At 41.7% G+C, this 57671-nt stretch carries 40 protein-coding genes (2 of these 40 running past the window's edge); 28 read left to right on the top strand and 12 right to left on the bottom strand.

The window, feature by feature from the left end; all coding sequences use genetic code 11:
- The 4 genes from IGI72_RS17655 to gor all read left to right on the top strand — a co-directional run.
- Window positions 1–1569, top strand: the 3' portion of a protein-coding gene (locus IGI72_RS17655) for an ATP-dependent Clp protease ATP-binding subunit (RefSeq protein ID WP_010748867.1). 912 nt of this gene lie to the left of the window's left edge; 1569 of the gene's 2481 nt are visible here — the last part of the coding sequence; the start codon falls outside the window, past its left edge; it ends in the stop codon at window positions 1567–1569.
- Window positions 1570–1838: 269 nt separating this feature from the next.
- Window positions 1839–2759, top strand: coding sequence for a peptidase U32 family protein (locus IGI72_RS17650; protein ID WP_074934236.1), 921 nt, complete (start codon window positions 1839–1841; stop codon window positions 2757–2759).
- A gap of 13 nt (window positions 2760–2772) precedes the next feature.
- Entirely contained in the window at window positions 2773–4014 is a 1242-nt protein-coding gene (locus IGI72_RS17645) for a peptidase U32 family protein (RefSeq protein ID WP_438755020.1), read from the top strand.
- Window positions 4015–4107: 93 nt separating this feature from the next.
- Window positions 4108–5454: a glutathione-disulfide reductase gene (gene gor / locus IGI72_RS17640; RefSeq protein ID WP_086338830.1), complete on the top strand. Its 1347-nt coding sequence runs from the start codon at window positions 4108–4110 to the stop codon at window positions 5452–5454.
- A gap of 117 nt (window positions 5455–5571) precedes the next feature.
- Here the strand turns inward: gor and IGI72_RS17635 are convergent, their stop codons facing one another.
- Entirely contained in the window at window positions 5572–6927 is a 1356-nt protein-coding gene (locus tag IGI72_RS17635; RefSeq protein WP_284591778.1) for an aldehyde dehydrogenase family protein, read from the bottom strand.
- 211 nt (window positions 6928–7138) lie between these two features.
- On the opposite strand from IGI72_RS17635, the gene IGI72_RS17630 reads away from it, so the two are divergent.
- Complete coding sequence (locus tag IGI72_RS17630; RefSeq protein WP_438755018.1) at window positions 7139–7927, top strand: helix-turn-helix domain-containing protein; 789 nt, start codon at window positions 7139–7141, stop codon at window positions 7925–7927.
- A 75-nt stretch (window positions 7928–8002) separates the two neighbouring features.
- Here the strand turns inward: IGI72_RS17630 and IGI72_RS17625 are convergent, their stop codons facing one another.
- From IGI72_RS17625 to IGI72_RS17610, 4 genes are all read right to left on the bottom strand, one after another.
- Window positions 8003–8989, bottom strand: a complete 987-nt coding sequence (locus tag IGI72_RS17625; protein WP_438755016.1) for a polyprenyl synthetase family protein — start codon at window positions 8987–8989, stop codon at window positions 8003–8005.
- Window positions 8990–9000: 11 nt separating this feature from the next.
- Window positions 9001–9561, bottom strand: coding sequence for a Gx transporter family protein (locus tag IGI72_RS17620; RefSeq protein ID WP_005232987.1), 561 nt, complete (start codon window positions 9559–9561; stop codon window positions 9001–9003).
- 10 nt (window positions 9562–9571) lie between these two features.
- Window positions 9572–9979 (bottom strand): NusG domain II-containing protein, encoded by a 408-nt coding sequence (locus IGI72_RS17615; RefSeq protein WP_010748871.1) that lies wholly within the window; start codon window positions 9977–9979, stop codon window positions 9572–9574.
- 206 nt (window positions 9980–10185) lie between these two features.
- On the bottom strand, window positions 10186–12126 hold the full coding sequence (locus IGI72_RS17610) for an NAD(P)/FAD-dependent oxidoreductase (protein WP_005230327.1): 1941 nt from the start codon (window positions 12124–12126) through the stop codon (window positions 10186–10188).
- A 270-nt stretch (window positions 12127–12396) separates the two neighbouring features.
- Between IGI72_RS17610 and pplA the strand changes: the two genes are divergently transcribed.
- The 3 genes from pplA to menA all read left to right on the top strand — a co-directional run bounded on the left by pplA (window position 12397) and on the right by menA (window position 15641).
- On the top strand, window positions 12397–13335 hold the full coding sequence (gene pplA, locus IGI72_RS17605) for an extracellular electron transfer flavoprotein PplA (RefSeq protein WP_016608361.1): 939 nt from the start codon (window positions 12397–12399) through the stop codon (window positions 13333–13335).
- A gap of 263 nt (window positions 13336–13598) precedes the next feature.
- Window positions 13599–14675 (top strand): FAD:protein FMN transferase, encoded by a 1077-nt coding sequence (locus IGI72_RS17600; RefSeq protein ID WP_438755013.1) that lies wholly within the window; start codon window positions 13599–13601, stop codon window positions 14673–14675.
- A 12-nt stretch (window positions 14676–14687) separates the two neighbouring features.
- Entirely contained in the window at window positions 14688–15641 is a 954-nt protein-coding gene (gene menA / locus IGI72_RS17595; protein ID WP_438755011.1) for a 1,4-dihydroxy-2-naphthoate polyprenyltransferase, read from the top strand.
- A 336-nt stretch (window positions 15642–15977) separates the two neighbouring features.
- Here menA and IGI72_RS17590 read toward each other — a convergent pair whose 3' ends face one another.
- A complete protein-coding gene (locus IGI72_RS17590) occupies window positions 15978–16940 on the bottom strand; it encodes a biotin--[acetyl-CoA-carboxylase] ligase (protein WP_438755009.1) in 963 nt (320 codons plus the stop codon).
- A 433-nt stretch (window positions 16941–17373) separates the two neighbouring features.
- On the opposite strand from IGI72_RS17590, the gene rpoB reads away from it, so the two are divergent.
- Together rpoB and rpoC are read left to right on the top strand one after the other, a co-directional pair.
- On the top strand, window positions 17374–20991 hold the full coding sequence (rpoB, locus tag IGI72_RS17585; RefSeq protein ID WP_008381746.1) for a DNA-directed RNA polymerase subunit beta: 3618 nt from the start codon (window positions 17374–17376) through the stop codon (window positions 20989–20991).
- 87 nt (window positions 20992–21078) lie between these two features.
- Window positions 21079–24729, top strand: a complete 3651-nt coding sequence (gene rpoC / locus IGI72_RS17580; RefSeq protein WP_438755007.1) for a DNA-directed RNA polymerase subunit beta' — start codon at window positions 21079–21081, stop codon at window positions 24727–24729.
- A 218-nt stretch (window positions 24730–24947) separates the two neighbouring features.
- Here the strand turns inward: rpoC and IGI72_RS17575 are convergent, their stop codons facing one another.
- Window positions 24948–26366, bottom strand: a complete 1419-nt coding sequence (locus IGI72_RS17575) for a helix-turn-helix domain-containing protein (RefSeq protein WP_438755005.1) — start codon at window positions 26364–26366, stop codon at window positions 24948–24950.
- Between the two features lie 298 nt (window positions 26367–26664).
- On the opposite strand from IGI72_RS17575, the gene IGI72_RS17570 reads away from it, so the two are divergent.
- Window positions 26665–32859 carry a Spy0128 family protein gene (locus tag IGI72_RS17570; RefSeq protein WP_438755003.1) on the top strand — a complete coding sequence of 2065 codons (6195 nt, stop codon included), beginning with the start codon at window positions 26665–26667 and terminating at the stop codon, window positions 32857–32859.
- An 81-nt stretch (window positions 32860–32940) separates the two neighbouring features.
- Here IGI72_RS17570 and IGI72_RS17565 read toward each other — a convergent pair whose 3' ends face one another.
- Entirely contained in the window at window positions 32941–33612 is a 672-nt protein-coding gene (locus IGI72_RS17565; protein WP_438755001.1) for a prepilin peptidase, read from the bottom strand.
- Window positions 33613–33737: 125 nt separating this feature from the next.
- On the opposite strand from IGI72_RS17565, the gene IGI72_RS17560 reads away from it, so the two are divergent.
- Window positions 33738–34226, top strand: coding sequence for a Dps family protein (locus IGI72_RS17560; RefSeq protein WP_005230382.1), 489 nt, complete (start codon window positions 33738–33740; stop codon window positions 34224–34226).
- A 41-nt stretch (window positions 34227–34267) separates the two neighbouring features.
- On the opposite strand, the gene argH is transcribed toward IGI72_RS17560, so the two are convergent.
- On the bottom strand, window positions 34268–35647 hold the full coding sequence (argH, locus tag IGI72_RS17555) for an argininosuccinate lyase (RefSeq protein WP_438754999.1): 1380 nt from the start codon (window positions 35645–35647) through the stop codon (window positions 34268–34270).
- A 54-nt stretch (window positions 35648–35701) separates the two neighbouring features.
- Window positions 35702–36916 (bottom strand): argininosuccinate synthase, encoded by a 1215-nt coding sequence (locus IGI72_RS17550; RefSeq protein WP_005233014.1) that lies wholly within the window; start codon window positions 36914–36916, stop codon window positions 35702–35704.
- 406 nt (window positions 36917–37322) lie between these two features.
- On the opposite strand from IGI72_RS17550, the gene rplM reads away from it, so the two are divergent.
- From rplM to IGI72_RS17525, 5 genes are all read left to right on the top strand, one after another.
- Complete coding sequence (gene rplM, locus IGI72_RS17545; protein WP_301280258.1) at window positions 37323–37769, top strand: 50S ribosomal protein L13; 447 nt, start codon at window positions 37323–37325, stop codon at window positions 37767–37769.
- Window positions 37770–37784: 15 nt separating this feature from the next.
- Window positions 37785–38177 (top strand): 30S ribosomal protein S9, encoded by a 393-nt coding sequence (rpsI, locus tag IGI72_RS17540; protein WP_003128901.1) that lies wholly within the window; start codon window positions 37785–37787, stop codon window positions 38175–38177.
- 192 nt (window positions 38178–38369) lie between these two features.
- On the top strand, window positions 38370–38927 hold the full coding sequence (locus IGI72_RS17535; protein WP_438754997.1) for an ATP-binding protein: 558 nt from the start codon (window positions 38370–38372) through the stop codon (window positions 38925–38927).
- A gap of 251 nt (window positions 38928–39178) precedes the next feature.
- Entirely contained in the window at window positions 39179–39835 is a 657-nt protein-coding gene (locus IGI72_RS17530; protein WP_438754995.1) for a hypothetical protein, read from the top strand.
- A 2-nt stretch (window positions 39836–39837) separates the two neighbouring features.
- On the top strand, window positions 39838–40836 hold the full coding sequence (locus tag IGI72_RS17525; protein WP_438754993.1) for an O-methyltransferase: 999 nt from the start codon (window positions 39838–39840) through the stop codon (window positions 40834–40836).
- Here the strand turns inward: IGI72_RS17525 and IGI72_RS17520 are convergent.
- On the bottom strand, window positions 40812–41936 hold the full coding sequence (locus IGI72_RS17520) for a DNA cytosine methyltransferase (RefSeq protein ID WP_438754991.1): 1125 nt from the start codon (window positions 41934–41936) through the stop codon (window positions 40812–40814). The two genes, IGI72_RS17525 and IGI72_RS17520, sit on opposite strands and share 25 nt — an antisense overlap.
- A 974-nt stretch (window positions 41937–42910) precedes the next feature.
- Here IGI72_RS17520 and IGI72_RS17515 point away from each other — a divergent pair.
- The 5 genes from IGI72_RS17515 to IGI72_RS17495 all read left to right on the top strand — a co-directional run bounded on the left by IGI72_RS17515 (window position 42911) and on the right by IGI72_RS17495 (window position 48847).
- On the top strand, window positions 42911–44839 hold the full coding sequence (locus IGI72_RS17515) for an alpha-glucuronidase (protein ID WP_438754989.1): 1929 nt from the start codon (window positions 42911–42913) through the stop codon (window positions 44837–44839).
- Between the two features lie 140 nt (window positions 44840–44979).
- On the top strand, window positions 44980–46305 hold the full coding sequence (locus tag IGI72_RS17510) for an ABC transporter substrate-binding protein (RefSeq protein ID WP_438754987.1): 1326 nt from the start codon (window positions 44980–44982) through the stop codon (window positions 46303–46305).
- Between the two features lie 91 nt (window positions 46306–46396).
- Window positions 46397–47281 (top strand): carbohydrate ABC transporter permease, encoded by an 885-nt coding sequence (locus IGI72_RS17505; protein WP_016621141.1) that lies wholly within the window; start codon window positions 46397–46399, stop codon window positions 47279–47281.
- Window positions 47282–48157 carry a carbohydrate ABC transporter permease gene (locus IGI72_RS17500; protein ID WP_128433068.1) on the top strand — a complete coding sequence of 292 codons (876 nt, stop codon included), beginning with the start codon at window positions 47282–47284 and terminating at the stop codon, window positions 48155–48157.
- 9 nt (window positions 48158–48166) lie between these two features.
- Window positions 48167–48847 (top strand): hypothetical protein, encoded by a 681-nt coding sequence (locus IGI72_RS17495; protein WP_223597793.1) that lies wholly within the window; start codon window positions 48167–48169, stop codon window positions 48845–48847.
- A gap of 376 nt (window positions 48848–49223) precedes the next feature.
- Here the strand turns inward: IGI72_RS17495 and IGI72_RS17490 are convergent, their stop codons facing one another.
- Window positions 49224–50069 carry a helix-turn-helix domain-containing protein gene (locus tag IGI72_RS17490; protein ID WP_074934213.1) on the bottom strand — a complete coding sequence of 282 codons (846 nt, stop codon included), beginning with the start codon at window positions 50067–50069 and terminating at the stop codon, window positions 49224–49226.
- Window positions 50070–50587: 518 nt separating this feature from the next.
- Between IGI72_RS17490 and IGI72_RS17485 the strand changes: the two genes are divergently transcribed.
- The 6 genes from IGI72_RS17485 to IGI72_RS17460 all read left to right on the top strand — a co-directional run.
- Complete coding sequence (locus IGI72_RS17485; protein WP_074934212.1) at window positions 50588–51871, top strand: radical SAM protein; 1284 nt, start codon at window positions 50588–50590, stop codon at window positions 51869–51871.
- A 124-nt stretch (window positions 51872–51995) separates the two neighbouring features.
- Window positions 51996–53183, top strand: a complete 1188-nt coding sequence (locus IGI72_RS17480; protein WP_074934211.1) for an MFS transporter — start codon at window positions 51996–51998, stop codon at window positions 53181–53183.
- Window positions 53184–54046: 863 nt separating this feature from the next.
- Window positions 54047–55039, top strand: a complete 993-nt coding sequence (locus tag IGI72_RS17475) for an ABC transporter permease (protein ID WP_128489838.1) — start codon at window positions 54047–54049, stop codon at window positions 55037–55039.
- A gap of 15 nt (window positions 55040–55054) precedes the next feature.
- The gene (locus IGI72_RS17470) at window positions 55055–55939 is read left to right on the top strand and encodes a carbohydrate ABC transporter permease (RefSeq protein ID WP_010748894.1); all 885 of its coding nucleotides are present in this window, start codon (window positions 55055–55057) and stop codon (window positions 55937–55939) included.
- Window positions 55940–55987: 48 nt separating this feature from the next.
- On the top strand, window positions 55988–57595 hold the full coding sequence (locus tag IGI72_RS17465) for an ABC transporter substrate-binding protein (RefSeq protein WP_002323465.1): 1608 nt from the start codon (window positions 55988–55990) through the stop codon (window positions 57593–57595).
- On the top strand, window positions 57596–57671 hold the 5' portion of the coding sequence (locus IGI72_RS17460) for a glycoside hydrolase family 32 protein (RefSeq protein WP_128489296.1). The gene runs 1409 nt beyond the window's last position; 76 of the gene's 1485 nt are visible here — the first part of the coding sequence; its start codon is at window positions 57596–57598; its stop codon lies beyond the right edge, outside the window.

Genomic DNA, 57671 nt, shown 5'->3' with positions numbered 1-57671 from the left:
GATGCCTCGAATATTCTGAAACCAGCCTTAGCCCGTGGAGAATTGCAAACCATCGGTGCCACAACGCTAGATGAGTATCAAAAATACATTGAAAAAGATTCTGCGTTAGAACGCCGTTTTGCCCGAGTGCAAGTCGACGAACCAACACCAGAAGAAGCGGAAGAAATTTTGCGGGGCTTGCGTCCTCGTTATGAAGAACATCATGGGGTGGAAATTTCTGATGATGCGTTACACGCCGCTGTGCAATTGTCCGTACGTTACATCAATTCGCGCCAATTACCAGATAAAGCCATCGATTTGATGGATGAATCAGCAGCCAAAGTGCGTCTAGACAAAACCGATGAAAGTTCGGAATTGGCAGATCTACAAAACGAGATCGCTAACTTGATCGAAGAAAAAGAAGCAGCCATTCGCCAGCAAGATTTTGAAGCAGCAGCTCGTCTGCGAATCAAGGAAAAGAAATTGACCCAACAACTGACGGAAGTGGCGTTTATGGAAGTCAAAGAAGCGTCAGGCTATGCCGATAGTGTTACTGCAGAAGATGTTGCCACGGTCGTTTCCCAATGGACTGGTGTACCTTTGCAACAGATGGAGAAAAAAGAAAGCGAACGCTTGTTGGATCTTGAAAAGATCTTGCATCAACGGGTAGTTGGCCAAGAAGAAGCGGTCAAAGCAGTCGCTCGTTCGATCCGTCGTGCCCGCAGTGGGTTGAAAGACCCCAACCGCCCAATTGGTTCCTTCATGTTCTTAGGCCCGACTGGTGTCGGGAAAACCGAGCTTGCCAAAGCCTTAGCGGAAGCGATGTTTGGTAGTGAAGATGCCTTGGTTCGTGTCGATATGTCCGAATTTATGGAAAAATACAGCACGAGCCGTTTGATCGGTTCACCGCCAGGCTATGTCGGCTATGATGAAGGTGGGCAATTGACGGAAAAAATCCGTTCAAAACCTTACTCCGTCATCTTATTGGACGAGGTAGAAAAAGCCCATCCCGATGTCTTCAATATCCTCTTGCAAGTGCTAGATGATGGACATTTGACGGATGCCAAAGGTCGGAAGGTCGATTTCCGCAACACGATTTTGATCATGACTTCTAATATCGGTGCCCAACAAATCCGCGAAGAAAAAAGCGTTGGATTCAATGTCACTGATTTAACGAAAGATCACCAAGCGATGCAAAAACGGATCTTAGAAGAGCTGAAAAAAGCCTTCCGTCCAGAGTTCTTGAACCGTGTGGATGAAACAGTGGTCTTCCAATCCTTAGGTGAAGGGGAGATCCACGAAATCGTGAAGATTATGAGCAAAGCGATCATCAAACGGTTAAGCAACCAAGACATCCAATTGAAGATCACGCCATCTGCCATCGATGTGATCGGTAAAGCTGGTTTTGATCCAGAATATGGGGCACGGCCGATTCGTCGAGCATTGCAAAAAGAAGTCGAAGACCGTTTAAGTGAAGCGCTCCTATCAGGACAAATTCATTTAGGTGACAAAGTGACGATTGGTGCTTCCAAAGGATCGATCACTCTCAATGTCAAAGAGGGACAAGCACGGGTCTTGCAACAAGTTTAAGTCGAGCCAATAACGGCAGCGGCGTTTCTATGGTCGAGTAATCGGCACCCATAGAAACGTCGCTTTTTTGTCTTGCTATGTCTAGTAGTGATCAAGTGATCTCTATTAATTATGATTGATGATTCACAAAAAAATATCCTTCTAAATAGCTTTATGACAACGGTTGATTAACGGAAAAAGCGATATTCGTGAAAAAAAGAGTAACGAGACCTCTTGGAAAGAATCCTGCTGTGTGATACTATGAATGAGTTGAAAAAAGGAGGAGTATTATGGTTGAGATTATCGCCACGGTGGAATCGATCGAGCAAGCACAGCAGCTCATCCCTTATGTTGATACATTGTTTTTTGGAGAAGAGACATTCGGGCTGCGCCTACCGGCCTCTTTTTCTCGTGAAGAGCAAATCAGACTGATCGACATGGCCCACGAAGCTGGAAAGAAAGTGACGATCGCAGTCAATGGCATCATGCATCCAGAAAAAATGAAGCGGATTCCAGAATACCTAGCATTTCTGAAGACCAATCAAGCCGATCAAATCGCTCTCGGAGATCCTGGGATCATTTACCGCATGAAGCAAAATCCAGAATGTGCCGTGCCATTTATTTATGCAGGGGAAACCTTAGTAACGAGCGCTCGTCAAATCAATTTTTGGGGACAAAAAGGAGCAAAGGCAGCCGTTTTAGCGCGAGAAGTTCCTTTCGAGGAAATGAAAATCATGGCACCACAACTAAATATTCCTGTGGAAGTATTGGTTTATGGTGCGACCTGCATTCACCAATCGAAGCGTCCGCTTTTACAAAATTATTATAACTATACCCAACAATCGGAAGAAAAGAACCACGACCGTGGGTTGTTTTTATCTGAACCGAAAAAAGAAGAAACTCACTATTCCATTTATGAAGATAGCCACGGCACGCACATTTTTGCCAATAACGACATCAATCTGATGCTGCAGCTGGGGGAATTAGCCGCAACAGGCTTTCAAACCTGGAAGCTGGACGGAATCTATACACGAGGGGCTGCCTTTGTGGCAATTGCTAAGCTGTTTGCCCAAGCCAAGAGCCTTGTGGAAAGTGGGAAGTGGCAAGCAGAGCAAGCAACTGTGCTCAGTGAACAAGTTGCCCAACTTCATCCAGCAGAACGTGGGTTGGACACTGGATTTTATGCCATCGATCCTGACGATATCAAGTAAGGAGCAAGAACAAATGACCGTTAAACAAGCATTGAAACGACCAGAAGTGTTAGCACCAGCTGGTACGTTAGAAAAATTAAAAACAGCGATCCACTATGGCGCTGACGCTGTCTATATCGGCGGCAATGCCTATGGTCTACGGAGTCGCGCGGGAAACTTTACCTATGAAGAAATGGCGGAAGGGGTGGCTTTTGCCAAAGCCCACAACGCAAAAGTCTATGTAGCAGCCAACATGGTGACCCACGAGGGCAATCAAGAAGGTGCAGGGGAATTCTTTCGGGAATTGCGAGATGTCGGTATTTCGGCAGTGATCGTTTCTGATCCCGCTTTGATCCAGATCTGCGCAACAGAAGCGCCAGGTCTACCGATCCATTTGTCCACCCAAGCCAGTGCCACAAACTATGAAACATTGGAATTTTGGCGGGAAGAAGGCCTAGAACGGGTTGTTCTCGCCCGAGAAGTGTCGATGGAGGAAGTCGCTGAGATCCGCAAAAATACTAGCGTGGAGATCGAAGCCTTTATTCATGGCGCCATGTGTATTTCTTATTCTGGCCGTTGTACTTTGTCCAATCATATGTCGATGCGAGACGCCAATCGCGGCGGCTGTTCGCAATCTTGCCGCTGGAAATATGATCTGTTTGACATGCCCTTTGCAACGGAACGAAACAGTTTGACTAAAAACGGGACAGTGGAAGAAGAGTTTTCCATGAGTGCTGTGGATATGTCGATGATCGAACATATCCCGGATTTGATTGAAAACGGCGTGGATAGTTTCAAAATCGAAGGCCGTATGAAATCGATCCACTATGTTTCAACCGTGGCGAACGTTTATAAAGCAGCCGTGGACAGTTACATGGCCGATCCAGAGAACTATGTCTGCAAACAAGAATGGATCGATGAACTGTGGAAAGTTGCGCAGCGCGAGCTTGCCTCAGGCTTTTACTACGATACCCCAAGTGAAAATGAGCAGTTGTTTGGTCCGCGTCGGAAAATTCCGCAATACAAATTTATTGGGGAAGTCATGGCGTATGATCCGGCAACAAAAATAGCTACGATTCGGCAACGGAACCACTTTTCCGTTGGCGATGAAATCGAATTTTACGGTCCCGGATTCCATCACTTTCACCAAACCGTCGAAGTCATGTATAATGAAGACGGTGAATCCATCGATCGTGCACCAAATCCTATGATGCTGTTGACGATGCCGGTCAAAGAACCGGTGGAAGTCGGAGACATGATTCGGAAGAAAAAATAAGGTCGAGAGTTTCTCTCGGCTTTTTTTGTTGAATCAATCCAGCCAAAAAGGATCGATGAGAACATAGACAATTTTAAGGAGGAAATAACAAATATGGAAACATACGACTACATAGTAATTGGTGGCGGCAGTGGCGGAATCGCCTCAGCCAATCGGGCAGGGATGCACGGCGCCAAAGTATTATTGATCGAAGGCAATGAATTAGGCGGCACCTGTGTCAATGTCGGTTGTGTACCGAAAAAAGTCATGTGGCAAGCTAGTGAGATGTTAGAAATGATCAAGCGGGACGCAACTAGCTACGGCATTTATCCACATGTGGATAAATTTAATTTTACTGAGCTTGTGGATAACCGTGAAAAATACATTGATTTTTTACACACAGCCTATCAAAAAGGCTTAGACAGTAACAATGTAGAAGTTATCCACGGTTATGCACAGTTTGTGGATAACCACACGGTTACCGTCAATGGGGAAAACTACCATGCAGCAAATATTTTGATTGCCACCGGTGGAAAACCTAGCGCGATGAATATTCCCGGCGGTGAGTACGCCATTGACTCGAATGGTTTTTTTGCGTTGCGAGAAGCACCAAAGCGTATGGTCGTCTTAGGGGCAGGCTACATCGCAGCCGAAATCAGCGGTGTCAGCCAACAGCTGGGCAGCCAAGTGGCTTGGGCGTACCGCAAAGAGCGGCCATTACGAACCTTTGACAAGATGCTTGCGGATAATCTCGTGGAGATGTACCAAGAATCAGGAATCGAAACTTATGCAGGCTACGTTGCCTCTCGTATCATTAAAGAAGGTGACGAGTATCTCGTTCACTTTGAAAATGGCGAAACCTTGACCGGCGATTGCGTCCTTTTTGCTGGTGGTCGCGTGCCGAATACGGATAAGTTAGGTCTGGAAAACACCGATGTCCAATTGGATGAAAAAGGGTTTATCATTGTGGACAAATATCAAAATACCACAGCTGACTCGATTTTTGCGGTGGGCGATGTCATCGGAAAATTGGATTTGACCCCGGTTGCGATCGCCGCCGGTCGACGCTTGTCTGAACGCTTGTTCAACGGTCAAAGCGATGCGTACTTGGATTATCACTTAGTGCCGACGGTCATCTTTACTCATCCACCGATTGCCACGATTGGTTTATCCGAAGAAGCAGCCTTGGCAAAATACGGCCAAGAGCAGATAAAGGTGTATCGCTCGCGCTTTACACCGATGTATTTTGCTTTAAATGAGTATCGCCAAAAATGTGAGATGAAATTGGTGTGCTTAGGAAAAGAAGAAAAAATCATCGGTCTGCACGGCATCGGGATCGGTGTCGATGAAATGCTGCAAGGCTTCGCTGTAGCCATCAAAATGGGTGCTACAAAAGCAGACTTTGATCAAACCGTTGCCATTCATCCGACGGGGTCAGAAGAATTTGTGACGATGCGTTAACTAGTAAATAGAAGAAAAACGAGCAGGGAAAAACGAATGGATCGTTCTTCCCTGCTCGTTTTTATGAAAGGAAGGGGCTGTATTGTTCAGCCGCTTATCTTGAAGCACCTAGGTTCTTTATTTTTCGACATCGTAAGCGATGTAGTGCGTGTTTAAAAGCTGTGCGACATGGATATTTTCTGAAGTACTGCCGCCTCCATGGGACCCGCAACCTAGAGTCAAGGAAGGATTTAAGTTCGTGGTGCCTCCAATGGCTCCTAAAGCTGCTTGGGTATTGACTAAGATTCGGGCAGAAGGGATCGCCAGCCCAAATTCACGAACAAAGGTATCGTCTTTGGTATGAACGACAGCGGTGTGTCCAGCACCTTGGATCTTTAGCAACTCTTGGCAAAAACGAATGCCTTCCTCGGCATCAGCCACGGTATAAAACGCGAGGATCGGCGAAAGTTTCTCCCGCGCATAGGGATTGTCTTTAGCGATGACCGTCTGTTCCGAAACGAGGATTTTCGTATCACTTGGGACCGACAGACCGCTCATTTCGGCAATTTTAACTGCTGGCTGACCGATGATCCGGGGATTCAAACCGCCCTCAGCCGTGGTGATAAAATCAGCCAGCCTTTCAGACTCTTCTTGATTCAAAAAGTAGCCGTGATTTGCTTTCAATTCAGAGATCACTGTATCTTTGATCGATTGCTCAACGACTAATGCCTGTTCAGAGGCGCAGATCGTCCCATAATCGAAGGTTTTGCTACGGATGATCTGATCAACGGCTTTCGCGATGTCTGCAGATTTTTCTAGCAGTGCAGGGGTATTACCAGGGCCGACACCGATTGCTGGATTGCCGGAAGAATATGCGATTCGAACCATCGCTTTACCACCAGTAGCCAAGATTAGATCGGTATCGGGATGTGCCATCAATTTTTGGGTATCCTCAATTGTCGGTTCTTCTAGTAATTGAACCAAATCGATCGGCAATCCGCATGCTTGCAGCACCTCTTTAAAGAGGGACACGGTCTCCTTGATTGCCTGCAGCGCTCGGGGGTGAGGGGACAAGATGATTGCATTTTTCGTTTTCAATGCCAAAAGTACTTTGAAAATCGTGGTGGATGTAGGATTGGTGGAGGGGATCAAAGCAACTAAGACCCCCAATGGCGCAACGATTTTTAGCATCTTTTTCTCAGGAATTTCTTCTACGATTCCAACCGTCGGCATATCTTTGATACTGTTATATAATATTTCACTGGCAAATAAATTTTTGATGTTTTTATCTTCTGCGTTTCCAAAGCCGGTTTCTTTCTGTGCCAATTTTGCTAAGTGCATCGAGTGGCTGGTCAGTTTCTCTGCAGCTTTTCCCACCACGTAATCAACCGTTTCTTGCGAGGCAGTACGATAAAGTTCTTGGGCGTCTGACGCTTGTTTCATTAAGGAATCAACCAGTGTTAAGGGACTGTGCATCTTTGTCTCTGTCATCATATCAATCATCCTCCTTGTTTTTTATACTTTAATTATATGCGAAAGTAAGCGTTTTCTTTAGGAGGGTTCTATGCTGTTTCAGGACAATTTTATCCAAGATTGTTATATTTTTAACATGTGTTGTTATTGTTCATAAAAAGCAATAAACTTAATGATAAATGATTAAATATGGTATAATTTGAAAAAGAGAACACGGAAAGGAGCTGCTTTCATGTGCTACATTTTAGTTTCCACCCCAGATGAAAAGGAACGAAATCAGATAAAACAAGTGGTCAGAAAAGATTTTTTTAACGCCACGCTCTTGCAAGATGCTTGGACAATGGCTGAAACGGTATCGATCGCTGGGAAAGTACACGTTGATATCCTCATCTTGTCAATCTCTAATGAGGCCGAAGATCCTTTTTATTGGACAGCCGAAGTCATGAAAAAACAGCCGAACATCAAACTGATTTTGATTGATGAGACGAAGAACTTCGACAATCTTCATCGCTCACTGCGCTGCGGAGCCATCGATTACTTAGTGCGGCCTTTAAGCAAGCAAGAGCTTCAGCACAGTATCCACCGTAGTATTCTCTCGTTGAATCAAATTTCCCTATTGCACTATTCCACGTCAGCGATCACTGATAATATTGCTGAACAAGTCAATCAGATCATTGAATACATCCATCTCAACTATCAAGAGCCGATCACCTTAGATGTCCTTGCTGCTTTCAGCCACATGCATCGCAACTATATCAGCCGGATTTTTAAAGAAGCCACTGGGATGACTTTTACTAAATATTTGACGTTTTATCGAATAGAACAAAGCAAAAAGCTGCTGGTTACTACGGAGGATTCCATTGCTGCTATCGCTGAACAAGTGGGGTATGATGATGCGGGTTATTACGCCCGGATCTTCAAACGTGAAACCAGCTATACACCGAACCAATACCGCAAAACCTTTACCTCTTCCTATGTTGCTGCAGATTTAGTGTTTGCCCAAAGAGAAATGAGTTCATGAGGGATTCCCTTGCTCAACTAAAAAAGCATGATCGCTTTGGCAGCGACCATGCTTTTTTGGTGTTCGTTCATTAGATCAATTGCTTCGCCCAAGGATCTGAGCAGTGATCTGGTAAAGATACGTTTTGGTTTCATCTTTGGTCTCAGGTAATTTCTGGATCGCCTGCAAAGCTTTTTTCGTATAGTCGGCAGCGAGTTTCTTGGCTTCCTCGATCCCAGCACTTTCTTGGACGATCCGATAGACTTCGTGGGTGTCGGTGTCCGTCATAGCGTCTTGTTTTTCCAGCAATGGGAGCAGCCGTTGGCGGTCACTTTTCAGTACCATTAACAGCGGCAGGGAATAGACGCCTTGCCGAACATCTTCCAATACTGGTTTCCCTAAAGCAGCCGCATCTTGGCTGTAATCCAAGACGTCATCCATGATTTGAAAGGCAAGACCAATGGCTTCACCGATCTCACGGGCTTGATTGGCAAAGCGCAAGGAGGTGCCGCTTTCGTAAGCTCCGATGAAGCAGCTTAAAGCAAACAACTCAGCGGTTTTGCCGCGAATGTTTTCTAAGTAATCCTCGACAGTGACGGACAAATCGTATCGTTTGCTCATTTGTCCTAATTCGCCGGCCAGGATTTTTTCCATACTACGGGAATTCATCTGCAAGCTTTTCATGGAGCTAGCATAATCCGCCATCAATTTAAAGCAGCAGACGAAGAGGTAATCACCAGCATAGACAGCGACATCGTTGCCAAATTCGGAACGAATGGTCGGCAGCTTGCGGCGGGTGTCCGCATGATCGACGATATCGTCGTGGATCAACGAGGCAGTGTGGAGCATTTCGATCGAGGCCGCCAATGCGACGGCTTTTTCACGATCTTTGTCGCTGCCATAAGCAGAAAAGAGCAGCTGATAAGCAGGACGCAACAGTTTCCCACCTGAATGGATCATGGACAGGATCGCTTGTTCGACCTCTTTGTTTTTTAGTTTTAATGATTTTTCCATCAATTGCAAGGAGGCAGATAAGTCAGCTTGCAGTGCTGGATACTCTTGCCACATGGAATGAAGTTTCATAATTAACTCCTTTATTCTGAATCCGAGCGCCATTTGACTTTGGTCTGGCGTTCATAATCAATTTGAAAACGGCGCAGTGTTTCGACACGGCGCAGCAAGTAGTTGGCGGCGATCCCGATAGCGATCCCGGACAAGATCCCAAAGAAAGACAGGACCGGCAAGTAGAGCATCACGCTCCAGGATTGAGCGATCCATGAGGCAGTGATCAACTGTCCGACGTTGTGTAAGAACCCGCCGGCCGCACTAATGCCGATGATACTGACACGCTTAGGCCCCAACTGTTTCACCAAAGACATCCCAAAGTAGCTCAGTAAGGAACCGCTCATACTATATAAGAAGGTCGAAACCGTTCCTCCTAGTAACGTCGTTAAGATCAGTCTTAGCCAAATTAAGAGAAAGCTGTCTTTTTTTGGCATGGTGAACAAAGCAATAATGGTAATTAAATTTGCCAAACCTAGTTTCGCACCAGGCGCAAAGGCAAATGGATAAGGGATCATATTTTCAACTAAACCAATCACGACCCCTTGGGCGACCAGCAGTGAGATGAAAATTATTCGTTGTAATCGACTCATAAGCAAACGATCAATAGATTAAATCGTCGGTCTCACTCCCATCTGCGGCTTGGATTTCGATCACCAATTTATGAGGCAGACAGACGATGGTTTCCCCATTTTTACTGGCCCAGCCACGGCGGACACAAATCTGGTCGCCGCAATCGGCTTCCTTGATTCGGATCCGATCCCCTTCGATCTCCAGTAAATTGGTATCGCCATCTTCATCTTCATAAAGATAGGTGTACGTTTTTTGACCTTCAACTAAGTCAAAACGCTTGATTTCTGTCCCATCGACCCGCAAGACGGCTTCTTTGTCCGCTGTTTGCGTCTGGCCAAAAATAAAAATCGGTAAAAAAGAGCTGAGGATCAAAACAAGTATGATGACGCCATCCCATGGTTTTAAATGGGCATCGCGGATAAATTCTTTTAATTTCATCAAAAAAGACTCCTGTTCTTTCATGTGATGTGTCTCATTCTAGCATAAGAAGACAAGATTCTACTAGCTGAATCCTCAATAATCCACCGATTTCTGTGCAAGGACGATCAAGAAAAAGTTCTGTACTTGGAAAGAGACCAAGACACTGATTGAAAATCAGAATGTCTTAGTCTCATGAAGTCGTACAGGTATTCTATTTTGCTGGCTTATTTATTGCCGTATAAGGAGCGAGGGGTACCGTACCACCATTTTCCAAGGGTACGTTGCAACCATGGGATTACCCAACGGTCTAAACCGACTGCGCGTCCTGAACCGTTCATCAAGGCAAATGCAACTGGAATGAACCAGATGTTTACCCAGTAGAACATACCAGACATACAGAAAGTCAACACTAAAACGATAGTCGTTGCGTTTACTAACCAAGTGAAGAGACCAGCCATCAATGCAAGAGCTAAAGCAATTTCAAAGAAGACCATGAATTTTTGGAAGAACATTGCAACGTCGTTGTTTGGCATGATAAATTGCATAACTTTTGTGAACCAGTCAGGTGATTTTTCAATCACGATCATTGGTTGCTCACCGTAGGCATAGCTCAAACCGAAGTGTGCGGCTTGTGTCGCTGCATCGGCTGCTTCACCGGCACCACTAGCGGCACTTGCTGCATCGGCTGCTTCACTAGCACCACTTGCTGCATCAGCGACTGTTTGGTATTCCCAAGTCCAAGGGAAAACGCTGTTGCCTTGGAACCAAGAACCTTCACCGAACCAAGTACCAGGTTTGAAGACTTCCCCATTCGTACCCAAAATTTTCTTGAAGGCTTCAACGAACCAGACAAGACCATAGAAAATACGAAGCGGAACACTCCACAAGACGTTTCCGTAACGAGACGTATGACCACGAGCGACTGTCCGGTCATCTTTGATGTGGAAGATTTCATGCATCAAGTATTGGAACATGTAGTAACCAGAACGAATATCAAAGAAGTATTTCAAGTTAACGATATGTTTCATAATGATCGCTAAGAAACCGCTCAGGTGAATCTTATTGAATAAGTTCGCCACGCCCCATTTGGCACCGATGGAAACCATAAATCCTTGGTAGTTTCCTTTGAATTTATGTTTTTCGCCGCCTTTGATGGCTGAAACGATATTCGTTGCTGCAGTGTGCCCAGTTTGTTCAGCTGCTTGCACGATTTGTGGTGTTGGTGTGTTCGGGAATTCTTCGAAGTAAACCAAGTCACCGATAATATAGATGTTTTTGTCTTCGTAGCCTTTTGCTTCCATGTACTCATTGGCAACTAGACGGAAACCACGAGCGGTTTCTAAACCGAAATCAGCAGCATCGCTAGTTCCTTTGACGCCCGCAGTCCAGATCAATGTGTGGGTTGGGATCGTTGAACCATCTTTTAGTTTGATGTGGTCAGGTGCCACTTCAACGATTGGTGCATTCAAGACAAGATCAACATTGTTTTTCTTCAAGTAACGTTCTGCTTTGGCTGCATCGTTACGATCAAGCATGTTTAAGATCGTTGGCATTGCTTCAACGACTTTCAAGCTGATTTCACTTGGGTCCAATTTATAATCGGAAGCTAAACGATCTTTCCAATCGATCAGTTCACCGATCATTTCGATCCCAGTAAATCCAGAACCACAAACGACAAACGTCAACATTGCTTTACGTAATGCTGCATCTGGTTCGATCGCTGCTTTTGCGACAGTTTTTTCAATGTGTTCGCGAATGCGGACAGCATCGTCAAATGACCATAGAGTAAAGCCATTTTCTTTGACACCAGGTGTACCGAAGTCATTCGGTTCGCCACCCATCCCTAAGATCAAGTAGTCAAATGAATAGCTGCCTAATTTTGTTTGGACGGTTTTATTTTCTTTATCGATCCCAGTTACTGTATCGGTTACTAAACGAACATTTTTCTTGCGTGAGAACAAGCGCTGCAAGTCATATTGAATTGCGGTAGGTTCTACACGTCCTCCAGCGACTTCATGCAGTTCAGTCATCATCGTATGATAAGAGTGACGGTCGATCAATGTTATCTCAACATCATTGTCTTTTTTCAATTTCTTTGCCATGTACTTCGTAGCAGAAACGCCTGCATAACCGGCACCGACAACGACAATGTTTTTCTTTGCCATTGCAAATCTCTCCTTAATAAAAATAATCTATGATAATAATTACACAATCGTTCCTATTATATAGACAAATGGTTCATTTGTCTAACGATTCTGATGAAAAAAACGCATATTTCCTGAAATTCGTGAAAACTTGCGAAAATCAAAAAATAAGTCATTTTTTATTGAAAAAGCGGAAAGGAAGCGGTTGACATCTCGTAAATTTACTTTACAATGTTAGATGTATCACAAACTTTTTTGTGGGGAAAATAAACAAGTAAAAGGTGGATAATTATGAAAGCAAAGAAATTGATTGTAGGTATGGCGGTATTTTCATTCGCAGCATTATTGTTAGGGGGATGCGGAGCAGACGACAACAATACAGGTTCTTCGTCAACTAGTGAAAGTACATCACAAACTTCTGCAAGCGATTCTGCAACTACAGAAAGCTCAGAAGCAACCGTCGTTGCAGGCGAGCCAATGCAAGATGGTACGTATCGTTTAGAAGAAAAGAACTACAAAAACGACTACCGTGTCACATTTGAGATCACAGTCAAAGACGGCAAAATCGTTGAATCAAAATATGACAACGTCAATGCGGATGGCGAATCAAAAACAGAAAACACTGAATACAATGAAACAATGAAAGAAAAAGCAGGCATCAGCCCAGAAGAATTTATTCCTAAATTCAATGAAGAGTTAGTTGCCGCACAAAGCCCTTCTTCAATCGAAGTAGTTTCTGGCGCGACTCATTCCTTTGATTCCTTCCAAAACTATGCACAACAATTGATTCAAGCGGCGCAAGCAGGCAACACGGAAACCATTGAAATCGACAATGGTGCAGACTTGAAAGACGGAACCTATACATTAGAAGAAAAGAACTACTCAAACGGTTACCGCGTAGTCTTCTCAATGACTGTAGCTGACGGCAAAATCTCTGAATCAAACTACGACTACCTAAACGAAGCAGGCGAGTCGAAAAAAGATGATGCATCATACAACGAAAACATGGAAGCAAAATCTGGTACAAGTCCAGAAGAGTTCATTCCAAACTTCAATGAAGCCTTTGTTTCTGCAGTCAATGCCGAAGACGGCTCTGTGGCAGACATGGATGTTGTTTCAGGGGCAACCCACAGCTTCCACAGCTTTGTTATCTATGCACAACAATTGTTGAATGCCGCTGAAAAAGGCGACCAAACAACAATCGAAGTGGATAACTTCGTTACTGAATAATCACAACTTCTTTCCATGAAGAGGACAGCATTCGTTTTGAGTGCTGTCTTTTTTTCGTGGGCAACAAGGTCACAAAAGCAAGTTCGTGCAAAAGGAAGCAATCTGGTGGGAAGGTTTTTTAAAAAAGAACTGTTTTTTACAAAGAAGAAAAGGTTCGATTAAGGATTCCTAAAATACGTTGAGGAATCACGGAATGCCCCTTTTCATTCTGCCAAAAAAAGGCTATTATATGAAGGTTGAAGACAATAGAAAAGAGGAAAATCATGAAAAAGAAAGTAACGTTTTTTCTGATGTTTGTTTTTTTAGGCACAATGTTGGCAGCCTGTGGCAGTGATCAGGAAGCAACGACGCTGCGCGAAGAACCATATTTTCAAGAAGAATTTTTATTAGGTACGTATACTCGGATTCGCATTTATGATGAAGGCAAAGAGGACGCTATGAAGCCTGCCTTTGACCGCATCAGAGAGTTAGGCGATAAAATCACCATCAACCAAGCAGGGTCAGAGATCGATGAAATCAATGCGCAAGCTGGCATCAAGCCAGTGAAGGTTTCAGATGATATCTATTATTTGTTGAAAGAAGCCTATGATTATAGTGTGAAATCAGAAGGCGGCTTTAATATGGCCATCGGTGCGATTACCCAATTATGGCGAATCGGCTTTGATGATGCCCGCAAGCCAGAACAATCTGAGATCGATGAAGCGTTGAAACATATCAATTATGAACAAGTCGAGTTTAACGACGAAGACCACACGGTGTATTTAAAAGACAAGGACATGATCCTTGACCTTGGGGCGATCGCCAAAGGCTACATCACGGATGAAGTCGTCAAAGTGCTGAAGGACAATGGCGTGACTTCCGCGATCGTCGATTTGGGCGGGAATGTCTATGTGTTAGGTCATAGCAACCGCGGTGCAGATGAGCCATGGAATGTCGGAATCCAAGATCCAAACAAATCTCGCGGCTCGATTATCGGCAGTATCAAAGAAACCAATAAAACAGTAGTTACTTCAGGGATCTACGAACGCTACTTAGAAGTAGACGGCAAAACGTATCACCATATTTTTGATTCTGAGACTGGCTATCCTTACGATAGCGATGTAGCAAGTGTGACTGTGATCACTGACAAATCCATCGATGGTGACGGGTTGACTACGGTGGCGTTTGATAAAGGAGTCAAAGAAGGCTTGGCTTATATCGAACAGCATACCGAAAAGGGAACCGATGCGATCTTTATCACAAAAGAAGATAAAGTGTACGTAACAGACGGCATCAAAGATGCCTTTGAGCTTTCAGAGGAATCAGGCTACACGATGGGTGATCGTGCTGATTTAGAATAGGAGGAGTGAAAGATGTCTCTTTCAGTGTTTTTAGAAGTGGTGGAGATCCGCACCAAGGTGGCGAGTGTCTTCCCCTTCATTATGGGTGTGTTGTTCTCGTTGGTGTATTTTCATGAATTTCATCCGTTGAATACTGTAATTTTTTTTCTGGGGATGCTGCTGTTTGATTTGACGACGACGTCCATCAACAATTATATGGATTTCAAAAAAGCCAAATCAGAGACCTACAAATACCAGCACAATGTGATCGGGCGCGAAAACATCTCAGAAGCTACTGTTCGCAATCTGATTTTTGCGATGCTGGCAGGAACCTTACTGATCGGTCTTTACTTGACCTTTGTTACCGGCTGGCTGCTGCTAGTGATGGGGCTGGTGGTTTGTTTTATCGGGGTCTTTTATACCTTTGGCCCCATTCCGTTATCGCGGATGCCTTTAGGCGAGGTGTTCAGCGGTGTAACGATGGGATTAGGGATTTTTGCCATCACGATCTATATCAATACCATTGATCAAAAAGTTTTTTATCTGGCACTGGATTTTGCGAACGGAACCTTTGGCTTAGTGGGGAACCTCTGGGCCGTGTGCGCCATCGTGTTGGCATCCTTGCCGTTGATTTTCACGATTGCTGACATCATGTTAGCCAATAATTTACGGGATCTGGAAGCTGATATCGAAAACCATCGCTATACGCTGGTGTACTACATCGGTCGCGAAGCAGGTATCCGTCTGTTTCAAGGCATGATGTTGGCGTCTTATGCCGCTATTTTATTGGGCCTCTTGTTTGGTCTCTTTCAATGGCCAATTTTGCTCGTGTTTCTGACACTGCCGAAAATCCGTCAAAACTTGAAAGAACATCAAACCAGCCTGCCCCACCCACGTAGCTTCGGCTATTCGATTAAAAACATGATTTTATTCAACAGCAGCTATGCCTTGGGCTTGCTTTTGTGCCTGGTGTGGCAATTGCTATAAAAGAAAAGATCGACCCGCTCTTGAAAGAGCAGGTCGATCTTTTTATGTGGGGAATGAAAGAGCGCATAAAAACTGTAGAAAAGACATGATAAAAGAACGAGCATCCTACTTAGTATGAAAAGATGAGGCTCGCTTTCTTTTCGATCCTGATTGCAACAGTAAAGTTTTGGTGACAGTGGCTAAACCCGATAGAAAGGGGAGCTGCCTAGGTTGCTCTTTTGTATAAACCTTCGGAATAAGCAGGTCTGTTTATGGAGCATGTGTGCTCGCGATTGCTTTAACTGATTCCCTGCGAAAGCAGCGAATCAGCAAGCGGATTTGCGACTTTTTGCAGCATCAATACCGTTCCAAACTGATTTCTCCAGAAGAAAGCACCTTGCGCTCCGTTGCTGTTTCCACCACCAATTCACCGGTGTTAGTAATGTCTTTGGCGATCCCTTCATAGGTCACACCTTGTTGTGTAAACTGAACGGTGCGGCCCAAAACGAAGGATTTCTGCCGATAGCGGGGCATATAATCCATGTCAGGTAGTTGCGCCAATAATTGGAAGAACCGACGCCAAATTTCTTGAATCAACGCGGCTCGAGAAAAGGTTGGATACTCTTCACCAGGAAAGAGTGAGGTCGCTTTTTCCCGAATCTCTGCTGGAAACTGCTGTTGCGGAATCGAAAAACTGATGCCGATACCGATTACAACCGAGGTAATGCGGCCTGTTTCAAAGTCACTGGTTGCTTCAGATAAAATACCGCAGATTTTTTTTCCATCTAAGTACAGATCGTTGACCCACTTAATGGCCGTTTCCTTCATTAGAAGGGCATCGATGGCTTCTGCGACTGCCACCGCCGCCAAAACGGTATATTGCGGCAATTCTTGAAACGCTTGGTTGGGTTTTAAGAGCAAGCTCATGTAGATCCCTTGTTTTTTCGGTGAGAAAAACGGTCGTTCGAAGCGGCCATGACCGCCTGTTTGCGTTTCGGTCAAAAAAAGGGCGGGGGTTGCCAGTCCACTGTCCAAAGCGGCGATCTTGGCTTCTTTCATGGTGGACTCAACAGCATCCTTGATTTGAATCGTGGGGATCATCGGCAAGGCGGCTGCAAGTGCTGCTTGATCGTAGCGGTCAGCGGAGACAAAGCGATAGCCGTTGGCCAAGTGTTCGAAATGATAGCCTTCTTTCTCAAGTTCTTTAATGGCTTTCCAGACTGCTGTACGAGAGATCGACAAGGCTTGGGCTAGTTTTTCTCCGGACAGTACAGTATCTTCTTTTTGTAATAAGGTCAGTATTTTTTCTTTTGTCGTCATAAGGATATCCTTCCTAATGTTTCACGTGTAACGTTTTCGTTAGCATAGCAAGAAATCGGCAAAAAGCAAAGTAGTTTCTTACGAAAAACAGTCCTCACCAGCCTTGTTTTTTTCTTTAGAAAATCTTAGGAAATGGGTGCGTCAGAAAAGCATTGTAACTTCCAATGAAAGCTTGACAGAAAAGTACTTCATCTGTATAATAAGGAGTTGCAAAAACTATCTGAACGAAAAAAGCAGAAACGAAATATTGTCCGTTTCGGCTTAGGAATAAGGAAACAAAAGTAGAAAATGCCCAATGCATCCGTTCTATTTTTGGTTTTTTTTTGCCTAAAAGCCGCAAAAAATGCTTTCTGTAACCTATATTTAATATTTGTTACAGTTTTGTAAATAATCGGATAGCCTTTTTGAAAGACTTTATGAAGAGGTGAAGAGCTTGGCTGGACACGTAGTAAAATACGGAAAGCATCGCGAACGTAGAAGTTTCGCACGGATCAGTGAAGTATTAGAATTACCGAATTTGATTGAAATTCAAACCGACTCTTACCAATGGTTCCTAGATGAGGGCCTAAGAGAAATGTTTGAAGATATTTTGCCAATCGAAGGATTCAACGGTAACTTGTCCCTAGAATTTGTGGATTATGAATTGAAAGAACCAAAGTATACAGTAGAAGAAGCCCGTGCCCATGATGCAAACTATTCGGCACCATTACATGTTACTTTGCGTTTGACGAACCGTGAAACTGGGGAAATCAAATCCCAAGAAGTATTCTTTGGTGATTTCCCATTAATGACTGAACAAGGAACCTTTATCATCAACGGGGCAGAACGGGTTATCGTTTCTCAGTTGGTCCGCTCTCCAGGTGTATATTTCCATGGCAAAGTCGATAAAAACGGCAAAGAAGGCTTTGGTTCAACTGTTATCCCTAACCGCGGTGCGTGGTTAGAAATGGAAACTGATGCCAAAGATATCTCTTACGTACGGATTGACCGTACCCGTAAAATTCCTTTGACGGTCTTAGTCCGTGCCCTAGGGTTTGGTTCTGATGATACGATCTTTGAAATTTTCGGCGACAGTGAATCATTGCGCAACACGATCGAAAAAGACTTGCATAAAAACGCAAGCGATTCTCGTACCGAAGAAGGATTGAAAGATGTTTACGAACGTCTTCGCCCAGGCGAGCCAAAAACAGCAGACAGCTCACGTAGCTTGCTGAACGCACGTTTCTTCGATCCAAAACGTTACGACTTAGCAAATGTTGGTCGTTACAAAGTAAACAAAAAATTAGACTTGAAAACACGTCTATTGAACTTGACCTTAGCAGAAACCTTGGTTGACCCTGAAACAGGCGAGATCATTGTTGAAAAAGGCACTGTTTTGACTCACCAAGTCATGGAAACACTAGGCGCATTTATCGATAATGGCCTAAACAGTGTAACGTACTATCCATCAGAAGATGGGGTCGTGACCGAACCAATGACCGTCCAAGTCATCAAAGTCTTTTCACCAAAAGATCCAGAACAAGAAGTCAACGTGATCGGTAATGGCTATCCAGATACTGCTACACGTACGGTTCGTCCAGCAGACATCATTGCTTCAATGAGCTACTTCTTCAACTTGATGGAAGGCATTGGCAATGTCGATGACATCGACCACTTAGGAAACCGTCGGATTCGTTCTGTTGGTGAATTATTGCAAAACCAATTCCGGATCGGGCTTGCTCGGATGGAACGTGTCGTGCGTGAACGGATGTCGATCCAAGACACCGAAACCTTGACACCGCAACAATTGATCAATATTCGTCCGGTTGTCGCAAGTATCAAAGAATTCTTTGGTTCTTCTCAGTTGTCACAGTTCATGGACCAAACAAACCCACTGGGTGAGTTGACCCATAAACGTCGTCTATCTGCCTTAGGACCTGGTGGTTTGACCCGTGACCGTGCCGGCTATGAAGTCCGAGACGTTCACTATTCCCACTATGGCCGTATGTGTCCGATCGAAACGCCTGAGGGACCAAACATCGGGTTGATCAACAGCTTGGCCTCTTATGCCAAAGTCAACAAGTATGGCTTCATTGAAACACCATACCGTCGAGTTGACCGCGAAACAGGCCGTGTTACTGATAAGATCGATTACTTGACTGCCGATACCGAAGACCACTACGTTGTGGCCCAAGCAAACAGCTTGTTAAATGAAGACGGCTCTTTCGTAAACGACGTTGTTATGGCGCGTGCTACTTCTGAAAACTTGGAAGTTTCGATCGATAAAGTCGACTACATGGACGTATCACCAAAACAAGTAGTCGCAGTCGCAACCGCATGTATTCCTTTCTTGGAAAACGATGACTCCAACCGTGCCTTGATGGGTGCCAACATGCAGCGGCAAGCAGTACCATTGATCAATCCGAAAGCACCTTGGGTTGGTACTGGTATGGAATACAAATCAGCACATGACTCAGGAGCTGCTTTGTTATGTAAACATGATGGGATCGTAGAATACGTGGATGCAGCCGAAGTGCGCGTTCGTCGTGACAATGGCGCATTGGACGTTTATTCTGTTACCAAATTCCGTCGTTCAAACTCAGGAACCAGCTACAACCAACGTCCATTAGTAGCACTTGGTGAAAAAGTGGAAAAAGGCGACATCTTAGCAGATGGCCCATCTATGGAACAAGGCGAAATGGCACTAGGACAAAACGTCTTAGTCGCATTCATGACTTGGGAAGGGTACAACTATGAAGATGCCATCATCATGAGCCGTCGTTTGGTGAAAGATGATGTTTACACTTCTGTCCATATTGAAGAATATGAATCAGAAGCCCGCGACACAAAATTAGGACCTGAAGAAATCACTCGCGAAATCCCGAACGTTGGGGAAGACGCATTGAAAGACCTAGACGAAATGGGGATTATCCGCATTGGTGCGGAAGTCAAAGATGGCGATCTGCTTGTTGGGAAAGTCACGCCAAAAGGGGTAACGGAACTTTCAGCAGAAGAGCGTTTATTGCACGCAATCTTTGGTGAAAAAGCCCGCGAAGTGCGTGACACTTCTCTACGCGTGCCTCACGGCGGCGGCGGAATCGTCCACGATGTCAAAATCTTTACCCGCGAAGCTGGCGATGAATTGTCACCAGGTGTGAACATGCTGGTTCGCGTTTATATCGTTCAAAAACGGAAAATCCATGAAGGGGATAAAATGGCCGGACGTCACGGAAACAAAGGGGTCGTTTCTCGCATTATGCCAGAAGAAGACATGCCTTTCTTACCAGATGGCACACCAGTCGATATCATGCTGAACCCATTAGGGGTACCTTCTCGGATGAACATTGGACAAGTATTAGAGTTACACTTAGGAATGGCTGCGCGTCAACTAGGCATTCACGTGGCAACACCAGTCTTTGATGGTGCCAGCGATGAAGATGTTTGGGCAACGGTTGCTGAAGCAGGAATGGCCAGCGATGCCAAAACAGTGCTTTACGACGGACGTACCGGCGAACCATTTGATGGCCGCATCTCCGTTGGTGTCATGTACATGATCAAATTGGCCCACATGGTCGATGATAAATTGCATGCCCGTTCCATTGGACCTTACTCATTGGTTACTCAACAACCATTGGGAGGAAAAGCCCAATTTGGTGGACAACGTTTCGGAGAGATGGAAGTTTGGGCACTGGAAGCATACGGTGCTGCTTACACCTTGCAAGAAATCTTGACCTACAAATCAGATGACGTGGTTGGTCGTGTGAAAACATACGAAGCAATCGTCAAAGGGGAACCAATTCCAAAACCAGGTGTACCAGAATCATTCCGCGTATTAGTAAAAGAATTGCAATCACTAGGTCTAGACATGCGTGTCCTAGATATCGATGATGCAGAGATCGAACTACGTGATATGGATGATGACGATGATGATTTGATCACCGTTGATGCCTTAACAAAATTTGCGGAGCAACAAACAGCCCGCGAATTAGAACAAAAAGCACAAACAGAAGCTAAAAATGCCGCCGACGCGTTGAACCAACAAATCGAGACAGCAGAAGATCGCTTGCAATAATAGACGGCCCTCGCTATTTCCGCCACTAGCGGAAATAGCCCCCGTTCTATCGGATATGTCCATGAAATGAAATGGAGGGAACCTTTTTTGATCGATGTAAATAAATTCGAAAGTATGCAAATCGGTTTGGCTTCTCCTGAAAAAATCAGAAGCTGGTCTTATGGTGAAGTAAAAAAACCAGAAACCATTAACTACCGTACGTTAAAACCTGAACGCGAAGGGTTGTTTGACGAGCGTATTTTCGGTCCAACCAAAGACTGGGAATGTGCTTGCGGCAAATACAAACGGATCCGCTATAAAGGTATCGTTTGTGACCGTTGCGGCGTGGAAGTAACACGTTCAAAAGTGCGTCGTGAACGCATGGGACACATTGAACTAGCAGCACCAGTATCACACATTTGGTACTTCAAAGGCATTCCTTCACGGATGGGTCTTGTCTTAGACATGAGCCCACGTGCATTGGAAGAAATCATCTACTTTGCTTCTTACGTAGTGATTGAACCAGGAAACACCAGCCTTGAGAAAAAACAACTATTGACTGAACGGGAATACCGTGAAAAACGTGACCAATACGGTCAAGAATTTTCAGCAGCGATGGGTGCCGAAGCCATCAAACAATTATTAGATGGCGTTGATCTTGAAGGCGAAGTTGCTGAATTGAAAGAAGAATTGAAAAACGCAACTGGTCAAAAACGGACCCGTGCGATCCGCCGTTTGGATATCTTAGAAGCATTCCGTGCTTCAGGAAACAAACCAAGCTGGATGGTCATGGACGTTATCCCAGTTATCCCGCCTGATTTGCGCCCAATGGTGCAATTAGAAGGTGGACGTTTTGCCACAAGTGACTTGAACGACTTGTATCGTCGTGTAATCAACCGTAACAACCGTTTGAAACGCTTGTTAGACTTGAATGCACCAAACATCATCGTTCAAAATGAAAAACGGATGCTGCAAGAAGCAGTCGATGCCTTGATCGATAACGGTCGTCGCGGCCGTCCAGTCGCAGGGCCAGGGAACCGCCCATTGAAATCTCTTTCTCACATGTTGAAAGGGAAACAAGGTCGGTTCCGTCAAAACTTGCTAGGAAAACGGGTCGACTACTCAGGTCGTTCAGTTATCGTCGTTGGTCCATTCCTGAAAATGTACCAATGTGGTCTGCCAAAAGAAATGGCGATCGAATTGTTCAAACCATTCGTGATGCGGGAGCTTGTTTCTCGTGAAATCGCGTCAAACATCAAAAATGCCAAACGCAAAATCGAACGTCAAGAAGACGAAGTTTGGGATGTTTTAGAAGATGTCATCAAAGAACATCCAGTGCTATTGAACCGGGCACCTACGCTTCACAGATTAGGTATCCAAGCATTTGAACCAGTCTTAGTTGAAGGCCGTGCCATTCGTTTGCACCCACTTGTTTGTGAAGCCTACAATGCCGATTTCGATGGAGACCAAATGGCCGTTCACGTACCATTGAACGAAGAAGCGCAAGCAGAAGCACGTATGCTGATGTTAGCAGCCCAAAACATTTTGAATCCAAAAGACGGAAAACCAGTTGTAACACCATCTCAGGATATGGTCCTAGGGAACTACTACTTGACGATGGAAGAAGAAGGCCGTGAAGGGGAAGGCATGATCTTCCGTGACATGGACGAAGCAGTTACGGCATGGCGCAATGGCTACGTGCATTTACACACACGGATCGCCATCAATCCAAACACTTTAGGGGACAAACCATTCACGTCTGAACAAAAACAACGCTTGATGGTAACAACGGTAGGTAAAGTGATCTTCAACTCGATCATGCCGCCAGAATTCCCATTCTTGAACGAACCGACTGACTACAACTTGACGGTTCAAACACCAGACAAGTACTTTATTGAAGCTGGTACAGATGTGCCTGCCTTCATCAAAGAACAAGAGCTTGTTGGCCCATTCAAGAAGAAAAACTTAGGAAACATCATTTCAGAAGTCTTCAAACGTTTCCGCATCACTGAAACGTCACGCATGCTTGACCGCATGAAAGACTTAGGATACAGCCATTCAACAATGGCAGGTATCACCGTTGGTATCGCTGATATCATGAACTTGCACGAAAAACATGACATCATCGACAATGCCCACAAACAAGTAGAAACGATCACGAAACAATTCCGTCGTGGTTTGATTACCGATGACGAGCGTTATGAACGAGTTATTGGTGTTTGGAATGCAGCCAAAGATGAAATTCAGTTAAAACTGATGGAATCATTGGAAGCGAAAAACCCAATCTTCATGATGTCTGATTCCGGTGCCCGTGGTAACATCTCCAACTTTACTCAGCTTGCTGGGATGCGTGGATTGATGGCCGCGCCTAACGGACGAATCATGGAATTGCCGATCATCTCAAACTTCCGTGAAGGTCTATCTGTCTTGGAAATGTTTATCTCGACCCATGGTGCCCGTAAAGGGATGACCGATACCGCCTTGAAAACAGCCGATTCCGGTTACTTGACACGTCGTCTAGTTGACGTTGCCCAAGATGTCATCATCCGTGAAGACGATTGTGGTACTGACCGTGGTTTAGACATTCAAGCAATTCGCGAAGGAAACGAAATCATCGAATCCTTAGAAGAACGTTTGATTGGACGTTACACACGTAAATCAGTGATCCATCCTGAAACTGGCGAAGTCTTTCTAGGGGTCAATGAATTGATCACTGAAGATTTAGCTAAAGCCATCGTGGACGCTGGCATCGAAACAGTATCCATTCGCTCTGTCTTCACATGTAACACCAAACATGGTGTATGTAAACATTGTTATGGCCGCAACTTAGCCACTGGTTCTGAAGTTGAAGTTGGGGAAGCAGTCGGTACCATCGCTGCCCAATCAATCGGTGAACCTGGTACTCAGTTGACCATGCGTACCTTCCATACCGGCGGGGTTGCCGGAGACGATATCACGCAAGGTCTCCCTCGTGTCCAAGAAATCTTTGAAGCCCGTAATCCGAAAGGACAAGCGGTCATTACCGAAGTTACCGGAGAAGTCATCGATATCTCAGAAGACCCTTCAACTCGGACCAAAGAAGTGACCATCAAAGGGGAAACCGATACGCGTACGTATACCGTTCCTTATACTGCCCGGATGAAAGTAGCAGAAGGCGACTTTATCCATCGTGGTGCGCCATTGACGGAAGGATCGATCGATCCAAAACAACTGTTACAAGTTCGCGATGTCTTGTCTGTTGAAAACTACCTATTACGAGAAGTTCAACGCGTTTACCGTATGCAAGGGGTAGAAATCGGCGACAAACATATCGAAGTAATGGTTCGTCAAATGCTGCGTAAAGTCCGCGTCATGGATCCAGGTGATTCAGGCATCTTGCCAGGAACATTGTTGGATATCGCCGACTTTAAAGACCGCAACTACGACACATTGGTAGCCGGCGGCGTTCCTGCAACTAGCCGTCCAGTCCTATTAGGGATCACGAAAGCATCCTTGGAAACCAACAGCTTCTTGTCTGCTGCGTCCTTCCAAGAAACCACTCGTGTGTTGACCGATGCAGCGATCCGCGGCAAGAAAGATCCTCTTCTTGGATTGAAAGAAAATGTAATCATCGGTAAGATCATCCCAGCTGGTACTGGTATGCCTCGTTACCGTGAAATGGAACCAAAAGAAGTAACAGTTGCCAGCGAAAATGTCTACAGCATCTCAGACATCGAAGCACAAATGGCTGCTGAAGACGCATTGAACAGCCAAAACTAATCAATGCCCAGCACCTGATTGACTCAGTGTGACGGAAAAGCTTGTCATTCTTCGGAATGGCAAGCTTTTTTTGTAGTTATATAGGATCAAATGTTGAACGCTCTTGGCATACTAAAAAGCCCCGCCAAAAGTGAAACGAAGCTTATATCCTCAGAAGTTGCTCTAACTTCTGAAGGGATAGCACTTCAATAGCTCCTTTTGAGGGGCTTTTTTGTTTTTCATCGGTCTTCCTGCCGTTTTTGTAAATTGGCGATCCCTTTTTCCTGAATCTGCTGCGCAATAAAAGCCAAGTCATTTGAAGTCAGGTTGATGTCTGCATAATGAAACACATTTTTTCTGCACGAGGGGGTCAAATTGCCGATGATCAAATCATAAGTCTCGTCCAGTTTGGTCAGAGAAAACGAGTCCAGAGGATTTAAAATCGTGATTGTTAGCTGATAAGGAATAAACTGTTGGATTTTCGTCTGGATAAATTCCGTATGGTAACTATTCGTATCATAGAACAAGGCTAAGTGAAAGTCAGCATTGGCCTCGATGATTTCTTTGGCAAAATTGGGAAAAGAAGTATGAAAAATATAAATCAGGTAATTGATCGTACTTGGTCGAATGATCGGTAAACTCGAATGGGTCAAAAGCTGAACGATGTCTTGGTTGACTGCTTGCTGAACAAAATCACAATTAGCAACAAAGCGGGCGAAGCGATCATCCAAAATGCAGTAAGGAATCTGCAGATTGATCCCAAGAAAATAGGAAAAGACGACGGCATCCAGCTTTTCTTCAAAATTGCTTTCACGGTAGTTGTATTTTCGAAACAATTGTTTCGTCAAATGATAAAATTCTTGTTTGGTTTTGCGAAAGACAGCGGGGTCTTGCCCAATGTGCGTCGTGACATAGCCAACCATTTTTTCTACATAGGCACGGGTGTAGCCAGTAAATTCACTCAAGTCGATTTTTTCTAAAAAATACTCGATATGATCCGCATTGGTTTCAGAGGCAGCAAAACGGTCACGCTTCGTATTGATATAGATGACAAAAGCGATCTTTTTGATATCGGAAAAATAGAGATTTAAGGGCGTCGCTGCTGCCATAATATGGGCGATTTTCAAAAATTCCTGTTCTTGATTGATGTTGGCGTCGATAAATTCATATTGGTATTTCTCCAAGAAGAAAATCAGAAAAAATTGGCGAATATTCTTTTCATTGCCTTTTAACTGGATAGGTTTGGTTGCGATAAAGAAATCAAAAGGAGCCAGAATCAAGTTGATCCTCTTAATTAAACGAATAATCGATGATTTGCTTAAATTTAATTCCAGCGCCAGCATATCATAACTGGTAAAACTGGAAGAAAACAATATTTCCAGTAATTGAAACGCAGAAGAACGGTTCAAAAAGTGGCTGTAAATATCCAAACGAGTAGCAAAGGGATGTAAGTGCAAGCGAACCGCTGAAAAATCATCAAATTGTAAGTCCAGAAACGAAAATTCATTGTCAATTTCTGCGATATAGGTTTTTGCTGAGGACATGGAGATAGAAAATTTCAGTGCTAAATCGTGAAGACTGGTCCCTTGATCGTCCAATAAATACTCAATCAGCTGTAGTTTCTTTTGTGAAGTGGATGATAACAATTTCCGTAACATATTTTCCTCCAAGCCTCCTTTTGACTAAATAGTATCACGTTTTTACATGTATTCAAAAAAATTACCTGTTGAATTTTTTTTGAATACATCACCACGTGATAATTTGGGAAAATAGAAGTGTGGGATAGTAGTAACACGTTTGATGCAAGTAGCAGAGACCTAAATCGTAGAATCATGGGGAGGGGGAAAAAAGCAGTTGTTTGTTGGGATATCTTGCTCACTGTTGAACAATTTTATTCGTGGAGCACTTCCGAAATCAATTGAATAAAAAAATTTTATACAAAAGGAATGAATAATCATGAAAAAGCCATTTTCTATCTATATATGTTTGCTGGTGTTGCTTGGTTCAATTGTTTGTGAACCAACGATCATATTGGCGGAAGCACTTAACGCAACCGATAGCACGCAACGGACGACAGAAACGCTAGCAAGTAGCGAAGCAGAGAGCGAAACGATCGATTCGGAAAAAGCACCGACGGACTCATCTGGGACAGAGGAAACACAACCTACGACTACTCAATCTACAGAAGCACCAACTACCGTCCCTAGCGAGAGTCAAGAAACCCAAGCATCTTCGACATTGAATCAAAACAGTATTCAACCGCGAGCACCAGATGCTGAGACGGAAACGGAAGCTTCGGCTACCGCGGGGAATCTTAGTGCCAACCTAAATGAACGGGGCGTGCAGCTATTTGATAATGTTCGGATCACTGACTTAAACGATCAACCCTTCACTGCCGAAAATCCACCGATGTATAACGGCAACATCAAAATCCATTTTGACTGGTCGTTAGCAGACACGGAAGAAATTCGCGCAGGCGATTATTATACGTATCAATTGCCAGACTATTTTGCCATTCATAATACTGTTAGCGGCGAATTGACTCGTTCTGGCGGACAATCGATCGGAACCTTTACCTTGGATCATGATGGTACATTGACTGTCACGTTTAATGAGGCCGCACAGACATTATCCAATCGTTCGGGGACCATTGATCTAATCACGGAATTAAGTGTGAGTACTGTTACTGAAGAAGTGACGATTCATACTGGGATCTACGATGAAGATGGTCATGAGATCATCATTACATTGCCGATTTATGAAGTCGATATCATTAAGACTGGTAATGTGACTTCCAGCGGTTCAGTGGTTTGGGAAATTATTTTTAACCAAACCAGTCGTGAATTGCACGATGTGGTGATCACCGATAAGATGCCTCAAGGCTTATCTTATAGTACCTCGACGGGCTACTTGTACGATGAAGCTACCGAAGAGTGGGTTCGTACCGATGGCTTATATACCTTTAACAGCGTCAACAACACGTTTACCTTCAATCAAACCGTCGATCAACCGGTCCGCATCGTCATCAATAGTGCGGTCACTGATCCAACGGCTTCTTCTTTCAAAAACACGGCAACAATCAACGGCAGTGATTTTACCGAGAAAAGCGCAGAAGCAACGGTGACCTATGATGAACAATCAGAATACAAACGGTTTAAAGGGTATGATCAAGAAACGAAACGTGCGTCATGGGAAATTTCCGTCACATTGGACAAAGACCAAGCCAAAGTTTTGGATCAGACCTATTCAGGAACGGATCCTGAAAAAGCCCTGCACTTTTTTGTGCCAGAGACTTTGGTGATCACAGACAAAGATGGTAACTCGATTCCAGCAGAAGATTGGTCCTTTGATGGGACGTACCAGCTGGACAAAGAGGGGGAAATCGTACGCTTTGGTATCACGTTTGCCAAAGCTGGTTACTACAAGATTCAATACGATACCCAGCTGTATGAATCGGTTTTAGCCGATACCCGTATTTACAACTACGCAACGATCCGCGACAATCAAAATACCTCGTTGACGGGCAGTGGGATCGTGACGCCAACCAAAACGATCGGTGTCGTGAAAACAGCTGGCACCAAAGATTATGAGACGAAGACTGTCGCATGGAAGATTGATGCCAATACGAATCAGCAAACAGTTAGCGACCTGATCATCGAAGACCGCTATCAATTGATCTCTGGGGCAAACAGCAGCGCACTGGCCTTATTGGCGGATACGCTGGTAGTGACGGCGAGCGGCGTGACCGAGCCTTTGGTCCTTGATACCGACTATACGCTGGAGCTGATCAAAGAAACGAAAACACTGACGGACGGCACAACGAAGGAACTTGAGACAGGTTTTCGCATTAAGCTGCAAGGGGCGTACCAAACGACTTCGGCAACGATCACTGTCAACTTCAAAACCAGCTTTGATATCGTGCAACAGGGTACGTTACCGGGCAGCTCTACCGGACGTTTTAGTAATGCAGCGTTTGTCCATTATAAAGACGAAGCCGGCAATATGTTCACGGAAGCTTCTGAAACCAATACATGGATGGACACCAGTTGGTTAAAAAATGCTTTGAAATACGGACTATTTATTGGCGAAGGCGAAGATGTCGCCACAGCGATTAAAACCGTATTTAATCGAGACCTAGGAACCATTTTTGATGAGCAGACCGCTTCTAGCGATCAAGTCTATTGGATGGGGCTATTCAATACGTACAAAGAAAAAATCAATAAAGATGCAGTCATCACTGACCAGCTGCAAGAAGGCCAAACCTTGAAAGACTTGGCGCTTTACACGGTCACAGTAACTGGGTCTACGACGCAAGTCAGAGCACTGAAAGAACAATTGGTGGAGAACGAGGATTACATCTACACCTATGATCCTGATACGAAGAAAGTTACGATCACCTTGCTGAAAGAAACATCTGAAACACTGGCGGTCTTCTTGGCAACCGAAGCAGCTGAAGAGGTATTTACCTACAAAAATACCATCACATTGATAGACAATGACACAACGTTGACCGCCAATGGTCAAGTTGACAAGTCCGCGAAAACGGACTGGTTGATGAAAAACGGCAGCCAGAATGCCGACAACAATCGGTTGATCGATTGGGAAATCATGATCAACGCTGACAGTCGCAAAATCCACAATGCGGTAGTCACCGATACCATCAACTACAATCAGCACACCTTTTTACGCGATGCCAACGATGCCGTGATCGTAGATGTGTATGAAGCGGTCTTAAACAATGGCACGTGGGAAAAAGGAGAAAAAGTCACCTTCACCAACGAGGACAATCCGAAAATCACCTCGGATGTGGTAGCAGGGACGCAATCGTTAGTGATCGCTTTTGAAGAAATGATTGATAAACCGTACTTTATCGTTTATCAAACACAGCTTGATCCTGGGATTTTGAACAATGAACGGGTGGCCAATAGTGTCAATTTAACGGGTAGTGAGATCGAGATTCACACAGTGACCAAAGAAATCACCATCAAATCGACAGACGGCAGCGGAACCTCTTCTGGTACGAACGGCTCCTTGACGATCGTGAAATACGATGCCGATGGCACCAAAGAACGAGGGATCGATGAAGAAGCGATTTTCCAATTAAGCCGCAAAAATGCGCAAAATACCTATGAAGTCATCTTGTCGAATCTGGTGGTCAAAAACAATCAGATCATGGAAAACGGCAACGCCATTGATCGGATCGACAATCTGCGTTACGGCGATTATATGATCCAAGAAATCACCGCACCAGAAGGATACGAACGAGATGCGACTCAGTACACCTTCACTATCTCTGATAAAGAAGTCAATTATGTCTTTGAGCTAGCCAACAAGCGAGAAATCAAAGAAACGACCCATGCTTTGAATGTCCAGAAGCTGCTTCATGGACGCGAGCTGAAAGACGGCGAATTTACTTTCTACCTGGTGGATGAAGCTGGCTCTGTGATTCTAACCCAAACCAATGACGGTAACGGACAAGTCACCTTTGACGACATCACTTACAATGAGCCTGGCGATTACCATTACACGATTCGGGAAAAAGCCGGCGATGATCCAACCATCACCTATACTGACAAAGAACTAAAGGTAACTGTGACGGTGACAGAAGAAGACAATCAGTTGATTGCGACAGCAGTCTATGAAGGTAATCAAGTCTTTGAAAATGACTATACACCAAAAGCTGGCAGTGTCGTTTTGAATGCTGAGAAAATTTTGACGGGTCGAAGCTTGCAGGCAGAAGAATTTGACTTTGAACTAGTTGATGAAGCAGGAACTGTGCTTCAGACAAAAGCCAATGATGCCACGGGCAAGATTTACTTTGACGCTCTTCCTTACGATAAAGCAGGTGAATACCGCTACACCATCCGTGAGAAAGCAGGAACTGACGGTACCATCACTTACGATGCAAAAGAACTTGCGGTAGTTGTGACCGTCACCGATGAAGACGGACAGTTGACCGCAGTAGCGGAATATGAAGGCAATCAAGTCTTCGAAAACAGCTATCAACCACAAGCTGGCAGTGTCGTACTAAGTGCCGAGAAAGTCTTAACTGGTCGTACCTTACAAGCAAATGAATTCGATTTTGAACTAGTCGATGAAGCAGGCAACGTACTTCAGACAAAAGCCAATGATGCCACTGGCAAGATCTACTTTGACGCGCTCCCTTACGAGGAAACAGGTGAGTATCACTACACCATTCGTGAGAAAGCAGGAACTGACGGCACCATCACTTACGATGCAAAAGAACTTGCGGTAGTTGTGACCGTCACCGATGAAGACGGACAGCTCACGGCAGTTGCCGAATACGAAGGCAATCAAGTCTTTGAAAATGACTATACGCCAAAAGCTGGCGGTGTGGTCTTGAATGTAGAGAAAGTGTTGACGGGTCGCTCGTTAGAAGCCAACGAGTTTGCCTTTGAACTAGTCGATGAAGCAGGCGATGTAGTACAGACGAAAAGCAATGACGCAATTGGTCAAATCTATTTCGATGAATTGACATATGACGAAATCGGCGAATACCGCTATACGATTCGGGAAAAAGCTGGTGCAGATAGTACCGTTACCTATGATACGAAAGAAATTGGCGTTGTTGTGAAAGTCACCGATGAAGACGGTCAACTGGTGGCAACAGCAACGTATGAGGGCAATCAAGTCTTTGAAAACGACTATACGCCACAAGCAGGCAGTGTCGTACTAAGTGCCGAGAAAGTCTTGATAGGTCGTACCTTACAAGCAGATGAATTCGACTTTGAACTAGTGGATGAAGAAGGGAACGTTCTTCAAACAAAAGCCAACGACGGCACTGGTAAGATCTACTTTGATGCTCTTGCATATGACAAAGCAGGTGAGTATCATTACACCATCCGTGAACAAGCTGGCAACAATAGTACGATCACGTATGATGCAAAAGAACTTGCAGTAGTTGTCACTGTGACGGATGAAGATGGACAGTTGACCGCAGTGGCAGAGTACGAAGGCAATCAAGTCTTTGAAAACAGCTATCAACCACAAGCAGGCAGTGTCGTACTAAGTGCCGAGAAAGTCTTAACTGGTCGTACACTACAAGCAAATGAATTCGATTTTGAACTAGTCAATGAAGACGGAACTGTTCTTCAAACAAAAGCCAATGACGCAACTGGACAAATCAGTTTCGATGCTCTCACATATGATGAAGCAGGCGAATACCGCTATACCATCCGTGAGCAAGCAGGAATCGATGGCACCATCACTTACGATACGAGAGAACTAGCGGTAGTCGTTACTGTGACGGATGAAGACGGACAGCTCACGGCAGTTGCCGAATACGAAGGCGATCAAGTCTTTGAAAACAGCTATCAACCACAAGCAGGCAGTGTCTTACTAAGTGCCGAGAAAGTCTTAACTGGTCGTACGCTACAAGCAAATGAATTCGATTTTGAACTAGTCAATGAAGAAGGCAACGTACTTCAAACAAAAGCCAATGACGCCACTGGCAAGATCTACTTTGACGCGCTCCCTTACGAGGAAACAGGTGAGTACCACTATACCATCCGTGAGAAAGCAGGAATCGATGGCACGATTACGTACGATAGGAAAGAACTGGCGGTAGTTGTCACTGTAACGGATGAAGCTGGACAGCTCACGGCAGTTGCCGAATACGAAGGCGATCAAGTCTTTGAAAACAGCTACCAACCACAAGCAGGCAGTGTCGTACTAAGTGCCGAGAAAGTCTTGACGGGTAGAGACTTGCAAGCCAACGAATTCGCATTTGAATTAGTGGATGAAGCTGGAAAGGTTCTGCAAACCCAACGCAATGACGCAAATGGAACGATTACCTTTGATGCATTGACGTATGACGATGCTGGGGAACATCGTTACACGATTCGTGAAAAAGCTGGCAACGACGCCACGATCATCTATGATGAAACCACCTATCAAGTAACGGTCACCGTCAAAGAACAAGCAGGAAAATTAGTAGCTGAAGCGGAGCAAACGGCAGAGATTGTATTCAACAACCATGTCAAAGAAGGCAAAACACCGAAGCCGGGAACTGACAACTTACCGAAAACCAATGACACTACGACCGCTGGTTGGGTCGTCCTTGGACTGTTGTTAGTAGTGATCGCAGTAGGCATCTACCTTGATCGCAAAAAACGGACGCCGTTATCATAGGCAGGGGAAGCAACAGAGCAGAAAGAGAAAGCGGGATGAGGCCAACTTGTCCCGCTTTTTCCTGTCCTGTTTTTTTTCACTTCAAAGAAAAAAACCGTCAAAAGTATGAAACGCTAGAAAGCGAACAATCAGCAAACCCAGACTCAAGAAGGGGACGAAGGGCAACTGTGCCAATCGTTTCTTCCAGATGCCTTGATAGCTAAAAAAAGCGAGGAGACCAAGACTGCTGGCTACTAGTAAGAGGGCCAAAAGTGTCTTTGGCGCTAGCCAAGTGCCCCAGCCTGCCAGCACTAAGAGATCGCCGCCGCCCATTTTTTCCTGCCAGACAAAAAAGACCAGTGGAACCAGTAAGCCTAAAGACAGCCATTGAAAAGAAGCGCCGCTTCTAAGCTGTGCCAGCGCGAGAAGCAGGTGGGCGGGGTACAGCAGTTGCGGGTAGACGCTATAGTCTATCAAGTCGGTCAAGCTGAGTAAAAAGGCACTGGTCAGCCAGACAAAGGTCAGGAAGCTTTCGGAATCATGAAAGGCAAACCCGCAAAGTCCGCCATAGCACAAGCAGGCGAAAACCCAATAAAACGGAGGTGAAAGCCATCTTGTAGGAAGGAGAAGAAACCAATGGTTATCCGAAACTTTGTTCACTTTCTGGTAGTGAGAACGAGAATCACTTTTTGGTAGATTCCAAAACAGGGTTTGTAAGAGCAAAAGCCAAAAGAAGCCGAGTAAAGCGCCTAAAAAAAACACGAAAATCGTCATTTTTCGTACCCCCTCATAAAGAAATACGTAAGAGAGTGAGAAATTTTCTCAAATAGATGATTTTGTTGTACTTTTTAATTGTTTCGTATTATCCTTAAAATAGATAATTTAGAGGAGGAATCGTTATGAAATTTGAACAAACAAAAGAAGTATTAAACCAACTTGTTGCTGATTTAAGCCAAATGGCTATGGTCGTTCACCAAACACACTGGTACATGCGTGGACCTGGCTTTTTGACATTGCATCCAATGATGGACGAATTCATGGATGATTTAAATGAGCAATTGGATGAAGTTTCTGAACGCTTGATTACATTAGACGGTTCACCATATTCAACTTTGCGTGAAATGGCAGAACACACTCAAATCCCTGATGAAGTGGGTAACTGGGACCGCACGATTCCAGAACGCTTAGCTACATTGGTGGAAGGTTACCGTTACTTAGCGGACTTATACCAAAAAGGGATCGAAGTATCTGGTGAAGAAGGCGACGATCCAACCCAAGATATCTTCATCGGCTTCAAAACAGCCATCGAAAAACGTATTTGGATGATCCAAGCGCACTTAGGCGAAGCGCCATTGATCGATCCAGCGAAATCTCGCGTACGTCATTAATCCACAAAAAAACCAGCGAAGAATTTTCTTCGCTGGTTTTTTTACTTGCCTACCAATAATGCTTTGGCGGCTTCAATTTGCTGTGCCACTTGATCAAAACCGGTGCCGCCATAAGAATGACGATTTTTGACGGCGGTGTAGGAGTCAAGTTTTTCAAAAATATCGCTGTCGATGGCAGGATGGATCGCTTGGTAGTCTTCCAAGGAAACATCTTGCAGATAGATGCCTTTGGTCAAGCACTCGCTGACGAGTTTGCCGACAATCTCATGTGCTTGTCTGAAAGGCACGCCTTTGCCAGCTAAGTAATCCGCTAATTCTGTTGCGTTGGAAAAATCCTTTTCAGTGGATTCTTGCATCCGTGCTTGATTGACCTTCATCGTTGCGATCATGCCCGTCATGATCTGCAAGCTTTTCGTGATGGTTTCGGCACTGTCAAACATGCCTTCTTTGTCTTCTTGGAAATCTTTGTTGTACGCCAGCGGCAAGCCCTTCATGACCGTCAAAAGGCCAAAGAGATTCCCATAGACACGTCCTGTTTTTCCACGGATCAGCTCCGCCATGTCAGGGTTTTTCTTTTGAGGCATAATGGAGCTGCCGGTGGAGAAGGTATCGGTCAGTTCCACGAATTGGTACTCGTGGCTGCACCAAAGAATCAGCTCTTCACAAAAACGAGACAGATGCATCATCAATAAAGAGGCGTTGCTTAAAAATTCCAAGATAAAATCACGATCACTGACCGCATCTAGGCTGTTGCTGTAAATATTGCTAAACCCTAACTCTTGAGCGGTGAAGGCGCGATCGATAGGGAAGGTAGTTCCTGCCAAAGCGGCACTGCCTAAAGGCATCATATCGATGCGGCTCAAACTCTCACTGAAACGCTCTTGGTCACGCGTCAGCATACTGTAATAGGCTAAGAGGTGATGGGCAAAAGAAATCGGCTGTGCATGCTGCAGATGGGTATAACCGGGCATGATGGTGTAGATGTTGGCTTCGGCTTGTAAAACCAGCGCTTCTCGCAATTCAGCGATCAAAGTGATCACCTCTTGCACGACTTCTTTCAAATACAAATGCATATCGGTCGCCACTTGGTCATTACGACTACGGGCAGTATGCAATTTGCCTGCCACTGGTCCAATCAATTCATGCAAGAATGTCTCGATGTTTAAATGGATGTCCTCATTTTCAATCGTGAAGGTCAATTCGCCAGCGGCTAATTGCTGCTGAATCGTGGTCAAGCCGTCAATGATCGCTTCGCCATCGGTTTGACTGATGATGCCCGTATGGACCAGCATTTTGACATGTGCCAAACTGCCAAGAATGTCTTGCTTTGCTAACTTTTGATCAAACGTGATGGAAGCCCCAAAAGCATCGATCCATGCTTCATTTTTCCCATCGAAACGTCCGCCCCATAATTTTGCCATATTCTCACCTCAAAAAAAGATTACGGCTGAAGCGGCAGCTTCAGCCGTGCATACTTAAATCAATGTTTCTGTTAGTTGCTGTTGTGCTTGGATCTCAGCGTGCACTTTGCTTGGCAGTCCCCATAATTTGATGAAGCCGATGGCCGCATGCTGATCAAAGGTATCTGCAGAAGTATACGTTGCTAAGTTTTCATCGTACAAGCTGTTTTCAGATTTCCGTCCTTCACAGATGACGTTGCCTTTGAACAATTTCAAACGCACGATCCCGTTGACGTAGACTTGCGTGCTTTTCAGGAAGGTAATCAAGGCTTCCGTCAATGGATTGAACCAAAGACCATCATAGATGACTTGGGCTAATTGCTGCTCGATGATTGGTTTGAAATGCGCCAATTCCCGTACAAAGACCAAATCTTCCAATTCTTTATGAGCCGTCATCAAAGCGATCGCTCCCGGACATTCATAAACTTCCCGTGATTTGATCCCCACCAAACGATTTTCGATATGGTCGATCCGACCAACGCCATGCTCGCCAGCCATTCGGTTCAATTTCATGATCAATTCTGCTAGATTCATCGTTTCACCATCAATGGCGGTCGGTACCCCTTGATCAAAGGTGATCTCAACGATCGTTGGTACATCAGGAGTATCTTCTAATTCTTGTGTGATGGCGTAGGCCCCTTTTGGCGGCGTTGCCCAAGGATCTTCTAAGACGCCGCACTCACAGGCACGTCCCCATAAGTTTTGGTCGATGGAATACGGATTGTCCAAATCAGCGGGAATCGGCACTCCTTTTTCAGCCGCATAGGCAATCTCTTCTTCTCGGGACCATTTCCATTCCCGAACCGGTGCGATGACTTTCAAGTGAGGCGCTAAAGCAGCGATCGCCACTTCAAACCGAACTTGGTCGTTGCCTTTACCAGTACAGCCGTGGGCGACGGTCGTTGCGCCAGTCGCTAATGCCAACTCCACCAATTTCTTGGCGATCAATGGACGAGACAAAGCGGAAACAAGAGGATAAGAATTTTCATAAAAAGTATTGCCTTGTAAAGCGATCAAAGCAAAATCTTGGGCGAATTCTTCGCGGGCATCGATGGCATAAGATTCAATCGCGCCAACTGCCAAAGCTTTGTCTTTAATGGATTGGGTATCGCGACCTTCACCGATATCTAGGCAGCAAGCCACCACATCATATCCTTGGTCCGTTAACCATTTAATTGAAACGGAGGTATCTAATCCTCCAGAATAGGCCAATATTACTTTTTCTTTCATACTTATTAACTCCTTTTCCGCATGTTTTCAAGTGATTGAAGCTATCTTATCAGAATAAAAATAATAAATCAAGGGTAAAATTAAATATTTATACATAAAAGTGGTGATTATCAGGTTTTTATACTATTATCGATGGTTAAGGAAAAGAAGTGGATGCTCACTTTGCTAATGAAAGTTTATACATAATATTCATTATGGTATTCAGTTTTAGAAACTTGCAACAACAAGTTTCGTTTTTCAGAGAAAATGGCAGAAAACGAATGGAGAAAATTTTCAAAAAGAGGCGGAATTACGTTGACATTAGGCTTTATAGAAGGTATTATGTTATATGGTATTGTTTGCCCCACAAGAGCCCCGGAAACTCAAGTGTATGTCAAACATTCGTGAAATTGAATTGGAGGAAAAAATTGTGCGTACAACATATATGGCCAAACCAGGCGAAGTAGAACGTAAATGGTACGTAGTAGATGCAACAGATGTTCCTATGGGTCGTCTTTCAGCAGTAGTAGCATCTGTCTTACGTGGTAAAAATAAACCAACATTCACACCTCATGTGGATACAGGCGATTTCGTAATCGTCATTAATGCAGAAAAAATCAAATTAACAGGTAACAAAGCAAGCGATAAAATTTATTACCGTCACTCAAACTTCCCAGGAGGATTGAAATCAGTCTCTGCTGGAGAATTACGTGCTAAAAATTCTCGTCGTTTGATCGAAACTTCTGTAAAAGGCATGCTTCCTAAAAACACTTTAGGCCGTAAACAAGGAATGAAACTTCATGTTTATGCTGGCGCTGAACACCCACATGCTGCACAACAACCAGAAGTATTGGACATCACAAACTTAATCTAATAGGAGGGAATTTCATTGGCACAAGCTCAATATATCGGCACTGGCCGTCGTAAAAATGCAGTAGCCCGCGTACGTTTAGTACCAGGTACTGGTAAAATTACTGTTAACAAAAAAGATGTTGAAGAATACATCCCACACGCAGACTTGCGTGAAGTAATCAACCAACCATTCGGCGTTACAGAAACTAAAGGTTCATACGATGTTTTTGTAAACGTAAATGGTGGTGGATACGCTGGACAATCAGGTGCAATCCGTCACGGTATCGCACGCGCATTGTTACAAGTTGATCCTGATTTCCGTTTAGCTCTTAAACGTGCTGGCTTACTTACTCGTGACGCACGTATGGTTGAACGTAAAAAACCAGGTCTTAAGAAAGCTCGTAAAGCTTCACAGTTTTCAAAACGTTAATCTTTTTATCGAAGATTCGAGACACTCTCCTTTTGGAGGGTGTTTTTTTATTTTGGGAAGATAAGTGCCTAATGAATTCTAAGACTAATCAATTTTTTCTCTTTACTATTAACAATATTTAAATAAAAACATTCAAAAATATAAATATCTGTGAGAAAATGAAGTATAAAATATATAGTGAGGAGATTGGTTATGGAAAAAAGTTCATTAGTTGCTTCGGGAGCACCAACAAAAAGTTTTTTTGTCGATATGTTAACGAGAGACATTGATCTGAGAGATGCTATTTTAGATTTATTGGATAACTGCTTGGATGGAGTTGTTCGTCAAAAGGATGCATCTAGTCCGGATGATAAAGAGTATTACTCAAATTATCGTGCTAATATTAATATTACATCAGAATCTTTTACTATTAGAGATAATTGCGGAGGAATTCCATTGGATATTGCTAAACAATATGCTTTTAGAATGGGAAGACTAGCAAGCGATCCTGAAAATAGTCTAGAACGACCTACTGTGGGAGTATACGGAATAGGAATGAAAAGAGCTATTTTTAAAATTGGGGACAATGCAATTATTAAAACAAGACATGGAGACACAGCTTACTCTGTTTTAATTGATGAAGACTGGATAGACTCGGAAACTAATTGGGATTTTCCAATTAATATCATTGAAGAATACGAAGGATTAGATCAAGGGACTGAAATAAAAGTTGATAAATTAAATGAAAATATAAAAAAGGGACTGAAATAAAAGTTGATAAATTAAATGAAAATATAAAAATAGAATGGCAGACTAGTTTAGATTCTTTTTTAGATAGCTTAAAAAGATCTATTCAAGAAAGTTACAGTTTTATTATTCAAAAGGGGTTTACGATAATACTAAACGGAGATGAAATCAAACCTTCTCCTATTCAATTATTAATTAGTAATGTAGATAATGGTATAAAACCGTATGTATATGAAAAAGAGTACTTTGATGGAAAGGTTACAGCGAAATTGATTATGGGCTTTTATAAAACTTTACAGACAGTAGCAGAGGATGATGAAACTACTGAAAATAAACGGACTACAGCTCAAGCAGGATGGACAGTCACATGTAATGATAGGGTTGTTCTATATAATGATAAAACTCATTTAACTGGATGGGGAGAAGCAGGGGTTCCGAATTTTCACAATCAATTTATTGGAATTTGCGGAGTAGTAATGTTTCAAAGCTCAGAACCCGAGTTATTACCTATGACTACAACCAAAAGAGGTATAGATTTATCTTCTATAATGTATGCTGATATTAAAAATACAATGAGAGATGCTTTGAAAACGTTCACATCGTATACAAATAGTTGGAAAAATCGAATTAAAGAAGAGAGGACAATCTCTTCCCAAGCAGAGCCAGTCTCAATATTAGATGTTTTTTCTAAAAAAGAGGAATATGGAATTAATTCTAGAAACAGGAAGGGTGCTCAAGTTTATAAACCAGTATTACCAAAACCATTGGTTGAGAAGAATGTAAGGGTAATCCGCTATTCAAAAGAAGAAAAAGAAATAGACTTGTTAAGACAATTTTTTTATAAAGGAAGTGAAGAAGGTGAAATAACTCCTAGTGAAGTTGGAGAAAAAGCATTTGATGAACTATTGAAACAAGTTGGAGAAGGTGAATAATTATGTCGGCTCAGCCTTTTTATCATTTAAGACCAAATAAGTTTATAGATAGGCAGGTGTTTTTAAATTCATTGATTAAATTGCAAACATACTTAGATTTTTCTCATTACTGTTATGTAGGTTTTGGATCTTACCAGTTTGATGATTTTAAACTTATGCATAATATTCTAGAAATTAGTAACATGATCTCTTTAGAATGCGATCCTGAAATAAAAAAACGTGCTGAATTTAATAAACCATTCAATTGCATTGAGATAGAATCCACGACTAGTACAAATTTTATAGATTCTTTTGGGCATGATAAAAATAATTATATATTCTGGCTCGATTTTACTAATCCAGCTGATATCGGAAAACAGTTTTCAGATTATTGTTCTTTAATAAATCAATTAGAGGAGGGAGATATTTTAAGGATTACGTTAAACGCTAATCCATCGTCACTTGGCGAAAAAGGAGATAGAAAAGGTGAAGAATTATGGAGAGAGCGATTAGAGGAGCTAAAAACTAGGATAGGACAGTATCTACCGACAGATGTTAGAAATGATCAATTAGCAACAAAAAAATATCCTCTTCTGTTATTATCAGCTTTAAAGAACGCAACAAATCAAACTTTAAAAGAAAGTGCAATTCAAAAATTGTTTCCTGTACCTATACTATCATCGATTTATGCAGATGGACAACAAATGGTAACGTTATCTATTTTAATTTTAGATGATCACAATAAAGAAAAAAATATTTTAGCTTCTCTTTATCCTCAATTTAAACATGATGATATGATTGTAGAAGAAGTAAAAAATCTTGTCTGGAATTTACCAAACAAGATCTCGATCCCTAGTCTAAGTACTAAAGAAATTTTAACAATGAATTCAATGTTACCGGTTAAAGATGCTAAAGAGATCTTGAAAAATGAATTTTCATTCATTTTTGAAGATGAAGAAAAAATTGATAATTATTTGAATTTTTACAAAATCTATCCTTATTTTAGAGAAGTCAGCTTTTGATAAATCGGGAGTAAGACTCCCTCAGCAACTAGTGGTGATACGCTGTTGCCTATTTGACGAAAGCTATGCCAAATAGTTGAGTCAAATTCAAACCAGTCTGGAAAACCTTGTATTCTCGCTGCCTCCCGGGGAGTAATAACTCTGCCTTTTTCATAGTGGATAGGGCGCACAGCTTGATAACTACCTTTATCTGAACCTGTGCCTGCCCTAAGAGTTGGTGCAATTCCCTTAGGATCAAGTTTTTTTGCTTTTGAGACCTTATCCTGAGTTCCATGGGGAATAGACTCAAAACGTTTTCTTACTGATTCTGTATGGATTGTTTTATTAAATCCACTTACAATTTTATTTTCTAGATAATTTGTATGATTTACTGATCTCATTCTCTTAGGGATGTTATTTATTATTCTAGAGAAATAGTAGATGTATTGATTATATATATCTGTATCAATATTTACTTGAGAATCATTAGAATTTAAAATTTCAAGATCAGAGGTTAGACCTGAAAAAGCAGTTTCTATATCAACTAATTCAGATGAAGATACTTTATTTATATTAAAATCCTCTTGTGTTAGCTCTGAAAAACAATTCTTTTTGTACCCTATGAAGAAAACTCTGGTGCGAGAAGTAGGCGCTCCGTAATCTGTTGCTACAACTCTTAATGGAGGTAGTAATTCATAGTCTCGGACGTAATCAAAGGCATTTGATCGTATAATATTATATTTGTTTTGTAAAATACCGGGAACATTTTCTGCCACAAAAAAAGACGGCTGTAATTCAGATACTAGTTTAAAAAAACGAATGAAAAGATCATTTCTAGAATCTGTAACCTCTCCTTTTCCCATATTACTAAAACCTTGGCAAGGGGGGCCACCAATTATACCATCTATAGAATCAGTTTTTAAAAGACTTAGAATATTTTTCCCAGTTAGGCGTTGAACGTCTTCTTGAATATGGAGAGTAGTTGGAAAATTTTTTTTATGACTCTCCATTGCTTTGGGATCTAACTCCACTGCTCCAATGACATGGAATCCAGCTCTTTCTGCTCCTAAGGAAAGTCCTCCAGCTCCAGCAAAGAGATCAATTACTGTAGGTGATTTCATATAGTAACCTCATTTGTAATTTCTAATATGTTCAATCCCTAATTATAACATACTTCTATATTTTTGTATGTTAAAACTGATATTTACATATTAAGTATTGTACAACAGTTATGTTTAATGTTCAGATAGAATAGTATTTTTACTCAGTATAGAAAATAGAAAGGATCGTAATAATTTTTGAGAGTATAATATTGAGCTTTGGACAATCTGGCTTCTATAACAGAAAAACTTAAAGTTGTTAGAATCAAATATCTTTGAGTTTTTTATATAAAATATTTGAATAGATACACCTATAAGTGAATATTTTCGGATTGTATTACAATCTTTATATTTATGTATTAAATTAGAGATGTACTCAAACCAAGATGTATTATAACGAAAAAAGTAATATTTTTGATAACTATCACATAATTACTATAAAACAAAAAACATCTATAAATTTTCTCTGCAAAAAACCATAAATCAATTCTGTTATTAAATCATTTCCCTCGGATTTGGTCTTGCTTTCCAAAACGGGTTTCTATACAATAGAGGGGAATAGAAACCGAATAAAAAAAGGCACCCCGTATCAGAGTTGGCGCTCCAATACGAGGCCTTGAAAAGTCAATTCGCCTGACTAATCAAGTTGCCATAGTCAATACCCTAAGGTATCGACCTGTTTATTGTACCTAATATTCTGTTCTTTTTCTAGTAGGAAAAGCAGATTTTCTGGGATTTTATGCAGGATGCCTTATGCTTATTTCGCTATGTCAAAAGGATTGGACAGTCGTCTAATCCTTTTTTTTGTGTTTCAGATGGGGAAGTTAAAATAACAGGTATTGACACATTTCATTTATAAAATAAAGTGTCAGCAAGCCTCGGTTTCTATTCGTCTATCAAATAATCAAAAAGTTCTGAGGAGGGATTCACATAGAAAGTGAAGTTGCTTGGAAACTGCCGGAAGGGATTTTTTAGATAAAAGAGGGGATGAAGCAATGAGAAAGAAAGACGAGTGTTGGCTAAAAAAGCGTGTAGCAACTGATGTAGTTTCGACATATAGTTTCGAGCAGTCGGACCAATTGACGGATACGATCAAACGAGAGATGCAGTCATTATTTCCAATGTGCCGCTGTGTGGAAGAGACAAATGCAGAGTTATATTTCAAAAAGGCAACGGATGCGCTGCTTGAGGATGAAGGATTTGAGATCAGTCATGAGCACAATCAGACAGTCGTTTATGCGAACACTAGTAAAGGCTGGTTATATGGCTTCTTTGAACTTTACAAGCATGTGATTCGAACCACTGAGTTGCCAGAAAATCTGAGGTCGATTCCCAATCAAGCCATTCGTATGGTCAATCATTGGGATAATTTTGATGGGACGATCGAACGTGGGTACGCTGGAGAATCGATTTTCTTTTCAAAAAATCAGTTTCGGCAAGACCATGAAACGGTACGCGACTATGCGCGTTTCTTAGCTTCCATCGGAATGAATGCGGTTTCTATCAATAACGTGAATGTTCGAGGAGATGCCAAATGGTTTATTACGGAACCGTATTTGATCGAGATTAAAAAGATCGCAGATACATTCGCTGCCTATGGGATTCGGACGTTTTTAAGTATCAACTTTGCGGCACCTTTATCCGTTGGAGGACTAATGACCGCCGATCCGTTAGCTGAGGAAGTTATTGCATTTTGGCAAAAAACAGCAGATACAATCTATCAGGTGATGCCGGATTTTGGTGGGTTTGTAGTCAAAGCTGATTCTGAAGGGGAACCGGGACCGTTTGTTTACGGGCGTGATCATAATGATGGTGCCAATATGCTGGCACGGGCGTTGCAACCCTATGGAGGGCTACTGATATGGCGCTGCTTTGTTTATGATTGTTTACAGGATTGGCGAGATCGCTCAATTGATCGTGCCAAAGCTGCCTACGACCACTTCATGAAATTAGACGGTACGTTTGAGGAAAATGTTATTTTACAGATTAAAAATGGACCGATTGATTTTCAAGTACGGGAACCCGTGACGCCGCTTTTTGGCGCGTTAAAACACACCAATCAAATGTTGGAATTCCAAGTGACGCAAGAGTATACCGGACAACAAAAGCACATTTGCTGCTTACTACCGATGTGGAAAGATGTGCTAGATTTTGATACGAAGCATCCACTTGAACACGCCACAGTAAAGAAGATTCTACCAGAGCAAAGTCCAAATCCTAAATACTCTGGCGTGGCAGCAGTCGTCAATGTCGGCATGGATGATAATTGGACCGGACACAAGCTAGCGCAAGCGAACCTTTTTGGCTATGGCAGATTGATTTGGAACAATGAATTAAGCACGGAAGCTATCCTTTGTGAATGGATCGATTTGTCCTTTGAGTTAGATGATTCTGCTAAAAAACGACTACTTGCAATCCTAGCGACGTCCTATCAGACCTATGAAAATTATACTGCCCCGCTAGGTATCGGTTTTATGGTTCGTCCCAATCATCACTATGGTCCTGATGTCGATGGCTACGAATATGATAGATGGGGGACGTATCACTTTGCGGATAGAAAGGGCACCGGCTATGTAAGGCAGTATGCGGATGCTTGGTGTGAAACATACGAAAATGTAGAAACTTGCCCAGATGAACTTGTCTTATTTTTCCACCATCTGCCATACGACCATGTCTTACTAAGCGGCAAAACGATCATTCAACATATCTATGACACGCATTTCGAAGGCTATGAAAAAGTAGAAGAATATGTTACCGAGTGGGCTTCCTTACAGGGACAAATTGATGAAGAAAGTTATCAAAACGTCGCCGAACGATTGCAAGAACAAGTTCGTTCTGCTAGAGATTGGCGGGATCAAATCAACACGTATTTTTATCGTAAAAGCGGCATTCCAGATGCACATGGACGTCAAATTTATGCGTAGAAAGAGAATCTAGTGCTAGGTTTCAAAGAAGAAATAGACCGTTTAGATCACTAAGAAAAAAGATTTCAACCAGAGGTAAATTTTTTTGTAATATAAGTTAGTTTATCCAACTTACTAAAAAAGAATCAGGAGGAAGAGTGATGAAAAAATGGAAAAAACAATTGATAGTGGTAGGTTCTTTGCTTTCGATATCGTTGGTGTTGGCTGGATGCAATGCTGGGAGGAAAAAGACTGAGACAACGGGGAGTGGTGATCGAGTAGAAATCAGCTTTAGTTGGTGGGGAAATGACGATCGCCACCAGGCAACCCAAGAGATGATCGCTCATTTTGAAAAGGAGCATCCTGAAATTGCAGTAAAAGGAGAGCCGAACGGCTTTGGCGATTTGGATCAAGCCTTCACGACGAGGTATGCTGGCAATACTTTGGCGGATATCACGACTTTACTCTACAATTGGGTGCCGCAATTCGGACAAAATGACGGGTTTTATGATCTTAATACAATCGATAGTTTGGATCTGTCCACCTATGATCCTGATTTTTTGGCATTCGGACAAGTTGATGGAAAGCAGGTTGCCGTTCCTTATGGGGAAAATACTTTAGTTATGTATTTAAACAAATCCGAATATGAAAGACATGGTATTGATGTCACTACGTTGAAGACGTGGGACGATTATGTGGAAGCCGCTAAGAAGTTACCAGAAGGGACCTTTTGTGTCGTATCCCCAACTTGGCGTTTTCCAGTAACCATTTGGTTGCAACAAAAGACTGGAACGTCTGAGTTTGATGAACAAGGAAATATGAACTGGACAGAACAAGACTATTTAGAAGCGATGACTTGGTATAAGGAAATGGCAGATGCTGGGGTCTTCGTTTCAAGACAAGATTATTTAGAAAACGTCGGCTCAGAACCGGTATCCTTAGCCACCAACAAAAAGTGGATTGAAGGACAATATGCGGGCGGCATCGATTGGAATGCCAGTATGTCTTCTAATTATGAAGCATTGAAAGAAGTAGGGGATGAAATGGTCGTCGTTGACTACCCAATCGCAGAAGGCGGCACCGAGGTGAATTTAATGTCGAAACCTTCACTGCTTTTTGCCGTTCGGAAAAATGTTGAACATCCAGAAGAAGTAGGCACATTTCTAAATGAATTTTTAAATGGCGAGGAAGCAAATAAAATTTTGGGTCTTTCCAGAGGGATTCCTGCTTCAAGCAAAGCGATCGAAACGTTGATGGAAGATGGAAAATTATCAGGTGTGATGAAAGAAGGCTTTGAGTACGCCCAAAGTGTCGCAAAAATCAACCAAACACCGTTCTATGAAGATGGTACCTTAACGACTATTTACACTGCAGAAATGGAAGCTGTCGAATTAGGACGAACGGATTTAGAAACAGCTGCTCGCAACGTCTACACGAAAACAAAAGAACAAGCCGAAAAGCTTGCGAAAGACTATAAATTGCAATAGGCAACTATCCGCATGCTTTATGGGAGTGAATGGCTTCTGTTTGCTTCCATGAAGTGTCGTGAATCGTTGTCAAAAAGATTGGAGGGATTTTATGAAAAAGGAAAAAGTGGGCTTGATCTATGTAACCCCTTGGCTGATTGGCTTTTTACTGTTGACCGCTTGGCCGATCTTGTCCTCATTTTATTACTCACTGACCGATTATTCTTTGGCTCGTGTCGGACAGACACCTGCATTTTTAGGCATTCAAAATTATGTGAATCTCTTTAAGGATCAAACGTTTCTTGATTCGATGCGGGCGACATTAATTTATACAGTGTTTACTGTGCCTTTTCAACTAGGGTTTGCGTTGTTCGTTGCGTTTATCCTGAATTTCAAATTAAAAGCCATCAATTTCTATCGGACGGCGTATTATATTCCCTCGATTCTAGGAGGAAACGTGGCCGTTGGTGTGCTTTGGCGATCAATGTTTCAACCAGAAGGTTTGGTGAATATTTTTCTAGGAACCGTTGGCATCGAGCCAATTAACTGGTTATCGACACCTACAGGCGCAATGGTCGTCTTGATTCTCTTGAAAGTGTGGCAATTTGGTTCCTCAATGTTGATTTTCTTAGCTGCATTGAAGGAAATCCCCCAGGATTTGTATGAGTCCTCGAGTTTGGACGGCGCATCAAGGGTGACCCAGTTTTTCAAAATTACGATTCCTTTGATCACACCAACCATTTTTTTCAACTTAGTGATGCAACTGAACAATGCCTTTCAAGAATTTAACGGTCCTTTTATTGTCACCGGTCGTGGTCCCCTCAATGCCACGTATCTGTCCTCGATGTTTATTTATGATAAAGCATTTAAAGAATTTGATATGGGCTACGCAAGTGCGGCAAGTTGGGTGTTGTTTGCGTTGATTGTTTGTTCAACGGTTCTTCTTTTCACGAGCCAAAAACGATGGGTCTATTATTCTGATGGAGGTGGGAAATAAATGGAGGCAACCCCTGTAGCATCTGCAAAAAAGAAGCACTCGAATAAGTATGGTCAAGCACTGATTCGCTATGTTTTGTTGACGGTCGTTGCACTGATTATGCTGTATCCAATTATTTGGATGGTTGGAGCGTCCTTCAAAACGAACACAGAGATTTTCACATCAATCGGCTTCATTCCTTCAACGATTGATTTCCAAGCATATATTGATGGTTGGAACACCAAGGGCGATTATACGTTCACCTTGTATTTTATCAATACCTTTAAATACGTCATTCCAAAGATTCTTTTTACCGTTGTCTCGGCGACTCTTACAGCCTATGGGTTTGCTCGGTTTGACTTTCCATTCAAGAAAATCATGTTCTCGTTGTTAATGGCAACGATGTTTTTACCTCAAGTCGTAACCAGAATCCCCTTGTATCTCTTCTGGAATCGCTTGGATCTATTAGATACGTATGTTCCGTTACTGGCCAATTCATTTTTAGGACAAGAACCCTTCTTCGTGTTCATGATGATCCAGTTTATGCGTTCAATTCCACGGGATCTCGATGAAGCAGCGATCGTTGACGGTTGTTCTTCTTTCGGTGTTCTCTGGCGTGTCCTGATTCCGGCATTAAAACCTGCCCTGATTTCTTGTGTGATTTTTCAATTCGTTTGGAGTTTCAGTGATTTCTTAGGTCCATTGATTTATATCACTTCACAAGACAAATTCCCAGTATCTCTTGCGTTGCGGCTCAACGTTGACCCATCTACTAATACCCCATGGAATCAAGTGTTTGCAATGTCGGTGATCTCATTATTGCCAGCAATCATCTTATTCTTCAGCGCGCAAAAGTATTTTGTCGAAGGTGTCACAAGTTCGGGTATCAAAGGATAGGAGGTAAGTATGAATCCTTTCTTTCACGCTATTTCTGAGTGGACCGTTACCATCGTCCACTCAGCCTATCGGCTTTTGGTTTATCAGCTGTATTTCATCCTGTCGAATAGTTTACTCCTGATGCACTTGTTTTTTCTTCGATTGACTCTGAATAATATTGTCTTCTTTTGGGTACCCCTAGTATTTTTAATTGCAAGTCTGTCCGCTCAATTCGGCTTATTTAACAACCCAGAGCATTTATCGAATACAAAGAACTATTTTCAGTACTATCGAGAATGCTTGAAGAAAAACTGGGGATTATATTTCTTGTATTCTCTGATCATTCTCTTGATCCTCTTTGGACTGAAAATACTGATATTATATCAACGCTCTGTTATGTTTTTGCCATTTGTCCTTACGAGCTGTTTTTTATTAAGCAGTATGCTCTTTGTCTTACTGATCTCAAGCGATTCTCGCGTCGCTCAAATCCCATTTAAGAAGAAAATAGAATGGTCATTGCTGATAAGCTACCGATTGCCTTCAGTCACTGTTTATAATAGTGCATTTATTGGACTGTCAATTTTCTTAATGCAGTATTTCTCTTTGGCGTATCTTTGTTTTCTTAGTGGTGTAATCAATTACGGCGTGTATCGTAATTTGATTCGACGATTTTCACTTGATTTGTTTTTTGAGGAGTGGGTAATTGCGTGAAGAAACAAATTTTTGTATTCGCAAATCGTTGAAATGGATTTATCATTTATTAGATTTTGATTGAATATTTATATCCTAATATTTATTAATCAATTCATAAATAAGCACTTTAAATAATTTGAATTAATAATATTTCTAACTCCTTATGAGAGGTTAATTAATTTCCATCGTATCCCTTAAAATGATAGGAAGATGAATAATTTTAGGAGCTTTCGAATATTCTAACTTAGTATATAAATCTGTCATAATTGCAGAAATAATTGAAAATCCCGGAATTTTATTTATCTAGAAAAAAGAGTTGTAAAATAATTTTTCTATGATTATAGATAGTAAGCAGCTAGTAGAACTAGCAAAATCATGAAGCATTTTGACGGTCTTAAAAGAATAAATTGCGCTCACTTTCAATTAGCTCGTAAGTTAAATTGTCTTCAAACAATTTAGTAATATGAAGTGATTTCTCAAGTAATTGGTTATCTTTTGTCATAAAACTCTTGCGTGCAATTGCTAAAGCATAGTAGTCATAACGTTTTATAATTTTCGCAAGATTAATGGCGTGTTCAACTGTTTCTTTTGCATAAACTAAATGGTGCTTTTGAAGACATAGCAAAGTAATATTCAAATATATTGCACATTGTAAGGAACTTGTATTCTCTAAAGGATCATAACGCTTTAATTGATCTATTAACTGGTTAGAGATAGTAATAGCTGTTTCAAGTGGGAACATATATAAACAGCAATTAATTAATTTGATGTCATCAATATTCCACCAAGAATATTTTTGAATTTGTTCCCATGGCACAGAGAGAATGATTTTTGGGAGACAAGGAATATCTTTTTCTTCATTTGCTGAAAGCTCAACAAGTGAGTCTATAACATAAATTAGTAATTCGATTGTTTTACTGAAAGATTTTTCTTGGAAAGCTAAGCAATCTTTTTTTAAATCGAGTAAAATTGTAGTTTTTTGATTTGAAAAAAGAGAGAAGAATTGATTGAGGATTTGTTGCTTTTCATTTAACTGGTACCTTTGATTGATAAAGATAAATTCATTGAAACTGAGGTCTATTCTGTGTAAGAGTTCGACAAAAATATTTATAGAAGGAATTAATTTTCCGTTCTCAAATTTAGATAATGTAGTTCTTGAAATTAAGTTTTTGCAAACTTCAGATTGTGTTATACCTTTACTCTTTCTAGTTTCACGATAAGTCAATCCTAATCCATCCATAAGCCCCTCCTAAAAAATAATGTGATTATAGTTTACAAAGTAAAAATTATTATGTCAATCCAGTATAGTGAAGAACATAACAAGTGTGAATCTCATATTTTGTAAAGGAGGAAAGTTACTCTTGAATATTAATAAATTTATTTTGAGTATATCTATTTTTACAGGGTGGTTAATTGGTGGCTGAAATTTATCGTTTTTGTTATTTAGTGTTAAAACACTTTATATAAAATAATTTTAGGAGGAAAGAATATGACAAAACCGACTTTTTTAAATGTAAGTACTTCAAAAGTAGTTTCACTTCCGTTAGGTATGACCCCTAAACGTTGTGCACAAGGCAGAGTTTAAAACAGAGCATTAGAGCGGTATATCGTAGAAGGTAATTTATTTTTTATGGAGACAAATGTTAGTCGGAAAATAAGTTTTGTGTTTATTTATCTTAAATGTGTAAGATAAGTAAATAAGAAACTGTTTTCCGATTATTTTTAATATATTACTGAAAGATAGGAGACGGAAGTATAATGTACGTATCTCTTAAAAATAATAATTTTCTATTAGAACAGCCAGATGGAGTGCTTTTTTCGTATGTTATTAATGGTGCTAGACTGTTAGTACAGGTTAATGATAGCGCAGAGTTTATTTTGTGTAAGTTAAATGGTTTACATAAAATTAATGATATAGTGAAATTTCTTGCTAAAAAATACCAAGAAAATGAGCATGAAGTAGAAATTATGGTAAATGATTTTATAAATGAATTAAGAGACAATAATCTTATAGAAGAACATGATGTTCCTGTAAAAAAAGCAATAAAAAAAGGAATTAGAGATTACTACACACCAGAACATGTTACTATGGAATTAACACATAACTGTCCCTTGAAATGTAAACATTGTTTTGTCAATGCAGGCATTGGAAGAGAAATACCCGCGGATAAATGTATGCAATTATTAAAAGAACTATTAAATATAGGTACTAGAACATTCCAATTAACAGGGGGGGAACCTTTTTCTTACCAAAGTATTGATCAAATAATCGAAATTTTAATCGCCGAAGGTGCAAATATACATATTTCTACCAGCGGTTATATACTAAATAAAAAAGTGAAAAAATGCTTGGAAATGTTGCTTGATAGTAACTCTCCTTTAATACAAGTATCAATAGATGGTCAAGAAAATACACATAATTCTATACGAGGCAAAAACGATGCATATGACAACACAATTAAGTTTATAAAATATTCAGTATCAAAAAATATACCGATTATTGTTGCCACGACTTTAATTGATCAAACTTTCGAGGAAATAGATGGACTTGTTTTGGAATTAAAAAATCTTGGAGTGAAGCAAGTTAGACTTGGGATTATTACAAATCAAGGCAGAGCAACAACAAATAATTTGAATAGTTATAGTATTAAAGATTATCAAGAAACATTGGTTAGCCTGAAAGAAATATATGATGATGAGGTATTTCAAGTCGAAGAATTAGAAGAAAGCTTGAACAGTTTGAAAAGCTGTGGAGCCGGATATAAAACAATTAAAATAACGCCTTATATGACTGTCACTCCATGTGCAATGATGCAATTAAATATTGGAAACCTGAACAGGGAGTCATTACCAGAAATTTTGAAGCGGAGCTATAGAAATTTTTCAAGATTAGAATTTCCTCAAGATACTTTTTGCAGTGGATGTCCCGAAGAAGAATATTGCCATGATTGTATTTCTGAATCCATAATCAGAAAAAATAATGTAGACAATTGTCTATGGGAGCAAAGTCAGCAGGATATATTATGTGCATTAAAAAAATGATGAGGTACAAAATAAAGGAGGCCCCACAAATGAATCAGACAAAATAAAATCCTTTACTTAGCAAATGGCGATCAATAACTAGAAAAACGAGCAATCGTTATTTCTAAGTAAAGGTGGAAAACAAATGAAGAAGAATCAGGGATTTACCCAATTGATCATTGGCCAAACAGTGGCGAATGTGGGGGATACTATTTATATTGTGGCAATTATCAGTTCTATTTTTAGCTGGACAGACTCTGCTTTGGCAGCGGCGCTTGTCCCGGTGCTAGTAACAGGAGGCGGTGTCATTTCCGGCTTTCTCTCACCTGTCATCACGAGTTATTTTCGCTTAGAACAAGTGCTGAAGGTCAGCCAGATGTGCAAAACAGCCTTACTCTTTTTTATGACCGCGTATCTCTATTTGAAAGCTGAAACGATGAATCTATTGGTTTTATATTGCCTTGTCGCATTGATTTCGTTTTTGGACGGCTGTTCAGAACCAATTAGCCGTGCCTTGATCCCGAAATATGTGGAAAAGCATCGCCTCGTCAAAGCCAATGGAATATTCAATTCGATGCTTCAAACAGTCAACATCGGCAGCTGGGCGATCGGCACCTCCTTGCTGCTGGTATTTTCTGTTCATCAGTTGGTTTTATTAGACAGCTTTCTGTTTCTAAGTGCCTCGATAGTATTAGCGTTTTTGCCTAGAACGACTCGAGAAAAAAACGAAAAGCAGCCATTAGGACACCAGTTGTTTATTGGTTGGCGCTGGATTATGAAAGATCCTCTTGTTCGGGTAATCGTTGGCATGGACATGCTGGAAAGTATCGCCAATACAGCCTGGGTGTCCGCGATTGTGTTAGTATTCGTCCGAGAAGTGATGCAGGCACCTGATGCTTGGTGGGGCTATATCAACGCCACTTATTTTGTTGGTGCGTTGCTAGGAAGTGCGCTGGTGATGCGATTTTCCGAGCGGTTTGATAAAAACAAACGAACAGCGATTGTAATGGGCGCTGTCTTAGGCGGACTGATCACCGTTGCCGTTGCCCTATCAGGCGACCGCTTTTTGATTCTAGGATTATCCATTTTAATCGGGCTCTTTTCCCAGATCAAAAATATTCCACAAGCCTCATTAATCCAACAAAAAGTAGCAGCCGATCGATTGGTTGCCATCTACGCTGCCTCAGGCATCTTAAATTCCGGTGTTTTTGCTTTATTCACCTTGTTGATGGGACAGGTAGCAGATGTTTTTGATGTACGGTGGGTGTTTGTTCTTTCCGGCAGTTTATTGCTTCTAGTGGGGCTGATTGCAGGGAAGCTTAAAATCAGTTAAAAGTAAGAGAGATAGTAGTCAAGAGAAACTCTTTTTTACTAGGTCCTATAAGACAAAACTAGCTTTAACGGTTAGCTTAGGTAAAGGCACGTACAGGAAGATGAAAAAGTAATCACAGCTAGTTAGGAACAGTCCCTGACTAGCTTTTTGCGTAGTGATCTAAACGCTCTTACATCAAGAATACAATGATTATTGTAGATTTGATCAGTAGCTGATCACAGATCATTCATATGCAAAAGCATTTCGTAGCTGAATGTTGAGATTGACTAAGTATGGGGCTGCTATAGGAGGAAAGCGCAAGCATCTCTATATAAAACTTGATTACTTGAAAGAAAAGCTTTGTATTGATTTGGAGTAAATTCACAATTTTTTTGAAAATCTTTAGTTTTCCAAGATTCTCCTAAAAAGCTCATCTAACAGCTCTTAACCTTATATACATTTACATATCTAACTCTTATCTTTTCGCTTTTAGTTAGTTAAAACGCAAAAAATAAATGTGAATCCGAGCTATTTTTAAATAATTAACTAGATAATCTTCCGATTGGAACGGTTAAACAGTGAATGATTGTTAGAAAAGAGATTAGGGAATGCAAGTTGTGATAAGTAAACTCATAAAAGAAGAATGCTAGAAAAGTAGAGAAAAATAGGATTAATGAAATAATCGAGATCCTTATTTTTTAACAATTTTCGAAAACCATAAATGAATTGAAGGAAGCTTAGTGTGGGTGAAAGAATAATTACAAAAAAATATTGACTTAAAAAAATGGCTATGGTAATCTATAAACGAAAATAGTGGGAACGTTTCCAAAATGCATCTTCGTTAAATTTTTATTTTTTTAAACAAAAATGGAAACGTTTCTAAAATGTATTGGGAGGAGATTGAATTGGAAAAGACATTGGGACCAGGTGGTGAGATAAGGGCGGTACAACCGGATAAAAAAAATATCTCGAAGTGGGAAAAATTAAAGAAACAATTGCGACGTGATAAGTGGATGTACTTGTTGCTCTTACCAGGTATCATCATGACGTTTATCTTTAAGTATGTGCCAATGTACGGTGCTGTGATTGCATTTAAAGACTATAATCCTATGCTAGGAATTTTGGAAAGTCCTTGGGTAGGACTAGATCACTTTAGGGAATTTATCAGTTCACCAAATTTTACGCTTTTGCTGAGCAACACATTAAAAATTAGCATTTATGGTTTATTGTTAGGTTTTTTTCCACCAATTATTTTAGCACTGAGCTTGAATCAAATTATCAATAAAAAAATAAAACAGAAAATCCAGTTGATTCTATATGCGCCGAATTTTATCTCAGTAGTTATTATCGTGGGGATGCTGTTTTTGTTCCTATCCGCAAATGGACCTATTAATGGGTTAGTAGAAAAGGTTACGGGGCAACCAATTATGTTCATGTCTAATCCAGCTTATTTCAGAACGATTTATATTTTATCGGGAATTTGGCAAGGAATCGGCTGGTCATCCATTCTTTACACCGCAACACTGGCGGGAGTCAGTACCGATTTATATGAGGCAGCAAATATCGATGGGGCAAATATTTTACAAAAGATTTGGCATATCGATTTGCCTGCATTGAGGCCTGTGATGGTGATCAGCTTCATCTTGGCCGCCGGCGGTATTATGAATGTAGGATATGAAAAAGCCTACTTGATGCAAACTTCAATGAACATCCCTGCATCAGAAATCATTTCCACTTATGTATACAAAGTCGGCTTGCAATCAGGTGATTATGCCTACTCTGCTGCTGTTGGTCTGTTCAATATGATTATTAATGTCGTTTTATTACTGATTGTCAACAATATAACCAAGCGGCTAAACGATGGTCAAGGCTTGTAATGAAAGGAGAAAATTATGAATAGTGCTTTATCAAAAATCGACCGTCAAATCTTATGGTTGAATCGAGTGATTGTAACTTTTTTAGTCGTCATCACCATTGTTCCGCTGATTTATGTACTGGTAGCTTCTTTTATGGACCCAGCTACTTTGATCAATAAAGGTATAAGCTTCAATCCGAAAGATTGGACAATACAAGGATATCAACGGGTATTTGCAGATGATTCCATTTTACGCGGTTTTGTAAATTCGTTGTTTTACTCTTTTAGCTTCAGCTTATTGACTGTATTTATTACGATGATCACTGCGTATCCTTTATCTCGACCTAACTTGGCTGGGAAAAAGATTATTATGACTTTTTTTGTCATTACAATGTTCGTTGGTGGCGGCTTGATACCTACCTATTTATTGGTAAAGAACTTGGGCATGTTAGATAGTGTATGGGCGATTATCATACCAGGTGCTATAAATGTGTGGAATATTATCTTAGCGCGTACCTATTTTAGTGCTTTGCCAAAAGAACTTTCTGAAGCTGCTACTATCGATGGCGCCAATGACTTGCAAATACTGTTCAAAGTCATGCTTCCATTAGCTAAACCAATTATGTTCGTATTGTTTTTATATGCCTTTGTTGGGCAATGGAACTCATATTTTGATGCCATGATCTATATCAAAGATCCCGACTTACAGCCGTTGCAACTCGTATTAAGAAATATTTTGATCCAAAACCAACCCTCACAAGACATGGTGGGAGCCAATACAGCCATGGCAGAAATGAAACAAATTGCTGAGTTGATCAAATACGCAACGATCGTCATTTCTAGTCTGCCATTAATCATAATGTATCCTTTCTTCCAAAAATACTTTGATAAAGGTGTTTTAGTTGGTTCTGTTAAAGGGTAAGAATTGTTCACTATTTGTATGAATAAAAATTATAAAGGAGATTTTAAGATGAAAGCAAAATGGATGCTGCCAATCGTTTTTACTTCCGTACTAATTTTGGGGGCTTGTGGAGGCTCAAAAGAAAAGAGTACATCAAGCCCTGATTATGAACTAGAAAATGTCTCTTTTCCATTGAAAGAAAAAGTATCTTTAAAAATGATGTCTCAAAGTGCCCCTTTGGCTCCCAATGATCCTAATGACAAATTGATTTTCCAACGATTAGAAGAAGAGACCAATCTCCATATTGATTGGACAAACTACAGTAGTGATTTTGCCGAAAAAAGAAATTTGGATATCGCTAGTGGTGATTTACCAGATGCCATCTTCAACGCCGCTGCAGGTGACTATGATTTATTAAACTGGGCGGAAAGTGGTGTTATTGTACCGATTGAAGATTTGATCGAAGATTATATGCCAAATCTGAAGAAAATTTTTGATGAAAACCCCGAATACCGACAAATGTCTACTGCACCTGATGGTCACATTTACTCTATGCCTTGGATTGAAGAATTAGGCGAAGGAAAAGAGTCGATTCATACAGTAAATGGGATGGCTTGGATCAACAAGGAGTGGTTGGATAATTTGGGTCTTGAAATGCCGCAAACCACTGATCAGTTGATGACTGTGTTGGAGGCTTTCAAGACGCAAGATCCAAATGGTAATGGTGAAGCAGATGAAATTCCTTTTAGCTTTATTAACAATGGAGGAAACGAAGACTTAAAATTTTTAATGGGGGCATTCGGTCTAGGTGATAATGATGACCACTTAGTCGTTGATAACGATGGCCAGGTACAATTTACTGCTAACAAAGAAGGGTATAAAGAAGCCATCAAATATTTCAATGAAATGAATAATAAAGGTCTTATTGATAAAGAGGCTTTCGAACAAGATTGGAATACGTATGTTGCCAAAGGGAAAGAACATAAGTATGGCGTGTACTTTACTTGGGATAAAGCAAATATCACGGGTGCAGATGATAGTTATGACGTCTTGCCAGTCTTAGCGGGACCAGATGGAACGAAACACGTTACTCGTACGAATGGCATGGGTTTCTCAAGAGATCGTTTCGTAATTACTAGTGCGAATAAAAACTTGGAACTTACAGCTAGGTGGATAGATAAAATGTATGAACCGTTACAGTCTGTCCAAAATAACTGGGGAACCTACGGTGATGAAGCACAGGCGAATATTTTTGAATTAAAGGATGGTATGTTAAAACATTTGCCTTTAGAGGGGACAGCACCGGGGGAACTAAGACAAAAAACCGAAGCTGGAGGACCATTAGCAGTTCTTGATTCTTATTACGGCACAGTCACTACTATGCCAGATGATGCGAAGTGGCGTTTAGATTTGATGCATGACACGTATTTGCCATATATTACAGAAGACAATATCTATCCACGTGTCTTTTTAGAAAAAGAAGAAACAGATCGATTAGCAAAAATTGAAACAGATATGTGGGATTACATCTATCGCAAAAGAGCAGAGTGGATCACCGGCGGTAAAATCGATGAAGAATGGGAAGAATACCTTGCTGAATTGGAACGTGTAGGTTTGGAAGAATGGATTCAAATAAAACAAACTGGCTATGATAATTTTTTGAAGGGAGCACAATAAGTGTTAGTAGAAGAAACGGCGATTTTGGATAAAGCAAATCGATTTATTGAAATGATGCGAGGAAAAGTTAACCCTC

This window comes from Enterococcus sp. DIV1059_2, assembly GCF_051713685.1.
Lineage (GTDB): Bacteria > Bacillota > Bacilli > Lactobacillales > Enterococcaceae > Enterococcus_D > Enterococcus_D casseliflavus.
Note: the sequence above shows the minus strand (reverse complement) of the source record. Positions and strands in the feature narration are given on the sequence as shown.

Bases quoted from the DNA above. Each gene is read 5' to 3' on its own strand.
- IGI72_RS17500 (WP_128433068.1), top strand. From the start codon at position 47,282: ATGGAGGCAACCCCTGTAGCATCTGCAAAAAAGAAGCACTCGAATAAG.
- IGI72_RS17475 (WP_128489838.1), top strand. From the start codon at position 54,047: ATGTATTGGGAGGAGATTGAATTGGAAAAGACATTGGGACCAGGTGGT.
- IGI72_RS17635 (WP_284591778.1), bottom strand. From the start codon at position 6,927: ATGATGACAGAGACAAAGATGCACAGTCCCTTAACACTGGTTGATTCC.
- IGI72_RS17505 (WP_016621141.1), top strand. From the start codon at position 46,397: ATGAAAAAGGAAAAAGTGGGCTTGATCTATGTAACCCCTTGGCTGATT.
- IGI72_RS17610 (WP_005230327.1), bottom strand. From the start codon at position 12,126: ATGGCAAAGAAAAACATTGTCGTTGTCGGTGCCGGTTATGCAGGCGTT.
- IGI72_RS17520 (WP_438754991.1), bottom strand. From the start codon at position 41,936: ATGAAATCACCTACAGTAATTGATCTCTTTGCTGGAGCTGGAGGACTT.
- IGI72_RS17645 (WP_438755020.1), top strand. From the start codon at position 2,773: ATGACCGTTAAACAAGCATTGAAACGACCAGAAGTGTTAGCACCAGCT.
- IGI72_RS17470 (WP_010748894.1), top strand. From the start codon at position 55,055: ATGAATAGTGCTTTATCAAAAATCGACCGTCAAATCTTATGGTTGAAT.
- menA (WP_438755011.1), top strand. From the start codon at position 14,688: ATGTCTCTTTCAGTGTTTTTAGAAGTGGTGGAGATCCGCACCAAGGTG.
- IGI72_RS17480 (WP_074934211.1), top strand. From the start codon at position 51,996: ATGAAGAAGAATCAGGGATTTACCCAATTGATCATTGGCCAAACAGTG.
- IGI72_RS17510 (WP_438754987.1), top strand. From the start codon at position 44,980: ATGAAAAAATGGAAAAAACAATTGATAGTGGTAGGTTCTTTGCTTTCG.
- IGI72_RS17465 (WP_002323465.1), top strand. From the start codon at position 55,988: ATGAAAGCAAAATGGATGCTGCCAATCGTTTTTACTTCCGTACTAATT.
- IGI72_RS17590 (WP_438755009.1), bottom strand. From the start codon at position 16,940: ATGACGACAAAAGAAAAAATACTGACCTTATTACAAAAAGAAGATACT.
- IGI72_RS17550 (WP_005233014.1), bottom strand. From the start codon at position 36,916: ATGAAAGAAAAAGTAATATTGGCCTATTCTGGAGGATTAGATACCTCC.
- IGI72_RS17515 (WP_438754989.1), top strand. From the start codon at position 42,911: ATGAGAAAGAAAGACGAGTGTTGGCTAAAAAAGCGTGTAGCAACTGAT.
- IGI72_RS17625 (WP_438755016.1), bottom strand. From the start codon at position 8,989: ATGAAACTTCATTCCATGTGGCAAGAGTATCCAGCACTGCAAGCTGAC.
- IGI72_RS17650 (WP_074934236.1), top strand. From the start codon at position 1,839: ATGGTTGAGATTATCGCCACGGTGGAATCGATCGAGCAAGCACAGCAG.
- IGI72_RS17575 (WP_438755005.1), bottom strand. From the start codon at position 26,366: ATGTTACGGAAATTGTTATCATCCACTTCACAAAAGAAACTACAGCTG.
- IGI72_RS17600 (WP_438755013.1), top strand. From the start codon at position 13,599: ATGAAAAAGAAAGTAACGTTTTTTCTGATGTTTGTTTTTTTAGGCACA.
- IGI72_RS17565 (WP_438755001.1), bottom strand. From the start codon at position 33,612: ATGACGATTTTCGTGTTTTTTTTAGGCGCTTTACTCGGCTTCTTTTGG.
- IGI72_RS17560 (WP_005230382.1), top strand. From the start codon at position 33,738: ATGAAATTTGAACAAACAAAAGAAGTATTAAACCAACTTGTTGCTGAT.
- IGI72_RS17495 (WP_223597793.1), top strand. From the start codon at position 48,167: ATGAATCCTTTCTTTCACGCTATTTCTGAGTGGACCGTTACCATCGTC.
- IGI72_RS17485 (WP_074934212.1), top strand. From the start codon at position 50,588: ATGTACGTATCTCTTAAAAATAATAATTTTCTATTAGAACAGCCAGAT.
- IGI72_RS17630 (WP_438755018.1), top strand. From the start codon at position 7,139: ATGTGCTACATTTTAGTTTCCACCCCAGATGAAAAGGAACGAAATCAG.
- IGI72_RS17620 (WP_005232987.1), bottom strand. From the start codon at position 9,561: ATGAGTCGATTACAACGAATAATTTTCATCTCACTGCTGGTCGCCCAA.
- IGI72_RS17615 (WP_010748871.1), bottom strand. From the start codon at position 9,979: ATGAAATTAAAAGAATTTATCCGCGATGCCCATTTAAAACCATGGGAT.
- IGI72_RS17530 (WP_438754995.1), top strand. From the start codon at position 39,179: ATGGGCTTTTATAAAACTTTACAGACAGTAGCAGAGGATGATGAAACT.
- pplA (WP_016608361.1), top strand. From the start codon at position 12,397: ATGAAAGCAAAGAAATTGATTGTAGGTATGGCGGTATTTTCATTCGCA.
- IGI72_RS17570 (WP_438755003.1), top strand. From the start codon at position 26,665: ATGAAAAAGCCATTTTCTATCTATATATGTTTGCTGGTGTTGCTTGGT.
- argH (WP_438754999.1), bottom strand. From the start codon at position 35,647: ATGGCAAAATTATGGGGCGGACGTTTCGATGGGAAAAATGAAGCATGG.
- gor (WP_086338830.1), top strand. From the start codon at position 4,108: ATGGAAACATACGACTACATAGTAATTGGTGGCGGCAGTGGCGGAATC.
- IGI72_RS17490 (WP_074934213.1), bottom strand. From the start codon at position 50,069: ATGGATGGATTAGGATTGACTTATCGTGAAACTAGAAAGAGTAAAGGT.
- IGI72_RS17535 (WP_438754997.1), top strand. From the start codon at position 38,370: ATGGAAAAAAGTTCATTAGTTGCTTCGGGAGCACCAACAAAAAGTTTT.
- IGI72_RS17525 (WP_438754993.1), top strand. From the start codon at position 39,838: ATGTCGGCTCAGCCTTTTTATCATTTAAGACCAAATAAGTTTATAGAT.